Source organism: Escherichia sp. E1V33, from assembly GCF_004211955.1.
GTDB lineage: Bacteria > Pseudomonadota > Gammaproteobacteria > Enterobacterales > Enterobacteriaceae > Escherichia.
In genome coordinates, this window is sequence record NZ_RHJI01000022.1 from 1 (window position 1) to 57179 (window position 57179).

Annotated in this window: 54 protein-coding genes, 6 tRNA genes and 1 pseudogene (1 of these 61 running past the window's edge); 42 read left to right on the forward strand and 19 right to left on the reverse strand. The window is 52.0% G+C overall.

Going from position 1 to position 57179, the window contains the following annotated elements:
* Positions 1-68: 68 nt before the first annotated feature.
* Together D9742_RS19595 and D9742_RS19600 are read left to right on the forward strand one after the other, a co-directional pair.
* Positions 69-145 (forward strand) — tRNA-Asp (locus tag D9742_RS19595).
* An 8-nt stretch (positions 146-153) separates the two neighbouring features.
* Positions 154-229, forward strand: a tRNA-Trp gene (locus tag D9742_RS19600).
* Between the two features lie 93 nt (positions 230-322).
* On the opposite strand, the gene hdfR is transcribed toward D9742_RS19600, so the two are convergent.
* Positions 323-1162: an HTH-type transcriptional regulator HdfR gene (gene hdfR / locus D9742_RS19605; RefSeq protein WP_130237960.1), complete on the reverse strand. Its 840-nt coding sequence runs from the start codon at positions 1160-1162 to the stop codon at positions 323-325.
* Positions 1163-1280: 118 nt separating this feature from the next.
* Here hdfR and maoP point away from each other — a divergent pair, with 118 nt between their 5' ends.
* Entirely contained in the window at positions 1281-1619 is a 339-nt protein-coding gene (gene maoP, locus D9742_RS19610; protein ID WP_000841001.1) for a macrodomain Ori organization protein MaoP, read from the forward strand.
* Positions 1620-1643: 24 nt separating this feature from the next.
* On the opposite strand, the gene D9742_RS19615 is transcribed toward maoP, so the two are convergent.
* Positions 1644-3164 carry a YifB family Mg chelatase-like AAA ATPase gene (locus D9742_RS19615; RefSeq protein ID WP_130237961.1) on the reverse strand — a complete coding sequence of 507 codons (1521 nt, stop codon included), beginning with the start codon at positions 3162-3164 and terminating at the stop codon, positions 1644-1646.
* Positions 3165-3513: 349 nt separating this feature from the next.
* Between D9742_RS19615 and ilvL the strand changes: the two genes are divergently transcribed.
* The 7 genes from ilvL (at position 3514) to ilvA (ending at position 10069) form a co-directional block, all read left to right on the forward strand.
* On the forward strand, positions 3514-3612 hold the full coding sequence (gene ilvL, locus D9742_RS19620) for an ilv operon leader peptide (protein WP_001311244.1): 99 nt from the start codon (positions 3514-3516) through the stop codon (positions 3610-3612).
* 86 nt (positions 3613-3698) lie between these two features.
* Positions 3699-3749, forward strand: a complete 51-nt coding sequence (gene ilvX, locus D9742_RS19625; protein ID WP_001387183.1) for a peptide IlvX — start codon at positions 3699-3701, stop codon at positions 3747-3749.
* Between the two features lie 2 nt (positions 3750-3751).
* Positions 3752-5398, forward strand: coding sequence for an acetolactate synthase 2 catalytic subunit (gene ilvG, locus D9742_RS19630; protein ID WP_130237962.1), 1647 nt, complete (start codon positions 3752-3754; stop codon positions 5396-5398).
* A complete protein-coding gene (gene ilvM, locus D9742_RS19635) occupies positions 5395-5658 on the forward strand; it encodes an acetolactate synthase 2 small subunit (protein WP_000983255.1) in 264 nt (87 codons plus the stop codon). The genes ilvG and ilvM overlap by 4 nt, the downstream gene beginning before the upstream one ends.
* Positions 5659-5677: 19 nt before the next feature.
* Positions 5678-6607 (forward strand): branched-chain-amino-acid transaminase, encoded by a 930-nt coding sequence (gene ilvE / locus D9742_RS19640; protein WP_000208520.1) that lies wholly within the window; start codon positions 5678-5680, stop codon positions 6605-6607.
* 64 nt (positions 6608-6671) lie between these two features.
* Positions 6672-8522 (forward strand): dihydroxy-acid dehydratase, encoded by a 1851-nt coding sequence (ilvD, locus tag D9742_RS19645; RefSeq protein WP_130237963.1) that lies wholly within the window; start codon positions 6672-6674, stop codon positions 8520-8522.
* Positions 8523-8524: 2 nt separating this feature from the next.
* The gene (ilvA, locus tag D9742_RS19650; RefSeq protein ID WP_075331503.1) at positions 8525-10069 is read left to right on the forward strand and encodes a threonine ammonia-lyase, biosynthetic; all 1545 of its coding nucleotides are present in this window, start codon (positions 8525-8527) and stop codon (positions 10067-10069) included.
* A gap of 51 nt (positions 10070-10120) precedes the next feature.
* Here the strand turns inward: ilvA and ilvY are convergent, their stop codons facing one another.
* Complete coding sequence (gene ilvY, locus D9742_RS19655) at positions 10121-11014, reverse strand: HTH-type transcriptional activator IlvY (RefSeq protein ID WP_112046700.1); 894 nt, start codon at positions 11012-11014, stop codon at positions 10121-10123.
* A gap of 149 nt (positions 11015-11163) precedes the next feature.
* Here ilvY and ilvC point away from each other — a divergent pair, with 149 nt between their 5' ends.
* Positions 11164-12639 (forward strand): ketol-acid reductoisomerase, encoded by a 1476-nt coding sequence (gene ilvC / locus D9742_RS19660; RefSeq protein ID WP_130237964.1) that lies wholly within the window; start codon positions 11164-11166, stop codon positions 12637-12639.
* Between the two features lie 45 nt (positions 12640-12684).
* Here ilvC and ppiC read toward each other — a convergent pair whose 3' ends face one another.
* Positions 12685-12966 (reverse strand): peptidylprolyl isomerase PpiC, encoded by a 282-nt coding sequence (gene ppiC / locus D9742_RS19665; protein WP_001140251.1) that lies wholly within the window; start codon positions 12964-12966, stop codon positions 12685-12687.
* 86 nt (positions 12967-13052) lie between these two features.
* On the opposite strand from ppiC, the gene rep reads away from it, so the two are divergent.
* A complete protein-coding gene (rep, locus tag D9742_RS19670; RefSeq protein ID WP_001238867.1) occupies positions 13053-15074 on the forward strand; it encodes a DNA helicase Rep in 2022 nt (673 codons plus the stop codon).
* Between the two features lie 46 nt (positions 15075-15120).
* Here rep and gppA read toward each other — a convergent pair whose 3' ends face one another.
* Together gppA and rhlB are read right to left on the reverse strand one after the other, a co-directional pair.
* On the reverse strand, positions 15121-16605 hold the full coding sequence (gene gppA / locus D9742_RS19675) for a guanosine-5'-triphosphate,3'-diphosphate diphosphatase (RefSeq protein WP_130237965.1): 1485 nt from the start codon (positions 16603-16605) through the stop codon (positions 15121-15123).
* Positions 16606-16740: 135 nt separating this feature from the next.
* Positions 16741-18006, reverse strand: coding sequence for an ATP-dependent RNA helicase RhlB (gene rhlB, locus D9742_RS19680; RefSeq protein WP_000047508.1), 1266 nt, complete (start codon positions 18004-18006; stop codon positions 16741-16743).
* 130 nt (positions 18007-18136) lie between these two features.
* Here rhlB and trxA point away from each other — a divergent pair, with 130 nt between their 5' ends.
* The 19 genes from trxA (at position 18137) to D9742_RS19775 (ending at position 34664) form a co-directional block, all read left to right on the forward strand.
* Positions 18137-18466, forward strand: coding sequence for a thioredoxin TrxA (trxA, locus tag D9742_RS19685; RefSeq protein WP_064530526.1), 330 nt, complete (start codon positions 18137-18139; stop codon positions 18464-18466).
* 139 nt (positions 18467-18605) lie between these two features.
* Entirely contained in the window at positions 18606-18704 is a 99-nt protein-coding gene (gene rhoL, locus D9742_RS19690) for a rho operon leader peptide RhoL (protein ID WP_032145636.1), read from the forward strand.
* A gap of 87 nt (positions 18705-18791) precedes the next feature.
* Entirely contained in the window at positions 18792-20051 is a 1260-nt protein-coding gene (gene rho, locus D9742_RS19695) for a transcription termination factor Rho (protein ID WP_001054527.1), read from the forward strand.
* Positions 20052-20289: 238 nt separating this feature from the next.
* Complete coding sequence (wecA, locus tag D9742_RS19700; protein ID WP_064530527.1) at positions 20290-21393, forward strand: UDP-N-acetylglucosamine--undecaprenyl-phosphate N-acetylglucosaminephosphotransferase; 1104 nt, start codon at positions 20290-20292, stop codon at positions 21391-21393.
* A gap of 12 nt (positions 21394-21405) precedes the next feature.
* On the forward strand, positions 21406-22452 hold the full coding sequence (gene wzzE, locus D9742_RS19705; protein ID WP_130237966.1) for an ECA polysaccharide chain length modulation protein: 1047 nt from the start codon (positions 21406-21408) through the stop codon (positions 22450-22452).
* A 55-nt stretch (positions 22453-22507) separates the two neighbouring features.
* Complete coding sequence (wecB, locus tag D9742_RS19710; protein ID WP_064530529.1) at positions 22508-23638, forward strand: UDP-N-acetylglucosamine 2-epimerase (non-hydrolyzing); 1131 nt, start codon at positions 22508-22510, stop codon at positions 23636-23638.
* Positions 23635-24897 carry a UDP-N-acetyl-D-mannosamine dehydrogenase gene (wecC, locus tag D9742_RS19715; protein ID WP_130237967.1) on the forward strand — a complete coding sequence of 421 codons (1263 nt, stop codon included), beginning with the start codon at positions 23635-23637 and terminating at the stop codon, positions 24895-24897. Before wecB ends, wecC begins: the two co-directional genes overlap by 4 nt.
* 40 nt (positions 24898-24937) lie before the next feature.
* Positions 24938-25612: a dTDP-4-amino-4,6-dideoxy-D-galactose acyltransferase gene (gene rffC / locus D9742_RS19720; protein WP_130237968.1), complete on the forward strand. Its 675-nt coding sequence runs from the start codon at positions 24938-24940 to the stop codon at positions 25610-25612.
* Positions 25613-25616: 4 nt separating this feature from the next.
* Positions 25617-26747: a dTDP-4-amino-4,6-dideoxygalactose transaminase gene (gene rffA, locus D9742_RS19725; RefSeq protein WP_130237969.1), complete on the forward strand. Its 1131-nt coding sequence runs from the start codon at positions 25617-25619 to the stop codon at positions 26745-26747.
* 1 nt (position 26748) lies between these two features.
* The gene (wzxE, locus tag D9742_RS19730; RefSeq protein WP_130237970.1) at positions 26749-27999 is read left to right on the forward strand and encodes a lipid III flippase WzxE; all 1251 of its coding nucleotides are present in this window, start codon (positions 26749-26751) and stop codon (positions 27997-27999) included.
* Positions 27996-29075 (forward strand): TDP-N-acetylfucosamine:lipid II N-acetylfucosaminyltransferase, encoded by a 1080-nt coding sequence (gene rffT, locus D9742_RS19735; protein WP_130237971.1) that lies wholly within the window; start codon positions 27996-27998, stop codon positions 29073-29075. The genes wzxE and rffT overlap by 4 nt, the downstream gene beginning before the upstream one ends.
* Positions 29072-30424 (forward strand): ECA oligosaccharide polymerase, encoded by a 1353-nt coding sequence (gene wzyE, locus D9742_RS19740; RefSeq protein WP_130237972.1) that lies wholly within the window; start codon positions 29072-29074, stop codon positions 30422-30424. The genes rffT and wzyE overlap by 4 nt, the downstream gene beginning before the upstream one ends.
* 2 nt (positions 30425-30426) lie before the next feature.
* A complete protein-coding gene (wecG, locus tag D9742_RS19745; RefSeq protein ID WP_130237973.1) occupies positions 30427-31167 on the forward strand; it encodes a lipopolysaccharide N-acetylmannosaminouronosyltransferase in 741 nt (246 codons plus the stop codon).
* A 190-nt stretch (positions 31168-31357) separates the two neighbouring features.
* Positions 31358-32743, forward strand: coding sequence for an amino acid permease (locus tag D9742_RS19750; protein ID WP_076604711.1), 1386 nt, complete (start codon positions 31358-31360; stop codon positions 32741-32743).
* A gap of 102 nt (positions 32744-32845) precedes the next feature.
* Positions 32846-32922, forward strand: a tRNA-Arg gene (locus tag D9742_RS19755).
* A gap of 58 nt (positions 32923-32980) precedes the next feature.
* Positions 32981-33056, forward strand: a tRNA-His gene (locus tag D9742_RS19760).
* 20 nt (positions 33057-33076) lie between these two features.
* Positions 33077-33163 (forward strand) — tRNA-Leu (locus tag D9742_RS19765).
* Between the two features lie 42 nt (positions 33164-33205).
* Positions 33206-33282 (forward strand) — tRNA-Pro (locus tag D9742_RS19770).
* Positions 33283-33428: 146 nt separating this feature from the next.
* On the forward strand, positions 33429-34664 hold the full coding sequence (locus tag D9742_RS19775) for an anaerobic sulfatase maturase (protein WP_130237974.1): 1236 nt from the start codon (positions 33429-33431) through the stop codon (positions 34662-34664).
* Between the two features lie 167 nt (positions 34665-34831).
* On the opposite strand, the gene aslA is transcribed toward D9742_RS19775, so the two are convergent.
* The 6 genes from aslA to hemC all read right to left on the reverse strand — a co-directional run bounded on the left by aslA (position 34832) and on the right by hemC (position 41871).
* Positions 34832-36487: an arylsulfatase AslA gene (aslA, locus tag D9742_RS19780; protein WP_130237975.1), complete on the reverse strand. Its 1656-nt coding sequence runs from the start codon at positions 36485-36487 to the stop codon at positions 34832-34834.
* 633 nt (positions 36488-37120) lie between these two features.
* Positions 37121-37711 (reverse strand): hypothetical protein, encoded by a 591-nt coding sequence (locus tag D9742_RS19785; RefSeq protein ID WP_130237976.1) that lies wholly within the window; start codon positions 37709-37711, stop codon positions 37121-37123.
* A 49-nt stretch (positions 37712-37760) separates the two neighbouring features.
* The gene (gene hemY / locus D9742_RS19790) at positions 37761-38957 is read right to left on the reverse strand and encodes a protoheme IX biogenesis protein HemY (protein WP_130237977.1); all 1197 of its coding nucleotides are present in this window, start codon (positions 38955-38957) and stop codon (positions 37761-37763) included.
* Between the two features lie 2 nt (positions 38958-38959).
* Entirely contained in the window at positions 38960-40171 is a 1212-nt protein-coding gene (gene hemX, locus D9742_RS19795; protein ID WP_130237978.1) for a uroporphyrinogen-III C-methyltransferase, read from the reverse strand.
* A 21-nt stretch (positions 40172-40192) separates the two neighbouring features.
* Positions 40193-40933, reverse strand: coding sequence for a uroporphyrinogen-III synthase (gene hemD / locus D9742_RS19800; RefSeq protein ID WP_130237979.1), 741 nt, complete (start codon positions 40931-40933; stop codon positions 40193-40195).
* Positions 40930-41871, reverse strand: a complete 942-nt coding sequence (gene hemC / locus D9742_RS19805; RefSeq protein WP_130237980.1) for a hydroxymethylbilane synthase — start codon at positions 41869-41871, stop codon at positions 40930-40932. The genes hemD and hemC overlap by 4 nt, the downstream gene beginning before the upstream one ends.
* 373 nt (positions 41872-42244) lie before the next feature.
* Here hemC and cyaA point away from each other — a divergent pair, with 373 nt between their 5' ends.
* Positions 42245-44791, forward strand: coding sequence for a class I adenylate cyclase (cyaA, locus tag D9742_RS19810; RefSeq protein ID WP_112826877.1), 2547 nt, complete (start codon positions 42245-42247; stop codon positions 44789-44791).
* A gap of 39 nt (positions 44792-44830) precedes the next feature.
* Here the strand turns inward: cyaA and cyaY are convergent, their stop codons facing one another.
* Positions 44831-45151, reverse strand: a complete 321-nt coding sequence (gene cyaY, locus D9742_RS19815) for an iron donor protein CyaY (protein ID WP_130237981.1) — start codon at positions 45149-45151, stop codon at positions 44831-44833.
* 125 nt (positions 45152-45276) lie between these two features.
* Positions 45277-45456: pseudogene (locus tag D9742_RS19820) on the reverse strand (DKNYY family protein); the annotation flags it as partial.
* 158 nt (positions 45457-45614) lie between these two features.
* Between D9742_RS19820 and D9742_RS19825 the strand changes: the two are divergent.
* The 6 genes from D9742_RS19825 (at position 45615) to uvrD (ending at position 51238) form a co-directional block, all read left to right on the forward strand.
* Entirely contained in the window at positions 45615-45818 is a 204-nt protein-coding gene (locus D9742_RS19825) for a lipoprotein (RefSeq protein ID WP_112826878.1), read from the forward strand.
* A 36-nt stretch (positions 45819-45854) separates the two neighbouring features.
* Complete coding sequence (dapF, locus tag D9742_RS19830; protein WP_001160654.1) at positions 45855-46679, forward strand: diaminopimelate epimerase; 825 nt, start codon at positions 45855-45857, stop codon at positions 46677-46679.
* A complete protein-coding gene (locus D9742_RS19835) occupies positions 46676-47383 on the forward strand; it encodes a DUF484 domain-containing protein (protein WP_033870662.1) in 708 nt (235 codons plus the stop codon). The genes dapF and D9742_RS19835 overlap by 4 nt, the downstream gene beginning before the upstream one ends.
* On the forward strand, positions 47380-48276 hold the full coding sequence (xerC, locus tag D9742_RS19840) for a tyrosine recombinase XerC (protein WP_000130691.1): 897 nt from the start codon (positions 47380-47382) through the stop codon (positions 48274-48276). The genes D9742_RS19835 and xerC overlap by 4 nt, the downstream gene beginning before the upstream one ends.
* The gene (gene yigB / locus D9742_RS19845) at positions 48276-48992 is read left to right on the forward strand and encodes a 5-amino-6-(5-phospho-D-ribitylamino)uracil phosphatase YigB (RefSeq protein WP_130237983.1); all 717 of its coding nucleotides are present in this window, start codon (positions 48276-48278) and stop codon (positions 48990-48992) included. Before xerC ends, yigB begins: the two co-directional genes overlap by 1 nt.
* Positions 48993-49075: 83 nt before the next feature.
* A complete protein-coding gene (gene uvrD / locus D9742_RS19850; protein WP_021530148.1) occupies positions 49076-51238 on the forward strand; it encodes a DNA helicase II in 2163 nt (720 codons plus the stop codon).
* 135 nt (positions 51239-51373) lie between these two features.
* Here the strand turns inward: uvrD and D9742_RS19855 are convergent, their stop codons facing one another.
* Positions 51374-52138, reverse strand: coding sequence for a phosphodiester glycosidase family protein (locus tag D9742_RS19855; protein ID WP_130237984.1), 765 nt, complete (start codon positions 52136-52138; stop codon positions 51374-51376).
* Between the two features lie 161 nt (positions 52139-52299).
* On the opposite strand from D9742_RS19855, the gene ysgD reads away from it, so the two are divergent.
* Entirely contained in the window at positions 52300-52356 is a 57-nt protein-coding gene (ysgD, locus tag D9742_RS23540) for a protein YsgD (RefSeq protein ID WP_211180520.1), read from the forward strand.
* A gap of 151 nt (positions 52357-52507) precedes the next feature.
* Complete coding sequence (gene corA, locus D9742_RS19860) at positions 52508-53458, forward strand: magnesium/cobalt transporter CorA (protein ID WP_130237985.1); 951 nt, start codon at positions 52508-52510, stop codon at positions 53456-53458.
* A gap of 42 nt (positions 53459-53500) precedes the next feature.
* Here the strand turns inward: corA and D9742_RS19865 are convergent, their stop codons facing one another.
* The 4 genes from D9742_RS19865 to yigI all read right to left on the reverse strand — a co-directional run bounded on the left by D9742_RS19865 (position 53501) and on the right by yigI (position 55944).
* Positions 53501-53881 (reverse strand): DUF2628 domain-containing protein, encoded by a 381-nt coding sequence (locus D9742_RS19865; protein ID WP_130237986.1) that lies wholly within the window; start codon positions 53879-53881, stop codon positions 53501-53503.
* 13 nt (positions 53882-53894) lie between these two features.
* Positions 53895-54275, reverse strand: a complete 381-nt coding sequence (yigG, locus tag D9742_RS19870) for a protein YigG (protein WP_276319728.1) — start codon at positions 54273-54275, stop codon at positions 53895-53897.
* A 94-nt stretch (positions 54276-54369) separates the two neighbouring features.
* Positions 54370-55260 (reverse strand): EamA family transporter RarD, encoded by an 891-nt coding sequence (gene rarD / locus D9742_RS19875; RefSeq protein ID WP_130237988.1) that lies wholly within the window; start codon positions 55258-55260, stop codon positions 54370-54372.
* Positions 55261-55476: 216 nt separating this feature from the next.
* Entirely contained in the window at positions 55477-55944 is a 468-nt protein-coding gene (gene yigI / locus D9742_RS19880; protein ID WP_130237989.1) for an acyl-CoA thioesterase YigI, read from the reverse strand.
* Between the two features lie 164 nt (positions 55945-56108).
* On the opposite strand from yigI, the gene pldA reads away from it, so the two are divergent.
* On the forward strand, positions 56109-56978 hold the full coding sequence (gene pldA, locus D9742_RS19885; RefSeq protein WP_130237990.1) for a phospholipase A: 870 nt from the start codon (positions 56109-56111) through the stop codon (positions 56976-56978).
* A 131-nt stretch (positions 56979-57109) separates the two neighbouring features.
* Positions 57110-57179 carry the 5' end (the start) of an ATP-dependent DNA helicase RecQ gene (recQ, locus tag D9742_RS19890; protein ID WP_130237991.1) on the forward strand. It continues 1760 nt past the right edge of the window, so only the first 70 of its 1830 coding nucleotides appear in the window; its start codon is at positions 57110-57112; its stop codon lies off the right edge, out of view.

Below are 57179 nucleotides of genomic sequence, written 5' to 3' on the forward strand. Positions count from 1 at the left end.
GGGAACTGCCAGGCATCAAATTAAGCAGTAAGCCGGTCATAAAACCGGTGGTTGTAAAAGAATTCGGTGGAGCGGTAGTTCAGTCGGTTAGAATACCTGCCTGTCACGCAGGGGGTCGCGGGTTCGAGTCCCGTCCGTTCCGCCACCCTAATTAGGGGCGTAGTTCAATTGGTAGAGCACCGGTCTCCAAAACCGGGTGTTGGGAGTTCGAGTCTCTCCGCCCCTGCCAGAAATCATCCTTAGCGAAAGCTAAGGATTTTTTTTATCTGAAATAACCCATCCTAATAAATCCATCTACCGGCGTCCTTGCCAGCCATTCAGATTAATACACTTCATCCAGTACGTTAATTTTCAATAGATCGCGAATCACCGCATGTTTGTCGCTATTTTGCAGCCATATGGCATAAAGTGGTCGTGAAAGTGTTGTACTGTCGACAACAGTATGCAGACCGCCTTTTTTACGCGCCCAACTTACTGGCAGCCAGGTGCAGCCATTAAGCATTTCAATCTGTTGTTGTGCCAGTTCAGCAGAACTGGTAGTCAGGATTGGGACTTCATCAGCACCAATCAAACCTGTCTCATGCTGTTGAAAATCTGGACCCCATTCCAGACGTAGGTAGTTAAGATCACCCTTTAACTTAGAGGGGGCGCTGGTATAGAGCGCTAAGGTGAAATGTCCCAACAACTGACTACTAAACTCGTCCATTTTGGGCGCTTCAGTAGTAATAAGAAGATCAAGCTGACGTTCATGTAGCTGTTTTACCAGAGACTGTCGTTGGGCAATTCGCGCTTCAAATTGCAGGCCTGTGTGGGCATCCTGATTCTGATACAAGCGTCCCAGCCACTGATTAAGCATACATTCCCACAGCGAGGCGCTGGCACCGATAGAAAACTCATTATGTCGTGAGGTATGCGCCACCTCCTTACGGGCGGCCTGCCAGGTGCTCATGAGCGTTTCTGCATAAGGCAGAAGCTTTTCTCCGGCAGCGGTTAAACGGATATTGTTTCTGTGGCGGGTGAAAAGATTCACACCCAGTTGATTTTCCAGTTGTCTGATTCGAAAGCTCACGGCTGATTGGGTCAGATAGAGCGATTCAGCCGCTCGACCAAAGTGACGCGTTCGGCTAACTTCCAGGAAAGTTTTTAACAATTCCGTATCCACAGTGCTCTCCGCAAAATTATTTGTCGTTATGATTTAAATGTTTTGTTTTACACTCTGTCAAGCGTAACTAATACTCCGCGCCATAACTAGCTCGGTCAAAGAATTAGGAGCGTGCAGGATGGCGGAAAGCTTTACGACGACTAATCGATATTTCGACAATAAACATTATCCACGTGGATTCTCTCGTCATGGTGATTTCACCATCAAAGAGGCACAACTGCTTGAACGTCATGGTTATGCCTTCAATGAGCTGGATCTCGGCAAACGCGAACCGGTTACCGAGGAAGAGAAACTCTTCGTAGCAGTATGCCGTGGCGAACGTGAGCCAGTGACAGAAGCAGAACGCGTGTGGTCCAAATATATGACGCGTATCAAGCGTCCAAAACGTTTTCACACTCTTTCCGGCGGTAAACCGCAGGTCGAAGGTGCTGAAGACTACACCGATTCCGACGATTAATAAAAAGGGCGAAATGCCCTTTTTTTATGTCAGTAGTTTTTGTAAATGAATAAGCAAGCGATCGATAGCTCGATAGCTAACTGCCTCCTGTAAATGCTGGCGTGTGATGACGTCAGACTGTTCAATATCAGCAATAGTTCTCGACACCTTCAGTAATCGCTGCCAGGCACGAATCGATAATCCCAGATGAAGTAGCGTTTCTTCCAGCCACTGCGCGTCTTCGCTCTCAAGCTTGCAGAATTGGCGTATTTCCGGACTATCCAGCCAGGCATTCAGTTTATTCTGCCGCTTAAATTGGCGCTCTCTGGCGGCCATTACGCGTTGTTTAACGGTGGCGCTGTTTTCCCCCTGAACAACCGCTTTACTCAAAATACCGGGTGGCGGTAGAGGGATCTCCAGTGAGAGGTCAAATCGGTCAAGAAAGGGACCAGAGAGTCGGTTTAGGTAACGCAGTGTTTGTTCTGGCGTACAGCGGTTATGGTTCCCCTGATAATGTCCGGTAGGGCTAGGATTCATCGCCGCAACAAGCTGGAAACGGGCCGGGTAGGTTATTTTGGCCCGCGTGCGTGAAAGATGGATCTGCCCAGACTCAATTGGTTCCCGCAAGGCATCTAATGTACGTCGTTCAAATTCAGGTAGTTCATCAAGAAAAAGCACGCCGTTATGCGCCAGCGAAATTTCACCAGGCCCGGGAATTGCGCCACCGCCTACCATCGCAGTTAACGACGCACTGTGATGCGGTGAACGGAACGGGCGCTGCCGCCATTGTTTTTGTACTGATTCAGCATTCACCAGACTTAATATCGCGGCACTTTCCAGAGCTTCTTCATTACTTAAATCTGGCAATAAGCCATTAATACGGCTGGCGAGCATTGTTTTACCTGTTCCTGGCGGCCCAATCAGTAAAAGGTTGTGGCCCCCTGCGGCGGTTATTTCCAGCCCTCGCTTTCCTTGCTCCTGACCTACAACATCACTGAGATCATGTTGTAATACCCTGAACTCCGCATCAGTAGGTGCTGGACGTTCGAGAGAATGCTTACCTTCCAGAAACGCACAGACAGCTTGTAAATGATCGGCTATCAAGCACCCTTCACCATTAATTAACCCTACTTCAGCTTCGTTATCTTTCGCGACGATAATTTTTCTGCCCGACTTAATAGCTTCAGTTGCACTGGAGATTGCGCCGGGAACGCCACGCAGAGCGCCTGTAAGCGCCAGTTCTCCGACTAATTCATATTCATGCAACTTATTGGCTGTAAGCTGTTCAGAGGCTGCCAGCAAAGCAATAGCGATAGGCAAATCATATCGCCCTCCTTCTTTCGGCAGGTCGGCTGGTGCAAGGTTAATGGTGATTTTTTTCGCTGGATATTCATATCCGCTATTGATAATGGCGCTGCGCACGCGATCGCATGCTTCTTTTACCGTTGTTTCAGGTAAACCGACCATCGTTAATCCTGGTAGACCTTTACTGATATGAACCTCAACAGTGATCGGGGGTGCATTTACTCCCAGAGCTGCACGAGTATGAACAATTGACAGTGACATAAGCCCTCCTTGAGCCACTATTATGTGCATAAGAGATCGCTGCTGTAGTCTGCCAGATTGCGTTAATTAGCGTCTGATTCCCGTTTATTTATGCAACGTGATCTGAGTTGTATGAGTGATGGAATAACTCTCGCAAAAATGAGAACTAAAAAATTAGCCTCTGGACGAGGGTACGAAACATACGGAAATTGAATTTTTTTCACTCACCATTTTTTATATAGAAAACAATGGTCTTTATCGAAATAGTTGGGGGTGCAACAAAAAGTGATTAAAAAATATCTTGTGCAATTTGCAAAATCTATGGTAACTCTTTAGGCATTCCTTCGAACAAGATGCAAGAAAAGACAAAATGACAGCCCTTCTACGAGTGATTAGCCTGGTCGTGATTAGCGTGGTGGTGATTATTATCCCACCGTGCGGGGCTGCACTTGGACGAGGAAAGGCTTAGAGATCAAGCCTTAACGAACTAAGACCCCCGCACCGAAAGGTCCGGGGGTTTTTTTTGACCTTAAAAACATAACCGAGGAGCAGACAATGAATAACAGCACAAAATTCTGTTTCTCGAGATTCAGGACGGGGAACTAACTATGAATGGCGCACAGTGGGTGGTACATGCGTTGCGGGCACAGGGTGTGAATACCGTTTTCGGTTATCCGGGTGGCGCAATTATGCCGGTTTACGATGCATTGTATGACGGCGGCGTGGAGCACTTGCTGTGCAGACATGAACAGGGCGCGGCAATGGCGGCTATCGGCTATGCCCGCGCTACGGGAAAAACTGGCGTATGTATCGCCACGTCTGGTCCTGGCGCAACCAATCTGATAACCGGGCTTGCGGACGCGCTGTTAGATTCCATCCCTGTTGTTGCCATCACCGGTCAGGTGTCCGCACCGTTTATCGGCACCGACGCATTTCAGGAAGTGGATGTCCTGGGATTGTCGTTAGCCTGTACCAAACACAGCTTCCTGGTACAGTCGCTGGAAGAGTTGCCGCGCATCATGGCTGAAGCGTTTGAAGTTGCCAGCTCAGGTCGTCCTGGCCCGGTTCTGGTCGATATCCCAAAAGATATTCAGTTAGCCAGCGGTGACCTGGAACCGTGGTTCACCACCGTTGAAAACGAAGTGACTTTCCCACATGCCGAAGTCGAGCAAGCGCGCCAGATGCTGGCAAAAGCGCAAAAACCGATGCTGTACGTTGGCGGTGGCGTGGGTATGGCGCAGGCAGTTCCCGCTCTGCGTGAATTTATCGCTGCCACAAAAATGCCTGCCACCTGTACGCTGAAAGGGCTGGGCGCAGTTGAAGCGGATTATCCGTACTATTTGGGCATGCTGGGAATGCACGGCACCAAAGCGGCGAACTTCGCGGTGCAGGAGTGCGATCTGCTGATCGCTGTGGGTGCACGTTTTGATGACCGGGTGACCGGCAAACTGAACACTTTCGCGCCACTCGCCAGCGTTATCCATATGGATATCGATCCGGCAGAAATGAACAAGCTGCGTCAGGTACATGTGGCATTACAGGGTGATTTAAATGCTCTGTTACCAGCATTACAGCAGCCATTAAATATCAATGAATGGCAGCAACACTGCGCGCAGCTGCGTGATGAACATGCCTGGCGTTACGACCATCCCGGAGACGCTATCTACGCGCCGTTGTTGTTAAAACAACTGTCGGATCGTAAACCTGCGGATTGCGTCGTGACCACAGATGTGGGGCAGCACCAGATGTGGGCTGCCCAGCACATCGCCCATACTCGCCCGGAAAATTTCATCACCTCCAGCGGATTAGGCACCATGGGGTTCGGTTTACCGGCGGCGGTTGGCGCACAAGTCGCGCGACCGAACGATACCGTCGTCTGTATCTCCGGTGACGGCTCTTTCATGATGAATGTACAAGAGCTGGGCACCGTAAAACGCAAGCAGTTACCGTTGAAAATCGTCTTACTCGATAACCAACGGTTAGGGATGGTTCGACAATGGCAGCAACTGTTTTTCCAGGAACGATACAGCGAAACCACCCTTACCGATAACCCCGATTTCCTTATGTTAGCCAGCGCCTTCGGCATCCCTGGCCAACACATCACCCGTAAAGACCAGGTTGAAGCGGCACTCGACACCATGCTGAACAGTGATGGGCCATACCTGCTTCATGTCTCAATCGACGAACTTGAGAACGTCTGGCCGCTGGTGCCGCCTGGTGCCAGTAATTCAGAAATGTTGGAGAAATTATCATGATGCAACATCAGGTCAATGTATCGGCTCGCTTCAATCCAGAAACCTTAGAACGTGTTTTACGCGTGGTGCGCCATCGTGGTTTCCACGTCTGCTCAATGAATATGGCCGCCGCCAGCGATGCACAAAATATAAATATCGAATTGACCGTTGCCAGCCCACGGTCGGTCGACTTACTGTTTAGTCAGTTAAATAAACTGGTGGACGTCGCACACGTTGCCATCTGCCAGAGCACAACCACATCACAACAAATCCGCGCCTGAGCGCAAAAGGAATATAAAAATGACCACGAAGAAAGCTGATTACATTTGGTTCAATGGGGAGATGGTTCGCTGGGAAGACGCGAAGGTGCATGTGATGTCGCACGCGCTGCACTATGGCACCTCGGTTTTTGAAGGCATCCGTTGTTACGACTCGCACAAAGGACCGGTTGTATTCCGCCATCGTGAGCATATGCAGCGTCTGCATGACTCCGCCAAAATCTATCGTTTCCCGGTTTCGCAGAGCATTGATGAGCTGATGGAAGCTTGTCGTGACGTGATCCGCAAAAACAATCTCACCAGCGCCTATATCCGTCCGCTGATCTTCGTCGGTGATGTTGGCATGGGTGTAAACCCGCCAGCGGGATACTCAACCGATGTGATTATCGCCGCTTTCCCGTGGGGAGCGTATCTGGGCGCAGAAGCGCTGGAGCAGGGGATCGATGCGATGGTTTCCTCCTGGAATCGCGCAGCACCAAACACCATCCCAACCGCGGCGAAAGCCGGTGGTAACTACCTCTCTTCCCTGCTGGTGGGTAGCGAAGCGCGCCGCCACGGTTATCAGGAAGGTATCGCGCTGGATGTGAATGGTTACATCTCTGAAGGCGCAGGCGAAAACCTGTTTGAAGTGAAAGATGGTGTGCTGTTCACCCCACCATTCACCTCCTCCGCGCTGCCGGGTATTACCCGTGATGCCATCATCAAACTGGCGAAAGAGCTGGGAATTGAAGTGCGTGAGCAGGTGCTGTCGCGCGAATCGCTGTATCTGGCGGATGAAGTGTTTATGTCCGGTACGGCGGCAGAAATCACGCCAGTGCGCAGTGTAGACGGTATTCAGGTAGGTGAAGGCCGTTGTGGCCCGGTCACCAAACGCATTCAGCAAGCCTTCTTCGGCCTCTTTACCGGCGAAACCGAAGATAAATGGGGCTGGTTAGATCAAGTTAATCAATAAATACAAAAAATGGGACGGCACGCACCGTCCCATTTACGAGACAGACACTGGGAGTAAATAAAGTATGCCTAAGTACCGTTCCGCCACCACCACTCATGGTCGTAATATGGCGGGTGCTCGTGCGCTGTGGCGCGCCACCGGAATGACCGACGCCGATTTCGGTAAGCCGATTATCGCGGTTGTGAACTCGTTCACCCAATTTGTACCGGGTCACGTCCATCTGCGCGATCTCGGTAAACTGGTCGCCGAACAAATTGAAGCGGCTGGCGGCGTTGCCAAAGAGTTCAACACCATTGCGGTGGATGATGGAATCGCTATGGGCCACGGGGGGATGCTTTATTCACTACCGTCTCGCGAACTGATCGCTGATTCCGTTGAGTATATGGTCAATGCCCACTGCGCCGACGCAATGGTCTGCATCTCTAACTGTGACAAAATCACCCCGGGGATGCTGATGGCCTCTCTGCGCCTGAATATTCCGGTGATCTTTGTTTCCGGCGGCCCGATGGAGGCCGGGAAAACCAAACTGTCCGATCAGATCATCAAGCTCGATCTGGTTGATGCGATGATCCAGGGGGCAGACCCGAAAGTTTCTGACTCCCAGAGCGATCAGGTTGAACGTTCCGCATGCCCAACCTGCGGTTCCTGTTCCGGGATGTTCACCGCTAACTCGATGAACTGCCTGACCGAAGCGCTGGGCCTGTCGCAGCCGGGCAACGGCTCGCTGCTGGCAACCCACGCCGACCGCAAGCAGCTGTTCCTCAACGCTGGTAAACGCATTGTTGAGCTGACCAAACGTTACTATGAGCAGGATGATGCCTCTGCGCTGCCGCGTAACATTGCCAGCAAAGCGGCATTTGAAAACGCCATGACGCTGGATATCGCGATGGGCGGCTCTACCAACACCGTTCTCCACCTGCTGGCGGCGGCGCAGGAAGCGGAAATCGACTTCACCATGAGTGATATCGACAAACTTTCGCGTAAAGTCCCGCAGTTATGCAAAGTTGCGCCGAGCACCCAAAAATACCATATGGAAGATGTTCACCGTGCTGGTGGTGTTATCGGTATTCTCGGCGAACTGGATCGCGCTAACTTACTGAATCGCGATGTGAAAAACGTACTTGGCCTGACGTTGCCGCAAACGCTGGAACAATACGACGTTATGCTGACCCAGGATGACGCGGTAAAAAATATGTTCCGCGCCGGCCCTGCGGGTATCCGTACCACCCAGGCATTCTCGCAAGATTGCCGTTGGGATACGCTGGACGACGATCGCGCCAATGGCTGTATCCGCTCGCTGGAACACGCCTATAGCAAAGACGGCGGCCTGGCGGTGCTCTACGGTAATTTCGCAGAAAACGGCTGCATCGTTAAAACCGCGGGCGTCGATGACAGCATCCTCAAATTCACCGGCCCGGCGAAAGTATACGAAAGCCAGGACGACGCGGTAGAAGCGATTCTCGGCGGTAAAGTTGTCGCCGGAGATGTGGTAGTAATTCGCTATGAAGGCCCAAAAGGTGGTCCGGGGATGCAGGAAATGCTCTACCCAACCAGCTTCCTGAAATCAATGGGGCTCGGTAAAGCCTGTGCGCTGATCACCGACGGTCGTTTCTCTGGCGGCACCTCTGGCCTTTCTATCGGCCACGTCTCACCGGAAGCGGCAAGCGGCGGCAGCATTGGCCTGATTGAAGACGGCGACCTGATCGCCATCGACATTCCGAACCGTGGCATTCAGTTACAGGTAAGCGATGCCGAACTGGCGGCGCGTCGTGAAGCGCAGGAAGCCCGTGGCGACAAGGCCTGGACGCCGAAAAATCGTGAACGTCAGGTCTCCTTTGCGCTGCGCGCCTACGCCAGCCTGGCAACCAGCGCCGATAAAGGTGCGGTGCGCGATAAATCGAAACTGGGGGGTTAATGATGGCTGACTCACAACCTCTCTCCGGCACCCCGGAAGGTGCCGAATATTTAAGAGCGGTGCTACGCGCACCGGTCTACGAAGCGGCGCAGGTCACGCCGCTACAAAAAATGGAAAAGCTCTCGTCTCGTCTTGATAACGTGATTCTGGTGAAGCGCGAAGATCGCCAGCCAGTTCATAGCTTTAAGTTGCGCGGCGCATACGCCATGATGGCGGGCCTGACGGAAGAACAAAAAGCGCACGGCGTGATCACCGCTTCTGCGGGCAACCACGCGCAGGGTGTGGCGTTTTCTTCTGCGCGGTTAGGCGTGAAGGCGCTGATCGTCATGCCAACCGCTACCGCCGATATCAAAGTTGATGCGGTACGCGGCTTCGGCGGCGAAGTGCTGCTTCACGGCGCGAACTTTGATGAAGCAAAAGCCAAAGCGATCGAACTGTCACAGCAGCAGGGCTTCACCTGGGTGCCGCCGTTCGACCATCCGATGGTGATCGCCGGGCAAGGTACGCTGGCGCTGGAACTGCTCCAGCAGGACGCCCATCTCGACCGCGTATTTGTGCCGGTCGGCGGTGGTGGTCTGGCGGCGGGCGTGGCGGTGCTGATCAAACAACTGATGCCGCAAATCAAAGTGATCGCCGTAGAAGCGGAAGATTCCGCCTGTCTGAAAGCGGCGCTGGATGCGGGTCATCCCGTTGATCTGCCGCGCGTGGGGCTATTTGCTGAAGGCGTAGCGGTAAAACGCATCGGCGACGAAACCTTCCGTTTATGCCAGGAGTATCTCGACGACATCATCACCGTCGATAGTGATGCCATCTGTGCGGCGATGAAGGATTTATTCGAAGATGTGCGCGCGGTGGCGGAACCTTCCGGCGCGTTGGCGCTGGCGGGAATGAAAAAATACATCGCCCAGCACAACATTCGCGGCGAACGACTGGCGCATGTGCTTTCCGGTGCCAACGTGAACTTCCACGGCCTGCGCTACGTCTCGGAACGCTGCGAACTGGGCGAACAGCGTGAAGCGTTGCTGGCGGTCACCATCCCGGAAGAAAAAGGCAGCTTCCTCAAATTCTGCCAGCTGCTTGGCGGGCGTTCGGTCACTGAGTTCAACTACCGCTTTGCTGATGCCAAAAACGCCTGCATCTTTGTCGGTGTGCGCCTGAGCCGCGGCCTCGAAGAGCGCAAAGAAATTTTGCAGATGCTCAACGACGGCGGCTACAGCGTGGTTGATCTCTCCGACGACGAAATGGCGAAGTTGCATGTGCGCTATATGGTCGGCGGGCGTCCATCGCATCCGTTGCAGGAACGCCTCTACAGCTTCGAATTCCCGGAATCGCCGGGCGCGCTGTTGCGCTTCCTCAACACGTTGGGTACGCACTGGAATATTTCTTTATTCCATTATCGCAGCCACGGTACCGACTACGGGCGCGTACTGGCGGCGTTCGAGCTTGGCGATCATGAACCGGATTTCGAAACCCGGCTGAATGAGCTGGGCTACGATTGCCACGACGAAACCAATAATCCGGCGTTTAGATTCTTTTTGGCGGGTTAGGGAAAAATGCCTGATGGCGCTTCGTTTATCAGGCCTACCCACGCGACAACGTCATTTGTGGTTCGGTAAAATCTTCCAGAACGCCTCAATCAGCGGCTCATGCAGCCGCTTTTTTTGTGCACACACGCCCAGTTCAAACGGCGTTTTCTCATCGCTGCGATCTAAAATCATTACCCGGTTGCGTACAGGCTCCGGGCTGTTTTCCAGCACCACTTCCGGCAACAAGGCTACGCCGCAACCGAGCGCCACCATTGATACCATTGCTTCATGCCCGCCGACCGTGGCGTAAATCATCGGGTTGCTGATTTTATTGCGTCGGAACCACAACTCAATGCGGCGGCGCACCGGTCCCTGATCGGCCATAATAAACGGCACTGTAGACCAGTCTGGCTTCTCTACCGAAACCTGATTACGCACCGGGCAGGGCAGCGCGGGCGCAATCAGCACCACCGCCAGGTTCTCCAGCATCGAAAATGCCACCGCGCCGGGCAGAGTCTCCGGCTTCCCGGCAATCGCCAAATCCGCTTCCCCCGTCACCACCTTTTCCATCGCATCCGCCGCATCGCCGGTGGTGAGCTTGATCTCCACCGACGGATGTTCCGCGCGGAAGCGGTCGAGAATGGGCGGCAGATGGCTGTAAGCGGCAGTCACCGAGCAGAAGATATGTAATTCGCCAGAGAGCGACGGTCCTTGCTGATCGATGGTGTGACGCAATTGCTGATACTGCAACAACGTTTGCTGGGCGAAAACACGCAGTTCTTCGCCCGCTTCCGTCAGCGTCACCGTGCGGTTATCGCGCACAAACAGCGGTTGGCCGAGATCTTCTTCCAGGCGCTGAATCTGCCGTGAAAGCGTAGACGGGCTAACGTGCATCGCCCGCGCGCTGCGGCCAAAATGGCGGCTTTCCGCCAGATGCAGGAAGGTTTTCAGATCGCGTAAATCCAATGGGGCAGCCCTCGATGTTGACGTTGCAGAAATTGCAATGTGACGTTGTGAATATATCAATTTCCGCAATATATTTCCTGTCATATAGTGAATTCAATCTCGCAAACGCGAACCGAACAATAAGAAGCACAACATCACGAGGAATCACCATGGCTAACTACTTCAATACACTGAATCTGCGCCAGCAGCTGGCACAGCTGGGCAAATGTCGCTTTATGGGGCGCGATGAATTCGCCGATGGCGCGAGCTACCTTCAGGGTAAAAAAGTAGTCATCGTCGGCTGTGGCGCACAGGGTCTGAACCAGGGCCTGAACATGCGTGATTCTGGTCTCGATATCTCCTACGCTCTGCGTAAAGAAGCGATTGCCGAGAAGCGCGCGTCCTGGCGTAAAGCGACCGAAAATGGTTTTAAAGTGGGTACTTACGAAGAACTGATCCCACAGGCGGATCTGGTGGTTAACCTGACGCCGGACAAGCAGCACTCTGATGTAGTGCGCACCGTACAGCCACTGATGAAAGACGGCGCGGCGCTGGGTTACTCGCACGGTTTCAACATCGTCGAAGTGGGCGAGCAGATCCGTAAAGACATTACCGTAGTAATGGTTGCGCCGAAATGCCCTGGCACCGAAGTGCGTGAAGAGTACAAACGTGGATTCGGCGTACCGACGCTGATTGCCGTTCACCCGGAAAACGATCCGAAAGGCGAAGGTATGGCGATTGCCAAAGCCTGGGCGGCAGCAACCGGTGGTCACCGTGCAGGCGTGCTGGAATCTTCCTTCGTTGCGGAAGTGAAATCTGACCTGATGGGCGAGCAAACCATTCTGTGCGGTATGTTGCAGGCTGGCTCGCTGCTGTGCTTCGACAAGCTGGTGGAAGAAGGCTCCGACCCGGCATATGCGGAAAAACTGATTCAGTTCGGCTGGGAAACCGTCACCGAAGCGCTGAAACAGGGCGGCATCACCCTGATGATGGACCGTCTCTCTAACCCGGCGAAACTGCGCGCTTACGCGCTCTCTGAACAGCTGAAAGAGATTATGGCACCGCTGTTCCAGAAACATATGGACGACATCATCTCCGGCGAATTCTCCTCCGGCATGATGGCAGACTGGGCTAACGACGATAAGAAACTGCTGACCTGGCGTGAAGAAACCGGCAAAACCGCGTTCGAAACCGCGCCGCAGTATGAAGGTAAAATTGGCGAGCAGGAGTACTTCGATAAAGGCGTACTGATGATCGCGATGGTGAAAGCGGGTGTTGAACTGGCGTTCGAAACTATGGTCGATTCCGGCATCATTGAAGAATCTGCTTACTATGAGTCACTGCACGAGCTGCCGCTGATTGCCAACACCATCGCCCGTAAGCGTCTGTACGAAATGAACGTGGTTATCTCTGATACTGCCGAGTACGGTAACTATCTGTTCTCTTACGCTTGTGTGCCGTTGCTGAAACCGTTTATGGCAGAGCTGCAACCGGGCGATCTGGGGAAAGCTATTCCGGAAGGTGCGGTAGATAACGCGCAACTGCGTGATGTGAACGAAGCGATTCGCAGTCATGCGATTGAGCAGGTAGGTAAGAAACTGCGCGGCTATATGACAGATATGAAACGCATTGCTGTTGCGGGTTAATAGCGATTCAGAGTTCAAGGCCTTCTCCCGGAGAAGGCCTTGCTATTAGTTACGGTAAAGCACCTTAATGATGTGGTAACCGAACTGGGTATGCAGCGGGCCAGTCGGCTCCAGTACCGGACAAGAGAACACAACTTTATCGAACGCCGGAACCATCTGACCCTGGCGGAATTCACCTAAATCACCGCCGCGTTTGCCTGACGGGCAAATGGAGTGTTTCTTCGCCAGCTTGCCGAAATCGGCACCGTTCTTAATCTGCTCGAGAAGATCCAAAGCCAGTTTCTCTTCTTTTACAAGGATATGCAGTGCTGCTGCTGTTTTTGCCATGATCGTGCCTTGAGTGGTAAGGATGAGGCTGGCTATACTACCACGCTGTTATTTTCCCCTCCCGACTTTCATTGAGCGATTTTCCTATGCGTCTAAACCCCGGCCAACAACAAGCTGTCGAATTCGTTACCGGCCCCTGCCTGGTGCTGGCGGGCGCGGGTTCCGGTAAAACTCGTGTTATCACCAATAAAATCGCCCATCTGATCCGCGGTTGCGGTTATCAGGCGCGGCACATTGCGGCGGTGACCTTTACTAATAAAGCAGCGCGTGAGATGAAAGAGCGTGTCGGGCAGACGCTGGGGCGCAAAGAGGCGCGTGGGCTGATGATCTCCACTTTCCATACGTTGGGGCTGGATATCATCAAGCGTGAGTATGCGGCGCTTGGGATGAAAGCGAACTTCTCGTTGTTTGACGATACCGATCAGCTTGCTTTGCTCAAAGAGTTGACTGAGGGGCTGATTGAAGATGACAAAGTTCTCCTGCAACAACTAATTTCGACCATCTCCAACTGGAAGAACGATCTCAAAACTCCGGCGCAGGCGGCGGCAGAGGCAAAGGGCGAGCGGGATCGTATTTTTGCCCATTGTTATGGGCTGTATGATGCACACCTGAAAGCCTGTAACGTTCTCGACTTCGATGACCTGATTTTATTGCCGACGTTGCTGTTGCAACGCAATGAAGAAGTTCGTGAACGCTGGCAGAACAAAATTCGCTACCTGCTGGTGGACGAATATCAGGACACCAACACCAGCCAGTATGAGCTGGTGAAACTGCTGGTGGGCAGCCGCGCGCGCTTTACCGTGGTGGGTGATGATGACCAGTCGATCTACTCCTGGCGCGGCGCACGTCCGCAAAACCTGGTGCTGTTGAGTCAGGATTTCCCGGCGTTGAAGGTTATTAAGCTTGAGCAGAACTACCGCTCTTCCGGGCGTATTCTGAAAGCGGCGAACATTCTGATCGCCAATAACCCGCACGTCTTTGAAAAGCGTCTGTTCTCCGAACTGGGTTACGGCGCGGAGCTAAAAGTTTTAAGCGCGAATAACGAAGAACATGAAGCCGAGCGCGTCACCGGTGAACTGATTGCGCATCACTTTGTCAATAAAACGCAGTACAAAGATTACGCTATTCTCTATCGCGGTAACCATCAGTCGCGGGTGTTTGAAAAATTCCTGATGCAAAACCGCATCCCGTACAAAATTTCTGGTGGTACGTCGTTTTTCTCCCGTCCTGAAATCAAGGACTTGCTGGCTTATCTGCGCGTGCTGACTAACCCGGACGATGATAGTGCGTTCCTGCGTATCGTTAACACGCCGAAGCGAGAGATTGGCCCGGCGACGCTGAAAAAGCTGGGTGAGTGGGCGATGACGCGCAATAAAAGCATGTTTACCGCCAGCTTTGATATGGGATTGAGTCAGACGCTGAGCGGACGTGGTTATGAGGCGTTGACCCGCTTTACTCACTGGCTGGCGGAAATCCAGCGTCTGGCTGAGCGGGAGCCGATTGCCGCGGTGCGTGATCTGATCCACGGCATGGATTATGAATCCTGGCTGTACGAAACATCGCCCAGCCCGAAAGCCGCCGAAATGCGCATGAAGAACGTTAATCAGTTATTTAGCTGGATGACGGAGATGCTCGAAGGCAGCGAACTGGATGAGCCGATGACACTCACCCAGGTGGTGACGCGCTTTACTCTGCGCGACATGATGGAGCGTGGTGAGAGTGAAGAAGAGCTGGATCAGGTGCAACTGATGACTCTCCACGCGTCGAAAGGACTGGAGTTTCCTTATGTCTACATGGTCGGTATGGAAGAAGGGTTTTTGCCGCACCAGAGCAGCATTGATGAAGACAATATTGATGAGGAGCGGCGGCTGGCCTATGTCGGCATTACCCGCGCCCAGAAGGAATTGACCTTTACGCTGTGTAAAGAACGCCGTCAGTACGGCGAACTGGTGCGCCCGGAGCCGAGCCGCTTCCTGCTGGAGCTGCCGCAGGATGATCTGATTTGGGAACAGGAGCGCAAAGTGGTCAGTGCCGAAGAACGGATGCAGAAAGGGCAAAGCCATCTGGCGAATCTGAAAGCGATGATGGCGGCAAAACGAGGGAAATAATCAAGGCCGGAAAAGATGCGTCAGCATCGCATCCGGCACTTACTCATTAATGCACTTCCAACGGCCAGTGGACATAGCTCTGCCACTGGCTTTCCTGATCAATAATCTCTTTACCCAGCGGATGTTGGGTTAGCCAACCTTGCGGAAGCGTCAAGGTCAACAGCTCATGATCGGCCTGTAATTTAATATCTGGTACTAAATCATCACGACGACGGCTGGCAAAAATGATGGCCAGGCGCAGTAAACGGCAGAGTTGTTCTGCGACACGCGGCGGTACGGCATTTTGCTGATGCAGCGATGAGAGATCGACCGGATTCGTCTGGTTGAGCAGTAGCGTCGCCAGCAGCTTTTTCTGCGCGGGGGTAAAACCGGGAAGATCCAGATTACGCACCAGATAAGCGGCATGTTGAGGCGCTTGTTTGAAATCAACGCTAAGGCCAATTTCATGAAGCTGACAGGCACTGATCAGTAAATCGCGGCTAATCGCTTCAAGATGCCAGGTATTTTCGACCTGATCGAACAAGTTAGCGGCAAGTTTCGCGACACGCTGTGCTTGATCGGTATCAATCATAAAGCGACGTTGAATATTACGCAGTGTTCGGCTGCGAATATCCTGCTCGACCGCCAGATGCAGCATCCCATAAACCAGACCTTCACGCAGCGCACCGCCCGCCAGGGTCATACACTGAATGTTCAGTTCGGTAAAAATGGCGATCAGGATCGCCAGACCACTCGGGAACACTAACGCGCGTTCCAGCGTCAGCCCGTCAATCTCCAGTTCCTCCAGCCGACCGCAATGAATGGCGCGTTGTTTCAGTTGCTGCAACTTTTCCAGGGTAATGCGTTCATCCATCCCCTGTGCCATCATGATTTCCTGTAACGCCTGCACGGTGCCGGAAGCACCAACGCACACTTTCCAGCCGTGATAGCGCAATTCATCGGCAACCGGGCGTAGCACTTCGCGCGCGGCTTGTTCGGCAGCGACAAAGTTTTCTTGCCCCAGATTACGATCGGCAAAATAGCGTTCCAGCCAGGTGACGCAGCCCATCGACAGGCTGAACAACGAGGTGGTTTGTGCACCCGTGCCGGTTACCAGTTCAGTACTGGCACCGCCTATATCCACCACCAGACGCTGATCGGCACCGCCAGTGGTGTGAGCAACGCCCTGATAAATCAGACGTGCTTCCTCTTCACCGCTGATCACCTGTACCGGACAACCGAGGATTTCCTGCGCTTTGGCAATAAAATCACCAGCATTGACGGCAAGGCGTAACGTCGCCGTAGCGACAACGCGAATTTGCGAGGGAGGGATATCTTGCAGACGTTCAGCAAACAGGCGCAGACATTGCCAGCCGCGCTCCATTGCTTCATTAGACAGGGCATTTTCGCTGTTCAGGCCAGCAGCCAGACGCACTTTGCGTTTAATTCGCGTCAGCGTCTGGATGCTTCCAGCCACCTCGCGCACAACCAGCATATGAAAACTATTCGAACCGAGATCAATGGCTGCATACAGCGACGAGGTGGAACCCATACTCTTCATCCTTCAATCTGTCTCTGTGTTGGCTGCGTTCTTTCACCCAAATCACTTACTACAGTAAGCTCATCGGGATTCATTCTCTTGCCATCTTGATACAGTTTGAATGATTTTGAGTATGACATTTTTTATTTAACCTGAACGACGACGATTACGCGGAGCGCCAGTACGACGCGGACCATTGCCTGTACGCGGGCGCGTGAGGCGCAGCGGTTTTGGCAGATCGGTCATCAATGCGTCCGGATTGTATTTGCTTACCGGAATAGAGTGACCAATATAGGTCTCAATAGCAGGCAAATTCAATGCATACTCTTCACATGCCAGGCTGATGGAATGACCACTTGCGCCTGCACGACCTGTACGACCAATACGGTGAACGTAATCTTCACAGTCATCCGGTAAATCGTAGTTAAAGACGTGCGTCACTGCCGGGATATGCAGGCCACGCGCGGCAACGTCGGTGGCAACCAGAATATCCAAATCACCACGGGTAAATTCATCAAGAATACGCAGACGTTTTTTCTGCGCTACATCACCCGTTAACAGGCCAACACGGTGACCATCTGCCGCCAGGTGACCCCAGATCTCTTCACAACGATGTTTGGTGTTGGCGAAAATAATCGCTCTGTCTGGCCACTCTTCTTCGATCAGCGTTTGCAGCAAACGCATTTTTTCTTCGTTAGAAGGGTAGAAAAGCTCTTCTTTAATACGGTGGCCCGTTTTCTGTTCCGGTTCCACTTCAATATATTCGGCATTGTTCATCTGCTCGAACGCCAGTTCACGTACCCGGTACGAAAGCGTGGCGGAGAACAGCATGTTGAGGCGCTGGTTTGCAGGCGGCATACGGCGGAACAGCCAGCGGATATCTTTAATAAAGCCCAGATCGTACATGCGATCGGCTTCGTCCAGTACCACTACCTGAATGGCACCGAGGTTAATGTGGTTCTGCTTGGCGTAGTCAATTAAACGACCCGTGGTGCCAATCAGAATGTCAACGCCGCTTTCCAGCACTTTCAGCTGTTTGTCGTAGCCATCACCACCGTAAGCCAGACCTAGTTTCAGGCCGGTAGCTTGCGCAAGTGGCTCCGCGTCGGCGTGGATCTGCACTGCAAGTTCACGCGTCGGTGCCATAATTAAGGCACGCGGTTGATTCACCTTGCGATCGGCAATCGCGGGATGAGAGAGAAGATAATGAAACGTTGACGTAAGAAACGCCATCGTTTTTCCGGTACCGGTTTGCGCCTGCCCGGCTACGTCACGACCCGCCAGCGTCAGCGGAAGGGCCAGTGCCTGAATGGGCGTACAGTTATGAAACCCTTTTTTTTCAAGGGCTTCTACAACCTTCGGATGCAGGGCGAAGTCGGAAAACTTCTGTTCTGTTAAATGTGTTTTGCTCATAGTGTGGTAGAATATCAGCTTACTATTGCTTTACGAAAGCGTATCCGGTGAAATAAAGTCAACCTTTAGTTGGTTAATGTTACACCAACAACGAAACCAACACGCCAGGCTTATTCCTGTGGAGTTATATATGAGCGATAAAATTATTCACCTGACTGACGACAGTTTTGACACGGATGTACTCAAAGCGGACGGGGCGATCCTCGTCGATTTCTGGGCAGAGTGGTGCGGTCCGTGCAAAATGATCGCCCCGATTCTGGATGAAATCGCTGACGAATATCAGGGCAAACTGACCGTTGCAAAACTGAACATCGATCAAAACCCTGGCACTGCGCCGAAATACGGCATCCGTGGTATCCCGACTCTGCTGCTGTTCAAAAACGGCGAATTGGCGGCAACCAAAGTGGGCGCACTGTCTAAAGGTCAGTTGAAAGAGTTCCTCGACGCTAACCTGGCGTAAGGGAATTTCATGTTCGGGTGCCCCGTCGCTAAAAACTGGACGCCCGGCGTGAGTCATGCTAACTTAATGTTGACTTCGTATTAAACATACCTTATTAAGTTTGAATCTTGTAATATCCAACGCTTCCTGTTTTTCTTAAATGCGAAGTGAACAGATTTCTGGCTCGTCACTCAATCCGTCTTGTCGTTTCAGTTCTGCGTACTCTCCTGTGACCAGACAGCGAAAAGACATGAGTTGATGACCGTAAACAGGCATGGATGATCCTGCCATACCATTCACAACATTAAGTTCGAGATTTACCCCAAGTTTAAGAACTCACACCACTATGAATCTTACCGAATTAAAGAATACGCCGGTTTCTGAGCTGATCACTCTCGGCGAAAATATGGGGCTGGAAAACCTGGCTCGTATGCGTAAGCAGGACATTATTTTTGCCATCCTGAAGCAGCACGCAAAGAGTGGCGAAGATATCTTTGGTGATGGCGTACTGGAGATATTGCAGGATGGATTTGGTTTCCTCCGTTCCGCAGACAGCTCCTACCTCGCCGGCCCTGATGACATCTACGTTTCTCCTAGCCAAATCCGCCGTTTCAACCTCCGCACTGGTGATACCATCTCTGGTAAGATTCGCCCGCCGAAAGAAGGTGAACGCTATTTTGCGCTGCTGAAGGTTAACGAAGTTAACTTCGACAAACCTGAAAACGCCCGTAACAAAATCCTCTTTGAGAACTTAACGCCGCTGCACGCAAACTCTCGTCTGCGTATGGAACGTGGTAACGGTTCTACTGAAGATTTAACTGCTCGCGTACTGGATCTGGCATCACCTATCGGTCGTGGTCAGCGTGGTCTGATTGTGGCACCGCCAAAAGCGGGTAAAACCATGCTGCTGCAGAACATTGCTCAGAGCATTGCTTACAACCATCCAGATTGCGTACTGATGGTTCTTCTTATTGACGAACGTCCGGAAGAAGTAACCGAGATGCAGCGTCTGGTTAAAGGTGAAGTTGTTGCATCTACCTTTGACGAACCCGCATCTCGCCACGTTCAGGTTGCGGAAATGGTGATCGAGAAGGCGAAACGCCTGGTTGAGCACAAAAAAGACGTTATCATTCTGCTCGACTCCATCACTCGTCTGGCGCGCGCTTACAACACCGTTGTTCCGGCGTCAGGTAAAGTGCTGACCGGTGGTGTAGACGCCAACGCCCTGCATCGTCCGAAACGCTTCTTCGGTGCGGCACGTAACGTGGAAGAGGGGGGCAGCCTGACCATTATCGCGACAGCGCTTATCGATACCGGCTCCAAAATGGACGAAGTTATTTACGAAGAGTTTAAAGGTACAGGTAACATGGAACTGCACCTCTCTCGTAAGATCGCTGAAAAACGCGTCTTCCCGGCTATCGACTACAACCGTTCCGGTACCCGTAAAGAAGAGCTGCTCACCACTCAGGAAGAGCTGCAGAAAATGTGGATCCTGCGCAAAATCATTCACCCGATGGGCGAAATCGACGCGATGGAATTCCTCATTAATAAGCTTGCGATGACCAAGACCAATGATGATTTCTTCGAGATGATGAAACGCTCATAAGTTAGTGTTACAGCAAAACGCCACGTGTTTACGTGGCGTTTTGCTTTTATATCTGTAATCTTAGCGGTATACCTGCGGCGGTGTGAAAATTCCTGGTTTTTGCGGGTGTTTTATGCGATTTGCATACCGAATGGTTGATTTTTGCACAACTTTGATGGGTTCAGAAAGTAGTTTCCCTTCTGAATAAAGGTCTTCGTGGGTATACTTCTGCTAATAATTTTCTCTGAGAGCATGCATTGTGAATTTACTGACAGTGAGTACTGATCTCATCAGTATTTTTTTATTCACGACACTGTTTCTGTTTTTTGCCCGCAAGGTGGCAAAAAAAGTCGGTTTAGTGGATAAACCTAATTTCCGCAAACGTCACCAGGGATTGATACCGCTCGTTGGGGGTATTTCGGTTTACGCAGGGATTTGCTTCACGTTCGGAATTGTCGATTACTATATTCCACATGCAGCTCTCTACCTGGCTTGTGCCGGCGTCCTTGTGTTCATCGGCGCGCTGGATGACCGTTTTGATATCAGCGTAAAAATCCGTGCCACCATACAGGCAGCTGTTGGCATTGTTATGATGGTGTTCGGGAAGCTTTATCTTAGTAGCCTTGGATATATCTTTGGCTCCTGGGAGATGGTGCTCGGACCGTTTGGTTACTTCCTGACGCTGTTTGCTGTCTGGGCGGCGATTAATGCCTTCAACATGGTCGATGGTATTGATGGCTTGCTGGGCGGGTTGTCCTGCGTCTCGTTTGCGGCAATCGGTATGATTTTGTGGTTCGACGGGCAAACCAGCCTCGCGATCTGGTGCTTTGCGATGATCGCCGCCATCCTGCCTTATATCATGCTCAACCTCGGTATTCTGGGGCGTCGCTACAAAGTCTTTATGGGCGATGCGGGCAGTACGCTGATTGGTTTTACCGTTATCTGGATCCTGTTGGAAACTACCCAGGGAGCCACACATCCAATCAGCCCGGTTACCGCTTTATGGATCATTGCTATCCCGCTGATGGACATGGTGGCGATTATGTATCGTCGTTTGCGGAAAGGCATGAGTCCATTCTCACCTGACCGACAGCATATTCATCATTTGATTATGCGCGCCGGATTTACTTCTCGTCAGGCGTTTGTGTTGATTACCCTTGCTGCAGCGCTACTCGCTTCTATTGGCGTACTGGCAGAATATTCTCATTTTGTCCCGGAATGGGTCATGCTGGTGCTCTTTTTGCTAGCATTCTTCCTCTATGGCTATTGCATTAAGCGTGCCTGGAAGGTTGCTCGCTTCATTAAACGCGTGAAACGTCGACTGCGCAGAAACCGTGATGGCAGCCCTAATTTAACCAAATAAAACGAGGATGTAATGACGCAACCAATGCCTGGGAAACCAGCCGAAGACGCTGAAAATGAACTGGATATTCGTGGGTTGTTTCGTACCTTGTGGGCTGGGAAGCTGTGGATTATTGGCATGGGGCTGGCGTTTGCCTTAATCGCGTTGGCGTATACTTTTTTTGCGCGTCAGGAGTGGAGCGCGACGGCGATTACCGATCGTCCAACCGTGAATATGCTGGGCGGGTACTACTCGCAGCAGCAGTTTCTGCGTAACCTGGATGTTCGTTCAAATATGGCTCCTGCCGACCAACCATCGGTCATGGATGAAGCCTATAAAGAGTTTATTATGCAACTGGCATCGTGGGATACCCGCCGCGATTTCTGGTTGCAGACAGATTATTACAAACAGCGGATGGTCGGAAATAGTAAGGCGGATGCGGCTCTGCTGGATGAAATGATCAACAACATCCTGTTTATTCCTGGTGATTTCGCCCGCGCGGTCAATGACAGCGTTAAGCTGGTTGCCGAAACCGCCCCCGATGCGAATAATCTGCTTCGGCAATATGTTGCTTTTGCCAGCCAGCGTGCTGCCAGCCATTTGAATGATGAGCTGAAAGGCGCATGGGCGGCGCGCACTATTCAGATGAAAGCTCAGGTGAAGCGTCAGGAAGAGGTGGCTAAGTCCATCTACGACCGCCGGATGAACAGTATTGAACAGGCACTAAAAATCGCCGAGCAACACAATATTTCTCGCAGTGCGACAGACGTACCGGCCGAGGAATTACCTGATTCAGAAATGTTCCTGTTGGGGCGCCCGATGCTTCAGGCGCGACTGGAAAATTTACAGGCTGTCGGCCCGGCCTTTGATCTCGACTATGATCAGAATCGGGCCATGTTAAACACCCTTAATGTTGGTCCAACCCTGGATCCGCGTTTTCAGACCTATCGCTATTTGCGTACACCGGAAGAACCGGTAAAACGCGATAGCCCACGTCGTGCCTTCCTGATGATTATGTGGGGCATTGTCGGGGGGCTGATCGGGGCTGGTGTCGCATTAACCCGCCGTTGCTCGAAATAGCAACACTGCTGTGGTGAGCGCAAAGGCGCTCGCCGCTTATTCGAAGAGAATCGATGTGAAAGTACTGACTGTATTTGGTACGCGCCCGGAAGCCATCAAGATGGCGCCGTTGGTGCATGCGTTGGCAAAAGACCCTTTTTTTGAGGCTAAAGTTTGCGTCACTGCGCAGCATCGGGAGATGCTCGATCAGGTGCTGAAACTCTTTTCCATTGTACCTGACTACGATCTCAACATAATGCAGCCAGGACAGGGCCTGACAGAGATAACCTGTCGGATTCTGGAAGGACTAAAACCTATTCTTGCCGAGTTCAAACCAGACGTCGTGCTGGTTCACGGTGATACTACCACCACACTGGCAACCAGCCTGGCCGCGTTTTATCAGCGTATTCCTGTTGGTCATGTTGAGGCCGGACTGCGCACGGGCGATCTCTATTCGCCGTGGCCGGAAGAGGCTAACCGTACATTGACCGGGCATCTGGCGATGTACCATTTTTCACCAACTGAAACTTCCCGGCAAAATTTGCTGCGTGAAAACGTCGCTGACAGCCGAATCTTTATTACCGGTAATACAGTCATTGATGCGCTGCTGTGGGTGCGCGACCAGGTAATGAGCAGCGATACGCTGCGTTCAGAACTGGCGGCAAATTACCCGTTTATCGACCCCGATAAAAAGATGATTCTGGTGACCGGTCACAGGCGTGAGAGCTTTGGTCGTGGCTTTGAAGAAATCTGCCATGCGCTGGCTGAAATCGCTACTACTCATCAGGACATCCAGATTGTTTATCCGGTACATCTTAACCCTAATGTCAGAGAGCCGGTAAATCGCATTCTGGGGCATGTGAAAAATGTCATTCTGATTGATCCCCAGGAGTATTTACCGTTTGTCTGGTTGATGAACCACGCCTGGTTGATTTTGACTGACTCTGGCGGCATTCAGGAAGAAGCTCCTTCTCTGGGTAAACCTGTGCTGGTGATGCGCGATACCACCGAACGCCCAGAGGCGGTGACCGCTGGTACGGTACGTCTGGTGGGGACGGATAAACAACGGATCGTCGAGGAAGTGACGCGTCTTTTAGAAGACGAAGATGAATATCAAACTATGAGCCGAGCCCATAACCCGTATGGGGATGGTCAGGCATGCTCTCGCATTTTGGAAGCGTTAAAAAATAATCGGATATCACTATGAGTTTTGCGACCATTTCTGTTATCGGACTAGGTTATATCGGGCTGCCAACGGCGGCTGCGTTTGCCTCTCGGCAAAAACAGGTGATTGGTGTCGATATCAACCAACAAGCGGTTGATACCATCAATCGTGGCGAAATTCATATCGTCGAACCTGATTTGGCGAGCGTGGTAAAAACTGCCGTAGAAGGTGGTTTTTTACGAGCGAGCACGACGCCGGTTGAGGCTGATGCCTGGCTGATTGCAGTCCCAACGCCATTTAAAGGCGATCATGAGCCGGATATGGCCTACGTTGAATCGGCTGCCCGCTCCATTGCGCCAGTGCTGAAAAAAGGCGCATTGGTGATCCTTGAGTCCACCTCGCCGGTGGGCTCAACCGAGAAGATGGCAGAATGGTTAGCAGAGATGCGTCCGGATCTGACTTTCCCGCAGCAGGTGGGCGAGCAGGCGGACGTCAACATTGCTTATTGCCCGGAACGTGTGTTGCCGGGGCAGGTGATGGTCGAACTGATTAAAAACGATCGCGTCATTGGCGGCATGACGCCAGTTTGCTCGGCGCGCGCCAGCGAACTGTACAAAATTTTCCTCGAAGGCGAGTGTGTCGTCACCAACTCGCGGACGGCGGAAATGTGTAAGCTCACAGAAAACAGCTTCCGCGACGTGAATATCGCTTTTGCTAACGAACTGTCGCTGATTTGCGCCGATCAGGGAATTAACGTCTGGGAACTGATTCGTCTGGCGAATCGCCATCCGCGCGTCAATATTCTCCAGCCTGGTCCGGGGGTGGGCGGTCACTGCATTGCCGTCGACCCGTGGTTTATCGTGGCGCAGAATCCCCAGCAGGCGCAGCTTATCCGCACCGCGCGCGAAGTGAACGATCATAAGCCTTTCTGGGTTATCGATCAGGTGAAAGCGGCGGTCGCTGATTGTCTGGCTGCTACTGATAAACGCGCTAGCGAACTAAAAATTGCCTGCTTTGGTCTGGCGTTTAAACCGAATATTGATGACCTGCGCGAAAGCCCGGCGATGGAAATCGCTGAACTGATCGCCCAGTGGCACAGCGGCGAAACGCTGGTTGTTGAGCCTAACATTCACCAGTTGCCGAAAAAACTGACCGGGCTTTGCACGCTGGCGCAGCTTGACGAGGCGCTGGCGACGGCAGATGTGCTGGTGATGCTGGTAGATCACAGCCAGTTTAAAGCCATTAGCGGAGATGATGTTCAGCAGCAGTATGTGGTGGATACCAAAGGAGTCTGGCGCTGATACTGATTACAGTAATCGACTGTGTTGAGGGAGATAGAGAATGCCCGTCCGCGCCAGTATTGAACCACTAACCTGGGAAAACGCCTTCTTTGGCGTTAACAGCGCCATCGTGCGCATTAGTCCTGACGCGCCTCTCCTGACGCCAGACGTTTTGGCGCCGTGGTCCCGGGTACAGGCCAAAATTGCCGCATCCAATACCGATGAACTGGATGTCCTGCAACAGCTGGGATTCTCGCTGGTCGAAGGGGAAGTGGATTTTGCTCTCCCCGTGATCAACGTTAGTGAAAGCCGTGCAGAAGTGGCTCAAGAATCAGATATTCCAGTACTACGCCAGTTAGCCCGCGAAGCATTCGCACAAAGCCGTTTTCGTATGCCGTGGTATGCGCCCGACGCCAGTGGTCGCTTTTACGCGCAGTGGATTGAAAATGCCGTGCGCGGCACCTTTGATCATCAATGCCTGGTTTTACGCGCGGCGTCCGGCGAGATTCGCGGCTATGTTTCTCTACGAGAGTTGAATGCCACTGATGCGCGCATTGGTTTATTGGCAGGACGCGGTGCAGGTGCTGAACTGATGCAAACGGCGCTAAACTGGGCGTATGCTCGCGGTAAAACAACATTGCGGGTGGCGACCCAGATGGGCAACACCGCCGCGCTTAAACGATACATACAAAGTGGTGCGAATGTAGAAAGCACCGCGTACTGGTTATACAGGTGATCACATGATTCCATTTAACGCACCGCCGGTGGTGGGCACCGAACTCGACTATATGCAGTCGGCAATGGGTAGCGGCAAACTGTGCGGCGATGGCGGTTTTACCCGTCGCTGCCAGCAGTGGCTGGAGCAACGTTTTGGTAGCGCCAAAGTGCTGCTCACGCCGTCCTGCACCGCTTCTCTGGAGATGGCGGCGCTGTTGCTGGATATCCAGCCTGGCGATGAAGTGATCATGCCGAGCTACACCTTTGTCTCCACCGCCAATGCCTTTGTGCTGCGTGGCGCGAAAATCGTCTTTGTGGATGTTCGCCCGGACACCATGAATATCGACGAAACGCTGATTGAAGCGGCGATCACCGACAAAACGCGCGTTATCGTGCCGGTCCATTACGCGGGTGTGGCCTGCGAAATGGACACCATTATGGCGTTGGCGAAAAAGCATAATCTGTTTGTGGTGGAAGATGCCGCTCAGGGCGTGATGTCCACTTACAAAGGGCGTGCGCTGGGAACCATTGGTCATATTGGCTGCTTTAGCTTCCATGAAACCAAAAACTACACGGCGGGCGGTGAAGGCGGCGCGACGCTGATTAACGATAAAGCGTTGATCGAACGAGCCGAGATCATCCGTGAAAAAGGCACAAACCGCAGCCAGTTCTTCCGTGGTCAGGTCGATAAATATACCTGGCGCGATATTGGCTCCAGCTATTTGATGTCCGATCTGCAAGCTGCGTACTTGTGGGCGCAACTGGAAGCAGCGGATCGTATTAACCAGCAACGTCTGGCGCTGTGGCAAAACTACTACGATGCGTTAGCACCTCTGGCGAAAGCCGGGCGTATCGAGCTGCCGTCGATTCCCGATGGCTGCGGGCAGAACGCGCATATGTTCTACATTAAACTGCGGGATATTGATGACCGGAGCGCGTTGATTAACTTTCTGAAAGAAGCGGAAATTATGGCGGTGTTCCATTACATTCCGCTGCACGGTTGCCCTGCGGGGGAACGCTTTGGTGAGTTCCACGGCGAAGATCGCTACACCACCAAAGAGAGCGAGCGCCTGCTGCGCCTGCCGCTGTTCTACAACCTGTCGCCCGTCAATCAGCGTACGGTAATTGCGACCTTGTTGAACTACTTCTCCTGATATGTCGCTGGCAAAAGCGTCCCTGTGGACGGCGGCCAGTACGCTGGTCAAGATTGGTGCTGGGTTGCTGGTCGGTAAGTTGCTGGCGGTGTCATTTGGTCCTGCGGGGCTTGGGCTGGCAGCAAATTTCCGCCAGTTGATTACCGTGCTCGGCGTGCTTGCCGGTGCGGGCATCTTTAATGGCGTAACCAAATACGTTGCCCAGTACCATGATAATCCGCAGCAGCTGCGCCGCGTGGTCGGCACTTCATCTGCAATGGTGCTTGGCTTTTCCACGCTGATGGCGCTGGTCTTTGTGCTGGCAGCTGCGCCAATCAGCCAGGGATTGTTTGGTAATAACGACTATCAGGGGCTGGTGCGTTTAGTGGCGCTGGTGCAAATGGGGATCGCCTGGGGCAACCTGTTACTGGCGCTGATGAAAGGCTTTCGCGATGCCGCAGGTAATGCGTTATCGCTGATTGTCGGTAGCTTGATTGGCGTTCTCGCGTACTACGTCAGTTACCGTTTGGGCGGTTATGAAGGGGCGTTGCTTGGTCTGGCGCTGATTCCCGCGCTAGTGGTGATTCCTGCCGCTGTCATGTTAATTAAGCGTGGTGCTATCCCGTTAAGCTATCTGAAACCCAGTTGGGATAATGGTCTGGCAGGGCAGTTGAGCAAATTTACGCTCATGGCGTTGATTACGTCGGTGACCTTGCCTGTTGCTTACATCATGATGCGTAAACTGCTGGCGGCGCAGTATAGCTGGGATGAAGTGGGGATCTGGCAAGGGGTGAGTAGTATTTCCGATGCCTACCTGCAATTTATTACCGCATCGTTCAGCGTATATTTACTGCCCACGTTGTCGCGGCTAACGGAAAAGCGCGAGATCACCCGGGAAGTGGTTAAATCGCTGAAGTTCGTCTTACCGGCAGTGGCGGCGGCGAGTTTTACCGTCTGGTTGCTGCGTGATTTTGCCATCTGGCTACTGTTGTCGAATAAATTTACCGCCATGCGCGATCTCTTTGCCTGGCAGTTGGTCGGCGATGTGTTGAAAGTGGGTGCTTATGTCTTTGGTTATCTGGTGATCGCCAAAGCGTCGTTGCGTTTTTATATTCTGGCGGAAGTCAGCCAGTTCACTTTATTGATGGTATTTGCCCACTGGTTGATCCCCGCGCATGGAGCCCTGGGCGCGGCGCAGGCCTACATGGCAACTTATATCGTCTATTTCTCTCTTTGTTGTGGCGTGTTTTTACTCTGGCGTAGGCGGGCATGACTGTACTGATTCACGTACTGGGATCGGATATCCCTCACCATAACCAAACCGTTCTGCGGTTTTTCAATGACGCGCTGGCCGCGACGAGCGAGCACGCGCGCGAGTTTATGGTTGCGGGTAAAGATGAAGGCTTAAGTGAAAGTTGCCCGGCGCTTTCTGTGCAATTTTTCCCTGGGAAAAAATCGCTGGCAGAAGCCGTTATTGCTAAAGCGAAAGCTAACCGCCAGCAACGGTTTTTCTTCCACGGTCAATTCAATCCCAAGTTGTGGCTGGCGTTGCTTAACGGCGGAATCAAGCCCAGCCAGTTTTACTGGCATATCTGGGGGGCAGATCTCTATGAGGTTTCCAGTGGATTGAAATATAAACTCTTTTATCCTCTGCGCCGACTGGCACAAAAGCGAGTGGGATGTGTGTTTGCCACTCGAGGAGACTTGAGCTTTTTTGCCAAAACGCATCCTAAGGTGCGGGGCGAACTGATTTATTTTCCAACCCGTATGGATCCTTCTCTCAATACGATGGCGAACGATCGCCAACGTGAAGGGAAAATGACCATTCTGGTAGGGAACTCCGGCGACCGCAGCAATGAGCATATCGCCGCCTTGCGTGCTGTTCATCACCAATTTGGCGATACGGTAAAAGTAGTGGTGCCGATGGGATATCCGCCCAATAACGATGCATATATCAATGAAGTTCGCCAGGCGGGGCTGGAGTTATTCAGCGAAGAAAATCTGCAAGTTCTAAGCGAAAAACTGGAATTTGATGCCTATCTGGCGCTACTTCGCCAGTGCGATCTTGGTTACTTTATTTTTGCCCGCCAGCAGGGCATTGGTACGCTGTGCTTGCTGATCCAGGCGGGCATTCCCTGTGTGCTTAACCGGGAAAATCCGTTCTGGCAGGATATGACAGAGCAACATTTGCCGGTGCTGTTTACCACTGACGATCTTAACGAGGATATTGTGCGTGAAGCGCAGCGCCAGTTGGCGTCGGTGGATAAAAACAACATTGCCTTCTTTAGCCCGAACTATCTGCAAGGCTGGCAGCGGGCGTTGGCGATTGCCTCCGGGGAGGTCGCATGAGCCTGCTGCAATTCAGCGGCCTTTTTGTTGTCTGGCTGCTCTGCACGCTGTTTATCGCCACGCTGACATGGTTTGAGTTTCGCCGCGTGCGCTTTAACTTCAATGTCTTCTTTTCATTGCTGTTTTTGCTAACCTTTTTCTTCGGCTTCCCGCTGACCAGCTTGCTGGTGTTTCGCTTTGATGTTGCCGTGGTGCCGCCAGAGATCTTGTTGCAGGCGTTACTTTCTGCGGGGGGATTTTACGCAGTTTACTACGTCACTTACAAAACACGCTTACGCAAACGCGTTGCCGATGCACCGCGCCGTCCAGTGTTTACCATGAACCGCGTGGAAACCAATCTCACGTGGGTGATTCTGATGGGCATCGCGCTGGTGAGCGTTGGCATATTTTTCATGCATAACGGCTTTTTGCTGTTCCGGCTTAACTCCTACAGCCAGATCTTCTCCAGCGAAGTCTCTGGCGTGGCGTTAAAGCGTTTCTTTTACTTTTTCATCCCGGCAATGTTAGTGGTCTACTTTCTGCGCCAGGACAGCAAAGCGTGGCTATTTTTCCTCGTCAGCACGGTCGCCTTTGGCTTGCTGACTTATATGATTGTCGGCGGCACTCGCGCCAATATCATCATCGCATTCGCTATTTTCCTGTTTATCGGCATTATTCGCGGCTGGATTTCACTGTGGATGCTGGCGGCGGCGGGCGTGCTGGGAATTGTTGGCATGTTCTGGCTGGCGCTAAAACGCTACGGAATGAACGTGAGCGGCGATGAGGCGTTCTATACGTTTCTCTATCTCACCCGCGATACCTTCTCGCCGTGGGAGAATCTGGCGCTGCTGTTGCAGAACTACGACAACATCGACTTCCAGGGGCTGGCACCGATTGTTCGCGATTTCTATGTTTTTATCCCTTCCTGGCTGTGGCCGGGTCGCCCGAGTATGGTGCTGAACTCCGCCAACTACTTTACCTGGGAAGTGCTGAATAACCACTCCGGACTGGCGATCTCGCCTACGCTTATAGGCTCATTGGTTGTTATGGGCGGCGCGTTATTCATTCCGCTCGGGGCGATTGTGGTTGGTCTGATCATCAAATGGTTCGACTGGCTGTATGAGCTGGGCAACCGCGAAACTAATCGCTATAAGGCTGCGATTCTCCACAGTTTCTGCTTCGGGGCGATTTTCAATATGATTGTGCTGGCGCGCGAAGGGTTGGATTCGTTTGTCTCGCGTGTCGTCTTTTTTATCGTGGTCTTCGGCGCAAGCCTGATGATTGCAAAACTGCTGTACTGGCTTTTTGATAGCGCCGGACTCATTCATAAACGAATAAAATCATCGCTCCGGACGCAGATTGAAGGATAACAATGAATAACAACACCACGGCACCGACCTATACGCTGCGTGGCTTACAGTTGATTGGTTGGCGTGATATGCAGCATGCCCTCGATTATCTGTTCGCTGATGGGCAGCTTAAGCAGGGAACGCTGGTTGCCATTAATGCCGAAAAAATGCTGACCATTGAAGATAACGCCGAGGTCAGGGAGTTAATTAACGCTGCCGAATTTAAATATGCCGATGGCATTAGTGTTGTGCGGTCAGTGCGTAAAAAGTACCCACAGGCACAGGTTTCCCGCGTTGCAGGTGCCGATCTCTGGGAAGAAGTAATGGCGCGCGCTGGCAAGGAAGGGACGCCGGTGTTTCTTGTGGGCGGTAAACCTGAAGTGCTGGCGCAGACCGAAGCTAAACTGCGCGACCAGTGGAATGTGAATATCGTTGGTAGCCAGGACGGTTATTTCAAGCCTGAGCAGCGTCAGGCGCTGTTTGAGCGTATTCACGCCAGTGGTGCGCAAATCGTCACTGTCGCAATGGGATCTCCAAAGCAAGAGATCTTCATGCGTGACTGCCGCCTGGTGCACCCTAATGCGCTGTATATGGGCGTTGGTGGAACGTACGATGTCTTTACCGGTCATGTAAAACGCGCGCCGAAAATCTGGCAAAAACTGGGACTGGAGTGGCTTTATAGACTGCTTTCGCAGCCGAGTCGCATTAAGCGCCAGCTTCGTTTGCTGCGTTATTTACGCTGGCATTACACCGGCGATCTCTGATTTTCCTCTCTCTGTATAGCGACGGAGTGGTCACTTCGTCGCCTGCCTGTCTTTTTATTACACAAAGCATTCAAATTTTTAATGCTTTATTTGCCATTTCTTCTGAATTACGAAAACATTCGCAACACTCGATGTACCCATAACGATAACCGGTAACACCGGAAAGCATGCAAACACAACACGAGGATTTATGGCAGATAACAAACCAGAGCTACAGCGTGGGCTGGAAGCTCGACATATCGAACTCATCGCCCTGGGGGGCACCATTGGCGTCGGCCTGTTTATGGGGGCCGCTAGTACCCTGAAATGGGCCGGGCCATCCGTATTGTTGGCCTATATCATCGCCGGGCTGTTCGTCTTTTTCATCATGCGCTCAATGGGCGAAATGTTGTTCCTCGAGCCGGTGACCGGTTCGTTCGCTGTCTACGCGCATCGTTACATGAGCCCGTTCTTTGGCTATCTCACCGCCTGGTCTTACTGGTTTATGTGGATGGCGGTGGGGATTTCGGAAATTACCGCCATCGGTGTTTATGTCCAGTTCTGGTTCCCGGAGATGGCGCAGTGGATACCCGCATTGATCGCGGTGGCGCTGGTGGCGTTGGCAAATCTGGCGGCGGTGCGGTTGTACGGCGAAATCGAGTTCTGGTTTGCGATGATCAAAGTCACCACGATTATCGTGATGATTGTCATTGGCCTGGGCGTGATTTTCTTTGGCTTTGGCAATGGCGGGCAGTCGATTGGTTTTAGCAATCTCACAGAGCATGGCGGTTTCTTTGCTGGTGGCTGGAAAGGGTTCCTGACGGCATTGTGTATTGTGGTGGCGTCATACCAGGGCGTGGAACTGATCGGCATCACCGCCGGTGAAGCAAAAAATCCACAAGTCACACTGCGCAGTGCGGTAGGTAAAGTGCTGTGGCGAATCCTGATTTTCTACGTTGGCGCGATTTTCGTTATCGTCACCATCTTCCCATGGAATGAAATTGGCAGCAACGGCAGCCCGTTCGTACTGACTTTCGCTAAAATCGGCATTACCGCGGCGGCGGGAATTATCAACTTTGTGGTGCTGACGGCCGCGCTTTCTGGCTGTAACAGCGGCATGTACAGTTGCGGACGTATGCTCTATGCGCTGGCGAAAAACCGTCAGTTACCGGCGGCGATGGCGAAAGTTTCCCGTCACGGCGTGCCGGTTGCGGGTGTGGCAGTATCTATTGCTATTCTGCTAATTGGCTCATGCCTGAACTACATCATTCCCAATCCGCAGCGTGTGTTTGTCTACGTCTACAGTGCCAGCGTGCTTCCGGGGATGGTGCCATGGTTTGTGATATTGATAAGCCAGTTGCGTTTTCGTCGTGCGCATAAAGCGGCGATTGCTAGCCATCCGTTCCGCTCAATCCTGTTCCCGTGGGCCAATTACGTAACAATGGCATTCCTGATTTGCGTTTTGATCGGCATGTACTTTAATGAAGATACGCGTATGTCGCTGTTTGTCGGCATCATCTTCATGCTGGCGGTGACGGCGATTTATAAAGTTTTTGGCCTTAACCGCCACGGTAAAGCGCATAAACTGGAGAAATAATCAGCAAAGCGCACAAACCGTAACCAAACGCGCATTTTATTTAAAAAGGGACTAGACAGAGTGGTGGGAAGTCCGTATTATCCACCCCCGCAACGGCGCTAAGCGCCCGTAGCTCAGCTGGATAGAGCGCTGCCCTCCGGAGGCAGAGGTCTCAGGTTCGAATCCTGTCGGGCGCGCCATTTAGTCCCGGCGCTTGAGCTGCGGTGGTAGTAATACCGCGTAACAAGATTTGTAGTGGTGGCTATAGCTCAGTTGGTAGAGCCCTGGATTGTGATTCCAGTTGTCGTGGGTTCGAATCCCATTAGCCACCCCATTATTAGAAGTTGTGACAATGCGAAGGTGGCGGAATTGGTAGACGCGCTAGCTTCAGGTGTTAGTGTCCTTACGGACGTGGGGGTTCAAGTCCCCCCCCTCGCACCACGACTTTAAAGAATTGAACTAAAAATTCAAAAAGCAGTATTTCGGCGAGTAGCGCAGCTTGGTAGCGCAACTGGTTTGGGACCAGTGGGTCGGAGGTTCGAATCCTCTCTCGCCGACCAATTTTGAACCCCGCTTCGGCGGGGTTTTTTGTTTTCTGTGCATTCCATCACTCTCCCTTCGCAATAAACGCCCGTAGTAACTCATTGCCACACGGTATGATTTCGCCATTAACTCATTGAAGGACGACTTCAGGCAAGGAGCGACTATGCTGCAACAGGTTCCAACGCGTGCTTTTCACGTGATGGCGAAACCGAGCGGTTCCGATTGTAATCTGAACTGTGACTACTGTTTTTATCTCGAAAAACAATCCCTTTACCGTGAAAATCCAGTCACGCATATGGACGATGACACGCTGGAAGCGTATGTCCGCCACTATATCGCCGCCAGCGAACCACAAAACGAAGTCGCTTTTACCTGGCAGGGCGGTGAGCCAACGCTGTTGGGGCTGGAGTTTTACCGCCGTGCCGTAAAGTTACAGGCGAAATACGGTGCTGGCAGGCAGGTAAGTAACAGCTTCCAGACTAACGGAGTACTGCTGGATGACGAATGGTGTGCATTTCTGGCAGAAAATCATTTTCTTGTTGGGTTATCGCTGGATGGCCCGCCTGAGATCCACAATCAATATCGCGTGACTAAAGGCGGCAGACCCACGCATAAGCTGGTGATGCGTGCCTTGAAGCTGCTGCAAAAGCATCATGTCGACTATAACGTGCTGGTCTGCGTCAACCGCACCAGCGCGCAGCAACCGTTGCAGGTTTATGATTTTTTGTGCGATGCGGGAGTCGAATTCATCCAGTTTATTCCGGTGGTCGAGCGCCTGGCTGATGAAACGGCTACTCATGCTGGACTTAAGTTACATGCGCCTGGCGATATTCAGGGCGAACTGACGGAATGGTCGGTGCGTCCCGATGAATTTGGTGAATTTCTGGTGGCGATTTTTGACCACTGGATCAAACGCGATGTCGGCAAGATTTTCGTGATGAATATCGAATGGGCATTTGCCAATTTTGTCGGTGCGCCGGGTGCGGTTTGCCATCATCAGCCAACCTGTGGGCGCTCGGTGATTGTTGAGCACAACGGCGACGTTTATGCCTGCGATCACTTTGTTTATCCGCAATATCGACTGGGAAACATGCATCAGCAGACCATCGCAGAAATGGTAGATTCTCCGCAGCAGCAGGCTTTTGGTGAAGATAAATTTAAGCACTTACCGGCGCAGTGTCGCAGTTGCAACGTGTTAAAAGCGTGCTGGGGAGGCTGCCCGAAACACCGCTTTATGCTCGATGCCAGCAGCAAACCAGGGCTGAATTATTTGTGTGCCGGGTATCAGCGTTATTTCCGCCATCTACCACCGTATCTTAAAGCAATGTCTGATTTGCTGGCACACGGTCGCCCGGCCAGTGACATTATGCAGGCGCATTTGATGGTGGTGAATAAGTAAAAAAGCGGCCGTTTTGCGGCCGCCTGCGGTTGATTGCCGGATGCGGCGTAAACGCCTTATCCGGCCTGGATGATCGTGCAAATTCAATAAATTGCAGTGTTCTGTCGGCTGGATAAGATGCGTCAACATCGCATCCGGCAAAGGCAGATCACAGCGATAGCGCCGGCTTAGTCAGATTTAATCTGCGCGCGTGGAGGATATTTCTTCAGGATCTCCATATACGCGTGCATTTCAGTTTGCAGTGGCACTCCCATCGGAATATGACGCACGCCGATAGAGTCGCTCTCCTGCGGATCGGTATACAGGTTAAACACCGACGATCCGGCTGTTTGCATTACCGTGCCGGTGAACCCACCCTGATACCCGCTCTGGGTATAAGCGTATGGCTGCTGAATCAGCACATGGTATTTGAACTCATCCATACGTACAGCAGAGAGTTTGCCGTTGAGGAAGTAGTGCTCGGCCTTACGGTTAGACTGACCGTTTGTTCCCAGGAAGAAAGATGTCTGGTCCACACCATCGATAAAGGTGGTTTTCGGCACTAAATTCGCGACTTTCGCGCCAGGATGCCCCGCCAGATCCAGTGCTGTTGGGAAGAGATCTGCCAGATCAACAATGCCGTCAGATTTACGCGGTTGGATCATGCCTTTCCAGTACACGAAAGTTGGAACGCGAACGCCGCCTTCCCAGGTAGACCCTTTCGCACCACGGAACGGTGTGCGACCGTGCGGAGGCACTTCGGCTTCCGGACCGTTATCGGAGGTGAAGACAATAAGCGTGTTATCCAGCTGACCGTTTTTCTCCAACGTTTTGTAGAGATTAGCGAACACATCGTTCATCTCTACCATGCAGTCACCATAAGAGGTACGGGCCGGAGAACTTCCCGCATATTTGGCGTTCGGGTAGTTATCGAAGTGACAGCCGCGCGTACCGTAATATAAGAAGAAAGGTTTATCGCTCTTCGCCATCTTGTCGAGGAACTTAACGCCATATTCCATCCAGCGTTGATCCAGGTCTTCCATATATTTCGGCGTAATGTCAGCAATGGCCTCCTGTTCGCCGCCGCGTACAGCATGAACATCATCTTTGCTAAATGGTAATTGCTTGATGTATTCAGAACGGTCCGGACTCAGGGCGACTTCCGGGTTGACGTGAACATCGCGCCATTCGGTATACATATCGGACACTGAGTTGAAGCCACGGAAATCATCAAAGCCGACGTTCTGCGGCTGCGACTCTTTGTTTTCCCCCATATGCCATTTCCCGATAGCCTGAGTGACGTAACCTTGGTCGTGCAGCAATTGCGGCAGAGTGGTTAACCCTTGCAGCCCGCCCGGTTGCCCGTACATCGGCGGCATCAGAATGCCGTGGTGGATGGAGTACTGCCCGGTGAGAATAGTGGCGCGGGTAGGGGAAGAACTCGGTTGAGAATAGGCAGAGGTTAAAATCAATCCCTGGCTGGCAACGGCGTCAATATCTGGCGTTGGGTTACCTACCGCTACGCCACCGCCATTAAAGCCGACATCCATCCAACCCACGTCATCCAGTAAGAAAACAACCACGTTCGGTTTCTTACCGGTCTTTTTCTCTAATTCCGCCAGCTTCTGCTGGGTTTCTTTATCCTGTGCCGGATGCTGCATCACAGGCATCATATTATCGGCAATGGTGGTTGCAGGTTTAACCAGGTACTGATTGGGGTGATCATACCCGGCATAGCCTTCGCGAGCGGTAGCGGTTGAGGGGGTATCTGCAGCACTGGCGAGCAAAGGAATAGCGGCGGCGACAGCGACCACCAGTAGTTTGGGTGAAAACGAAATTTCCATGCAAAATGCTCCGGTTTCATGTCATTAAATGGATGACGTAATTAAGCATTGGTAATTGAGATCCCTCTCCCTGATAAAATGGGTATATAAATAATTATGATGGAAATATATTATTTATTTGCCATGAGAATAAATCGAAAGATCAGGAGAGCGTTTTCAATCCTACCCCTGGTATGGGGGATATGTAAGGCAGGTTTATTGTATAGTGTTGATTATTGATGCTGTTTTTGATTAGGAGTGTAATTAATATATATATTATTTATTGAATATTTTTAACAATTCGCAGTATTTATAATTAAAGAGAGTAAAGTTCTGGATAATATTTGCACAGGTAATTATTGCGAACGAAAGAAACCTGGATTGCAGAATTGTCTCATAACAAGTATTAAAGGATGTTATTTCCCGGACCTGTATGGCATAATAATTGGGTAGATGCTCATTCCATCTCTTATGTTCGCCTTGGTGCCTCATAAACTTAGGAATGACGCAGAGCCGTTTACGGTGCTTATCGTCCACTGACAGATGTCGCTTATGCCTCATCAGACACCATGGACACAACGTTGAGTGAAGCACCCACTTGTTGTCATACAGACCTGTTTTAACGCCTGCTCCGTAATAAGAGCAGGCGTTTTTTTATGGCTGAATAAACAACAGGCTACGTCGCTCTTGCGTCATTGGTTGTGCATTTAACCCCCTTACAAGAGAGCCTACCGTGACGATGGGAAGAAACTGATTATTCTCTATTCCTGTTAAATCGCGTCCGCAGCGAGTGGCGATATCTTCGACCAGCTCTTCTAACTCAACGGCATCGTTTACCAAATCCAGATCTTCGTCCAGTTTATCGTCGGCTTTAAGTGGCAGTGGGTAACCGATATAGCCGTTTTCTTGCAAGGTATTCCACACAGCCCGAATGATCCATGTATCCACGGTACGGGGGGCAAACTGGCGTGCGAACTGACAAATGGAAAGTCCCTGACGTTTATCGGCCATGATTCGCCGCTTCTCGAGGAGCTTGATTTTTTCCTGCTTCGCGGCGGCTATCAGATACACAATAAAAAGTGTTAACCAGAAGATGAAGGTGTTGCCCGTACGCACGAAGGAAATAATCAACCAGCTTAGGCTAGCCAGAGCAGCGCATATCAAAAAGATCACAAAGAGCGTTGCCCGAAAAGGAGTAATTTCATGCGATGGCAAGCGGAAAAGATAGCGGGACGGCGTGCGCATTTTTGACATCCTTGTAAAAAAATATCGCCTCTGAACGAGGCGATATAGCTTACTGTGGCGGGTTGTTCTGCAACGTCAACATCAAGCCGTCGCGGCGCATCGATGCGGCTTCTTCCGGCTTGTGCAGTCTGTCCAGCGCGTCGGCAAGCCATGCGTAATCGTAGGCGTCCGGGCGTTGTTTCAGCGCAGCGCGGAAGGCGAGGGATGCTTCCTGCCATTCGCCGTGCTTCATTAGTGACTGACCCAATGTGCTCCACAACAGCGGGCGATCACCCACGTTTTTGATCTGTTGGCGCAGCACTTTTTCCAGCTGTTCCGGGTCATTGGTTTTCAGACGCGGGATCGGCACCAGCAGGCGATCGTCATACTGGCGTTTCAGGCCGTCGATGATAATTTGCTGGGCAGTATCATGATCGTCACACTCAATAAGATGTTCCGCCATTGCTACCTGCAACGCAACCTGATGACGCGTTTTCCGGCTTTGGTTTTTCCACCAGTTACGTAAACCTTCGCTGCCGTCATCGGCCCTCGCCTGATTCATCAGGCCAATCCATGCCTGTTGTTCCAGCATTGCGCGATGTTCTTCATCACCAACGTGGGCTTTCGCCATCGATGGGATGATGTCCAGCAGTGAACTCCATGCGCCGGTACGGATATACGCTTGTTCCGCCAGACGCAGCACTTCCGGATGGCGTGGCGTAACTTCCAGCAGCTTATCTACGCCGTGGCGTGCAGCATGGTTTTCATTACGTGCCAGTTGTAGACGTACGCGGGTGATTTCCACAGGGATGGTGTCGTTACCTGCCAATTCTGCGGCGCGTTCCAGATGCTGATTCGCGCGCGCTTCATCACCACGTTGCTGTGCGGCTTCGGCGGCCAGAAGATAGTTCACCACCGGTTGTTCAGCGTGATCGGCATTTTTTGACATCAGCTTTTCAACTTGCTGATAATCGCCTTCCGCCAGTTTTAGCAGTGCTTGTTCTGTCTGCTTACGTGCACGGCGACGCTTACGTCCGACAAACCACCCCCGGGTGTGCGCACCGGTGCGGAAGATCCGCCGCAGTAGCCACTCAATGGCAAACAGTACGACCATCGCCAGAATTAAAATGATCGCCAGGCCAGTAACGCTGGTTTCGATATTGTAGGTATCGGTCTGGATTAGCACGTAACCCTGATGACCGGCGATCATCGGGCCAACTACGATCCCCGCAATCAGCAACACAAAGAGCAATAACACTTTTAGCATGGTTATTCTCCTTGCGGCGCGGCTGCCGGAGTATCAGCTTGCGGTGCAGGTGCAGGTGCAGGTGCAGGTGCAGGTGCAGGTGCAGGTTTGGCTTCCGTTGCCCCCGCTGCCGGTTGTGCCAGCAGGTTACGCACGCGAGTCTGCATCAGTTTTTCCAGCATCGCCTGGCTTTGCAGTGTTTCCGGGAGATCCATCGAGATATTTTGCTGACTTAACTGGTCCACCTCGTCGAGGAATGCTTTGGTCGTTGCATCTTCAGTATCGTAATAAGCACGAACCCAGGTGGAGACATTCTCCAGTGCCTGGCGGTAAGTCTCTTCCTGATGACGCGGCACAGCTTGTGCGGCGACCAGCAGACGGGAACGAATATTTTCGCGCAGATAGATATCCTGATTCGGCGCTAACAGCGGTACGGCAGTATCATCACGACGGCGAATCGTAATGAAGTTGTCCATAAAACTCTGCCAGCTTTTTTGCAGATTGACGCGCCATTCGCTGATGGAGCTGGAAAGCTCTTCACCGTCGGAATCCATCGGTGAACCGTCGCTGTCATTATCGGCCAGACGCAGGTTATCTACCTGATTAGAAAGCTGGTTTAGCTTAAGGATGATGCCGTCATAATCTACCTGCGATACCGCAGAAAGGCTTGCGATATCATCGGTAATTGCCCGACGAACGGTAATCAGACTCGGGTCATTCATATCCGCCAGGCTGGCGTCTGCACTTTTCAGCAACGCTGCAGCGGTCGTGACGTCCTGATCGCTCCAGAGTTTACGACCGGCGAGTTTTACCAGAAAGTCCGCCTGTGCCAGAAGCCAGGTTTTGGCATCGCTACCAGAGATGGTGGCGACCTTTTGTTGGACTTCATCCAGCTGTTTTGCCAGCGTTTTTTGCTGACGATTCGCCTGTTCAAGCTGTGCAGCTTGTTGCTTGATAATGCCTTCCAGCTCGGCTTTTTGGCTCTCCTGGGCTTTTTGCAGCGCCGTGAGTTGGCTTGCCAGGGCATCGCTGGTGGCAGTCTGACTGACGGCCTGTTGTTTACCCCAGCCATACAAACCGACGCCTGCTGCCAGAGCAATGGCGATAGCCACCGCACTGAGAATCAGAGCGGTACTGTTCTTACTCTTCTTTTCTGCAACGACAGGTTGTGGCGTGGTGTCCACGGCCTCCCTGGTATCTTCAACCACGGCGGAGGTTTTTTCTTGTTCCGTCATTATGGCTTCCTGTTATGAGAGTTATTGTAATGCCCGTAATAGCGCATCGTTGTCAGCGTTATCGGTGACCTTAATGTCATTCCAGCCCAGTTCCCGGGCGAGTTTCGCCAAACGCTCACTGACGACCAAAAGCCGACAGCGTAGTAACCAGTGCTCACGATACCATTGTGGGATCAATGACCAGAGTTGATGCAACATTTCACCGCTGGTAACAACGACGGTCGTCACCTCGCGAGATTGCCAACGCATCGCCTCTTCTGCACCGTCATAATGAATGGCGCACCGTTGATAACATTCACAAAAAGCGACTTCAGCACCGCGTGCTGTCAGAGTTTCTCCAATCAGCTCACGACCGCCGTTGCCACGTAATATCAGCGCACGTTTGCCAGCAATATTTTGTAATTCAGGTAATTGTAGCAAGACTTCACTAATTTCCCGATCCTGCGGATAACGAACCTGGTTTCCACTCACGGTATGCAGCGCCAGCGCAGTGGTGCGGCCGATGGCGAAATAACCAGCAAGTAATGGCCACTTAAGAGCTTGCTGATGCAGTTGCGATTGGGCATAAGCAACGGCGTGTTGCGAAAGGGCAAACAACAGATCGCCTTCACCAAGTGCCGATAGCTGGTCGGCAAGTTGTGGTAATTGCCGACCTGGGGAAAACTCTATCAGTGGAAAATGCCAGGCCACCTGCCCCAGTGTGCGCAGACGGCTCACTAACTCTTCTCCAGCTGGAGATGGGCGGGTGACCAGGATACTCATGCTGGAGCGTCTCCGTTGTAGACTTCAGCGAGAATCTCCCGTGCGCCGTTATTCAGTAGCTCTTCCGCCAGTGAAATCCCCATTTGCTCGGCATCCTGCGGCGCACCGCGGCGTTCACCACGAATAATCTGCGAACCGTCCGGCGCACCAACCAGAGCACGCAACCAGATTTTGCCGTCGACAAGTTCGGCATAGCTGCCAATCGGCACCTGACAACCCCCTTCCAGACGGGTATTCATCGCACGTTCAGCGGTGACGCGTAGCGCGGTTTCATGGTGATTAAGCGCGGCAAGAAGCTCGCGGGTACGTGTATCATCAAGGCGGCATTCAATACCTACTGCACCTTGTCCGACTGCCGGAAGAGAAATCTCAGGGGGCAGCGCAGCGCGAATGCGGGACTCCAGCCCTAAACGTTTTAATCCGGCCACGGCAAGAATAATGGCATCGTATTCGCCGTTATCCAGCTTGCTAAGGCGTGTCCCAACGTTACCACGCAGAGAGCGGATAATCAGGTCCGGGCGGCGTTCAGCCAGTTGGCACTGGCGGCGTAAACTGGACGTCCCGACGATACTGCCAGCCGGTAACGCATCCAGACTGTCATAATTATTGGACACAAAGGCATCACGCGGATCTTCGCGTTCGCAAATGGTGACCAGCCCCAGACCTTGCGGGAATTCAACCGGCACATCTTTCATCGAATGTACGGCGATATCGGCGCGGTTTTCCAGGAGTGCGACTTCCAGCTCTTTAACAAATAAGCCTTTTCCGCCTACTTTTGCCAGCGGCGTATCAAGAATTACATCGCCGCGCGTCACCATCGGTACTAGTTCAACGACTAATCCCGGATGGCTCGCCATCAACTTGTCTTTGACATAGTGTGCCTGCCAGAGTGCAAGTGGGCTTTGGCGTGTGGCAATTCTTAAAACATTGTCTAACATGCTTGTTACCGTCATTATCATCCGTGGTCCATCCTAACATCCTTGTTGGAGCGATGTCAGTGTTGTGGTGAAACGTTGACGTTAATGCAAAACGTAAAGTGAATCCTGACAGGCGCTTCAAGCCGTCGTAATAAGGAATTTACAGAGAATAAACGGTGCTACACTTGTATGTAGCGCATCTTTCTTTACGGTCAATCAGCAAGGTGTTAAATTGATCACGTTTTAGACCATTTTTTCGTCGTGAAACTAAAAAAACCAGGCGCGGAAAGTGGTAACAGTTACCTTTGACATACGAAATATCCCGAATGCCGCGTGTTTCCGTTGATGTTGCCGGAATCACAGACATGACGGGTAGCAAATCAGGCGATACGTCTTGTACCTCTATATTGAGACTCTGAAACAGAGACTGGATGCCATAAATCAATTGCGCGTGGATCGCGCGCTTGCTGCCATGGGGCCTGCATTCCAACAGGTTTACAGTCTGCTGCCGACATTGTTGCACTATCACCATCCGCTAATGCCGGGTTACCTTGATGGTAACGTTCCCAAAGGCATTTGCCTTTACACGCCTGATGAAACCCAACGCCACTACCTGAACGAACTTGAACTGTATCGTGGAATGTCAGTACAGGACCCGCCAAAAGGCGAGCTTCCTATTACTGGCGTATACACCATGGGCAGTACTTCATCCGTAGGGCAAAGTTGTTCCTCTGACCTGGATATATGGGTCTGTCATCAATCCTGGCTCGATAGCGAAGAGCGCCAATTACTACAACGTAAATGCAGCCTGCTGGAAAGCTGGGCCGCCTCGCTGGGTGTGGAAGTTAGCTTCTTCCTGATTGATGAAAACCGTTTTCGCCACAACGAGAGTGGCAGTCTGGGGGGCGAAGATTGTGGCTCCACCCAGCATATACTGCTGCTTGATGAATTTTATCGTACCGCCGTGCGTCTCGCCGGTAAGCGTATTCTGTGGAATATGGTGCCGTGCGACGAAGAAGAGCATTACGACGACTATGTGATGACGCTTTACGCGCAGGGCGTGCTCACCCCTAATGAATGGCTGGATCTCGGTGGCTTAAGCTCGCTTTCCGCTGAAGAGTACTTTGGTGCCAGCCTTTGGCAGCTCTACAAGAGTATCGATTCTCCATACAAAGCGGTGCTGAAGACACTGCTGCTGGAAGCCTATTCCTGGGAATACCCGAACCCACGCCTGCTGGCGAAAGATATCAAACAGCGTTTGCACGACGGCGAGATTGTGTCGTTTGGCCTCGATCCTTACTGCATGATGCTGGAGCGTGTTACTGAATACCTGACGGCGATTGAAGATTTCACCCGTCTGGATTTAGTACGCCGCTGCTTCTATTTAAAAGTGTGCGAAAAACTCAGCCGTGAACGCGCCTGCGTTGGCTGGCGCCGTGAAGTGTTAAGCCAGTTAGTGAAAGAGTGGGAATGGGATGATGCTCGTCTGGCAATGCTCGATAACCGCGCCAACTGGAAGATTGATCAGGTACGTGAGGCGCATAACGAGCTGCTCGACGCGATGATGCAGAGCTACCGTAATCTGATCCGCTTTGCGCGCCGCAATAACCTTAGCGTCTCCGCCAGCCCGCAGGATATCGGTGTGCTGACGCGTAAACTGTACGCCGCGTTTGAAGCATTACCGGGTAAAGTGACGCTGGTGAACCCGCAGATTTCACCTGATCTCTCGGAACCGAATTTGACCTTTATTTATGTACCGCCGGGCCGTGCTAACCGTTCAGGTTGGTATCTGTATAACCGCGCGCCAAATATTGAGTCAATCATTAGCCATCAGCCGCTGGAATATAACCGTTACCTGAATAAACTGGTGGCGTGGGCATGGTTTAACGGCCTGCTGACCTCACGCACCCGTTTGTACATTAAAGGCAACGGCGTTGTCGACTTGCCGAAGTTGCAGGAAATGGTCGCTGATGTCTCGCACCATTTCCCATTGCGCCTGCCCGCACCGACGCCTAAGGCGCTCTACAGCCCTTGTGAGATCCGCCATTTGGCGATTATCGTTAACCTGGAATATGACCCGACGGCAGCCTTCCGCAATCAGGTGGTGCATTTTGATTTCCGTAAGCTGGACGTTTTCAGCTTTGGCGAGAATCAAAATTGTCTGGTAGGTAGCGTTGACCTGCTGTACCGCAACTCGTGGAACGAAGTGCGTACGCTGCACTTCAACGGCGAGCAATCGATGATCGAAGCCCTGAAAACTATTCTCGGCAAAATGCACCAGGACGCCGCACCGCCAGATAGCGTAGAAGTGTTCTGCTACAGCCAGCATCTGCGCGGCTTAATTCGTACTCGCGTGCAGCAACTGGTTTCTGAGTGCATTGAACTACGTCTCTCCAGCACCCGTCAGGAAACCGGGCGCTTCAAGGCACTGCGCGTTTCTGGTCAAACCTGGGGCTTGTTCTTCGAACGCCTGAATGTATCGGTACAGAAACTGGAGAACGCCATCGAGTTTTATGGCGCTATTTCGCATAACAAACTGCACGGCCTGTCAGTGCAGGTTGAAACCAATCACGTCAAATTACCGGCGGTGGTGGACGGCTTTGCCAGCGAAGGGATCATCCAGTTCTTCTTCGAAGAAACGCAAGACGAGAATGGCTTTAATATCTACATTCTCGACGAGAGTAACCGCGTTGAGGTGTATCACCACTGCGAAGGCAGCAAAGAGGAGTTGGTGCGTGACGTCAGCCGCTTCTACTCGTCATCGCACGATCGTTTCACCTACGGCTCAAGCTTCATCAACTTCAACCTGCCGCAGTTCTATCAAATTGTGAAGGTCGATGGTCGCGAACAGGTCATTCCGTTCCGCACCAAATCTATCGGTAACATGCCGCCTGCCAATCAGGACAACGATACGCCGCTGTTACAGCAGTATTTTTCGTGATGCGTGTGCCGGAAAGCGAGGCTTATCCGGCATGCAATTTTAACGGAAGCTCACCGCTTCTCCCGCCTGCTGCGTTGCCGCCTGCTCCAGCAAATCCCAGAAGGTTTCACCACTGCGATCGCAAACCCACTCATCGCCTTTCAGGTCAAAATGGTAGCCGCCCTGTTTGGTTGCCAGCCATACCTGGTGCAGCGGTTCCTGGCGGTTGATAATGATTTTGCTGCCGTTTTCAAAGGTAATGGTCAATACGCCGCCGTTAATTTCGCAGTCGATATCGCTATCGCCATCCCAGTCGTCCAGACGCTCTTCAATGGTTAGCCACAGTTGGTCTGCCAGGCGATGAAATTCACTGTCGTTCATTGTTGTATCCTGTTTTTAAGTGATGGCGGCAGTATAGCGGCATGGGGTCAGGGCTTCAAAGTTTGCCCATCTGCGGCTGCGTTCCGGCATGATTCAGCCGTCACCGGAATAATAATGTCTCTGTGTAGCGAAAGATTTGTCTCTTCAGTTGGGCGCAGGTACACCACGCCTTTCCCCTGTTTCTGGTAAACATTATGATCAGGTTCACCGAGCGAGCATCCCCACGCTGACGGAACTAAAAAAGACAACACACAAACCACATTGCGATAGTGCATAAAGCCATCCTGGCGCGAGGTGCCGATCACGAAACTACCAGCAAAACATAAATCCCCGCGTGTAAGCGTTATACTCGCAGCAATTCCTCACTTTTCAGACTTCATAAAGAGTCGCTAAATGCTTGCTTTTACGCCTTCTCCTGCGATGATAGAAAGCAGAAAGCGATGAACTTTACAGGCAATCCATAATGAAAAACGTGTTTAAGGCACTTACTGTATTACTTACTCTCTTCAGCCTGACGGGCTGCGGTCTGAAAGGTCCGCTCTATTTTCCGCCCGCAGATAAAAATGCGCCGCCGCCGACCAAACCGGTAGAGAATCAAACACAATCCACGTTGCCGGATAAAAACGACCGCGCCAAAGGCGATGGCCCATCCCAGGTGAATTACTAAAAGTCAGTTTCTGTACCCGCGTGATTGGAGTAAATGATGCAGTTCTCGAAAATGCATGGCCTTGGCAACGATTTTATGGTCGTCGACGCGGTAACGCAGAATGTCTTTTTTTCACCGGAGCTGATTCGTCGCCTGGCGGATCGGCATCTGGGAGTGGGGTTTGACCAGTTGCTGGTGGTAGAGCCACCTTACGATCCCGAACTGGACTTCCACTACCGCATTTTTAATGCCGATGGTAGTGAAGTGGCGCAGTGCGGTAACGGCGCACGCTGCTTTGCCCGTTTTGTGCGCCTTAAAGGGCTGACCAATAAGCGTGATATCCGCGTCAGCACCGCCAATGGCCGGATGGTGTTGACCGTCACCGATGACGATCTGGTGCGGGTCAATATGGGTGAACCTAACTTTGAACCTTCCGCCGTGCCGTTTCGCGCTAACAAAGCAGAAAAGACCTATATTATGCGCGCCGCCGAGCAGACAATCTTATGCGGCGTGGTGTCGATGGGAAATCCGCACTGCGTGATTCAGGTTGATGATGTCGATACCGCAGCGGTAGAAACGCTTGGCCCTGTTCTGGAAAGCCACGAACGTTTCCCGGAGCGCGCCAATATCGGTTTCATGCAGGTGGTTAAGCGCGAGCATATTCGTTTACGCGTTTATGAGCGTGGGGCAGGAGAAACTCAGGCCTGCGGCAGCGGCGCGTGTGCGGCGGTAGCGGTAGGTATTCAGCAAGGTTTGCTGGCCGAAGAAGTCCGCGTGGAACTTCCCGGCGGTCGCCTTGATATCGCCTGGAAAGGTCCGGGTCACCCGTTATATATGACGGGGCCGGCAGTGCATGTTTACGACGGGTTTATTCATCTATGAAGCAACCAGGGGAAGAACTACAGGAAACACTCACGGAGCTTGATGACCGGGCGGTTGTCGATTATCTGATTAAAAATCCTGAGTTTTTTATCCGCAATGCGCACGCAGTAGAAGCGATACGTGTGCCGCATCCGGTACGTGGTACTGTTTCGCTGGTCGAGTGGCATCTTGCCCGCGCGCGTAACCATATTCATGTTCTGGAAGAGAACATGTCGCTGCTGATGGAACAGGCTATCGCCAACGAAGGCCTGTTTTATCGCTTACTCTACTTGCAGCGTAGTCTCACCGCCGCCAGCAGTCTCGACGATATGCTGATGCGTTTTCACCGCTGGGCGCGTGATTTAGGGCTGGCGGGCGCGAGTGTGCGCCTGTTTCCGGATCGTTGGCGCTTAGGTGCGCCGTCGAACCACACTCATCTGGCATTAAACCGTCAGGCTTTCGAACCACTGCGTATTCAGCGTCTGGGCCAGGAGCAGCATTATCTGGGGCCGCTTAACGGGCCGGAGTTGCTGGTGGTGCTACCGGAAGCGAAAGCGGTGGGATCGGTGGCGATGTCGATGCTGGGAAGCGATGCTGATTTAGGCGTGGTGCTGTTCACCAGCCGCGATGCCAATCACTATCAACAAGGACAGGGAACGCAGTTACTTGATGAAATTGCGCTGATGTTGCCGGAGCTTCTGGAGCGTTGGATTGAACGCGTATGACCGATTTACACACCGATGTAGAACGCTACCTACGTTATCTGAGCGTGGAGCGGCAGCTTAGTCCGATAACCCTGCTTAACTACCAGCGCCAGCTTGAGGCGATCATCAATTTTGCCAGCGAAAATGGCCTGCAAAGCTGGCAGCAATGTGATGTGACGATGGTGCGCAATTTCGCTGTACGCAGTCGCCGTAAAGGGCTGGGCGCGGCAAGCCTCGCATTACGCCTCTCTGCGCTACGTAGCTTTTTTGACTGGCTGGTCAGCCAGAACGAGCTCAAAGCTAACCCGGCAAAAGGTGTTTCGGCACCGAAAGCGCCGCGTCATCTGCCGAAAAATATCGACGTCGATGATATGAATCGCCTGTTGGATATTGATATCAACGATCCCCTCGCCGTGCGCGACCGTGCGATGCTGGAAGTAATGTACGGCGCGGGCCTGCGTCTTTCCGAGCTGGTGGGGCTGGACATCAAACACCTCGACCTGGAGTCTGGCGAAGTGTGGGTGATGGGGAAAGGCAGCAAAGAGCGCCGCCTGCCGATTGGTCGTAACGCCGTGGCGTGGATTGAGCACTGGCTTGATTTGCGCGATCTGTTTGGCAGCGAAGACGATGCACTTTTCCTGTCGAAACTGGGCAAGCGTATCTCCGCGCGTAATGTACAGAAACGCTTTGCCGAATGGGGCATAAAACAAGGGCTGAATAATCACGTTCACCCGCATAAATTACGTCACTCGTTCGCTACGCATATGCTGGAGTCGAGCGGCGATCTTCGTGGTGTGCAGGAGCTGCTGGGTCATGCCAACCTCTCCACCACGCAAATCTATACTCATCTTGATTTTCAACACCTTGCCTCGGTGTACGATGCGGCGCATCCACGCGCCAAACGGGGGAAATAATGCGTTTTTACCGGCCTTTGGGGCGCATCTCGGCGCTCACCTTTGACCTGGATGATACCCTTTACGATAACCGTCCGGTGATTTTGCGCACCGAGCGGGAGGCGCTGACTTTTGTGCAAAATTATCATCCGGCGCTGCGCAGCTTCCAGAATGAAGATCTGCAACGTCTGCGCCAGGCGGTACGGGAAGCGGAACCCGAGATTTATCACGACGTGACGCGCTGGCGTTTTCGCTCAATAGAACAAGCGATGCTCGACGCCGGGCTGAGCGCGGAAGAAGCCAGTGCAGGCGCACACGCAGCAATGATCAACTTTGCTAAATGGCGCAGCCGGATCGACGTACCGCAGCAAACCCACGACACCTTAAAGCAACTGGCGAAGAAATGGCCGCTGGTGGCGATCACCAACGGTAACGCCCAGCCGGAACTGTTCGGCCTGGGGGATTATTTTGAGTTTGTGCTACGCGCTGGCCCGCACGGGCGCTCGAAACCGTTCAGCGATATGTACTTCCTGGCGGCGGAAAAACTCAACGTGCCGATCGGTGAGATCCTGCATGTAGGTGACGATCTCACCACCGACGTGTGCGGGGCAATTCGCAGCGGAATGCAGGCCTGTTGGATCAGACCGGAAAATGGCGATCTGATGCAAACCTGGGACAGCCGTTTACTCCCGCATCTGGAAATTTCCCGGTTGGCATCTCTGACCTCGCTGATATAATCAGCAAATCTGTATATATACCCAGCTTTTTGGCGGAGGGCGTTGCGCTTCTCCGCCCAACCTATTTTTACGCGGCGGTGCCAATGGACGTTTCTTACCTGCTCGATAGCCTTAATGACAAACAGCGCGAAGCGGTGGCCGCGCCACGCAGCAACCTTCTGGTGCTGGCGGGCGCGGGCAGTGGTAAGACGCGCGTACTGGTGCATCGTATCGCCTGGCTGATGAGCGTGGAAAACTGCTCGCCATACTCGATTATGGCGGTGACGTTTACCAACAAAGCGGCGGCGGAGATGCGTCATCGTATCGGGCAACTGATGGGCACCAGCCAGGGCGGCATGTGGGTCGGCACCTTCCACGGGCTGGCGCACCGTTTGCTGCGTGCGCACCATATGGACGCCAACCTGCCGCAGGATTTCCAGATCCTCGACAGCGAAGACCAGCTACGCCTGCTTAAGCGTCTGATCAAAGCCATGAACCTCGACGAGAAGCAGTGGCCGCCGCGCCAGGCGATGTGGTACATCAACAGCCAGAAAGATGAAGGGCTGCGTCCGCATCATATTCAAAGCTACGGTAACCCGGTGGAGCAGACCTGGCAGAAGGTTTATCAGGCGTATCAGGAAGCGTGCGATCGTGCGGGTCTGGTGGACTTCGCGGAGCTACTGCTACGCGCCCACGAACTGTGGCTTAACAAGCCGCATATCCTGCAACACTACCGCGAACGTTTTACCAATATCCTGGTGGACGAATTCCAGGATACCAACAACATTCAGTACGCGTGGATCCGTCTGCTGGCGGGCGACACCGGCAAAGTGATGATTGTCGGTGATGACGACCAGTCAATCTACGGCTGGCGCGGGGCGCAGGTCGAGAATATTCAGCGTTTCCTCAATGATTTCCCCGGCGCTGAAACTATCCGTCTGGAGCAGAACTACCGCTCTACCAGTAACATCCTGAGCGCCGCGAACGCCCTGATTGAAAACAATAACGGGCGTCTGGGTAAAAAACTGTGGACCGATGGCGCGGACGGTGAGCCTATTTCCCTCTATTGCGCTTTTAACGAACTCGACGAAGCGCGTTTTGTGGTTAACCGTATCAAAACCTGGCAGGACAACGGCGGGGCGCTTGCCGAGTGCGCCATTCTCTACCGCAGCAACGCCCAGTCGCGTGTACTGGAAGAGGCCTTATTACAGGCAAGTATGCCGTACCGTATTTACGGCGGGATGCGCTTCTTCGAACGCCAGGAAATCAAAGATGCGCTGTCGTATCTGCGCCTGATTGCCAACCGTAACGACGACGCGGCCTTTGAGCGTGTGGTGAATACACCAACGCGGGGTATTGGTGACCGGACGCTGGACGTGGTACGTCAGACATCGCGCGATCGCCAGTTAACGCTGTGGCAGGCATGTCGTGAACTGTTGCAGGAAAAAGCGCTCGCCGGACGTGCAGCCAGCGCCTTGCAGCGGTTTATGGAACTGATCGATGCCTTAGCGCAAGAAACTGCCGATATGCCGCTGCATGTACAGACCGACCGGGTAATTAAAGACTCCGGCCTGCGCACCATGTACGAGCAGGAGAAGGGCGAAAAAGGCCAGACGCGTATCGAAAACTTAGAGGAACTGGTGACGGCAACGCGCCAGTTCAGCTACAACGAAGAAGACGAAGATTTGATGCCGCTGCAGGCGTTCCTCTCCCACGCGGCGCTGGAAGCGGGCGAAGGGCAGGCGGATACCTGGCAGGACGCGGTGCAGTTGATGACGCTACACTCGGCGAAAGGTCTGGAGTTTCCGCAGGTGTTTATTGTCGGTATGGAAGAGGGCATGTTCCCAAGCCAGATGTCGCTGGATGAAGGCGGGCGTCTGGAAGAAGAACGCCGTCTGGCCTACGTTGGCGTAACCCGCGCGATGCAGAAACTGACGTTGACCTACGCGGAAACTCGCCGTCTGTATGGCAAAGAGGTTTACCATCGCCCGTCGCGCTTTATCGGCGAGTTGCCGGAAGAGTGTGTGGAAGAGGTGCGCCTGCGCGCTACGGTAAGCCGCCCGGTCAGCCATCAGCGTATGGGTACACCGATGGCTGAGAACGACAGTGGTTACAAACTCGGCCAGCGCGTGCGCCACGCCAAGTTTGGCGAAGGCACTATCGTCAATATGGAAGGCAGCGGCGAACATAGCCGTTTGCAGGTGGCGTTCCAGGGCCAGGGTATTAAATGGCTGGTGGCGGCTTACGCCCGGCTGGAGACAGTATAACGTTGCCGGATGTGGTGCTGCGCACCTTATTCGGCCTACAAAATCATGCAGATTCAACAAATTGCAACGTCATGTAGGCCGGATAAGGCGTTTACGCCGCATCCGGCATCAGCACCCTATTCAGTATCTGACACTCTAACTTTTCTGTTCGACGGTAATCATGGTGACGAAGGAATAACGTTGCCAGGGAATCGCTCCGCCTTTCACATACATATGTGAAATCGTGCCATCAAGGTAAAGGAGCTGCTCGACGTCCAGTTTCGCTTTGGCATAGCAGGCAAAATCATAAAAGTTGGTCGCTTGCTGGCTAAGTAAAAACACGGCGTTCCCTTGCTTATTAATCCCAACACCGTTACGAATTTTGCGCGAGGCGACGTTGGGATGAATACGCGGATTAATGACGCCGTTTTCCATCAACATTGGCCCTGACTGCACCGCAAACTGAATCTCTTTACTGGTTTTAAAGGCATCCAGACGAACGATGCCGACTTTATCTCCCGCGACATAAAACACGCCGCCAGGACGGATAAAGAAATTCCCTTCACCTGAAGCGAGATTTAACGCCACCTTCTGCTGACCGTTTTCGATGTACAAACCGAGCGGCGCATAGCTTTCATCATAGATTCCGCCGTTCATCGCCATCTGCACCTGACCCTGACTATTCATATCCGCCAGCAGCGCATGTAACGTTTCCCACGCTTCGCCATTGGCCTTTTGCCAGTACATTTTCACCCGTTCGGTTTGAGGATTAACGGTATACGACTGCACGGTCAGCGTCGGATCAGAGAGTGTGCAGTCATCAGCAGCAACAGCAAATAAGGGGAGTAAGACGAGGGCGGGTAAAATCCGTTTGAGATTCAAGGTGATCATTCCTTTACCAATGAGTAGCCGATGCGCCATTATAGGTCCTGGATGTGTGATTTTTTTATCCTGTTAACGACCTTGACGAGTACCAAAAAGCGCGAAGTTCAACTATTGTTCTGTGGTGTTCCGTTGCGTGTTGACGGCAAAATTTTGCTGGCGTAACATGCGCGCACGATCACTCTAAGAGGACATTCGCCTTGGACACACCCAGTAGATACTGGCTCACTATCCTGTCATCCAGGATCAACTCCTAAGGCTATCCCTTTTTGCTGATAGCCTTAGCGGTTGTCAGCGACCTCAATTTTTCCCGTCGCGCTGAGTCAGGCTGTTTAATGGTCTGAAACCCAATTTGTTTCTGTGTGCCCACCGAACTGTCCGATATTTTAAGCATTGGGAGTCCCGGTCATGCTGAGCGCATTTCAACTGGAAAATAACCGACTGACCCGGCTGGAAGTCGAAGAGTCACAACCCCTCGTAGATGCAGTATGGATTGATCTTGTCGAACCGGATGACGACGAGCGACTGCGCGTACAATCTGAACTTGGCCAGAGCCTGGCAACCCGCCCGGAACTGGAAGACATCGAAGCATCGGCGCGTTTCTTTGAAGACGATGATGGCCTGCATATTCACTCCTTCTTCTTCTTTGAAGATGCGGAAGATCACGCCGGTAACTCCACTGTGGCATTTACCATCCGTGATGGTCGCTTGTTTACCCTGCGTGAGCGCGAGCTGCCTGCATTCCGTTTGTATCGTATGCGCGCCCGTAGCCAGTCGATGGTAGACGGTAACGCCTACGAGTTACTGCTGGATCTGTTCGAAACCAAAATCGAACAGTTGGCGGATGAAATTGAAAATATCTACAGCGACCTGGAGGAGTTAAGCCGGGTAATTATGGAAGGGCATCAGGGCGATGAGTACGACGAAGCGCTCTCTACGCTGGCGGAACTGGAAGATATCGGCTGGAAAGTTCGCCTGTGTCTGATGGATACCCAGCGCGCGCTCAATTTCCTGGTACGCAAAGCGCGTTTACCGGGCGGGCAACTGGAGCAGGCGCGTGAAATCCTGCGAGATATCGAATCCCTGCTGCCGCATAACGAATCCCTGTTCCAGAAGGTGAACTTCCTGATGCAGGCGGCGATGGGTTTTATCAACATCGAGCAGAACCGCATCATCAAAATCTTCTCGGTAGTATCCGTGGTGTTCCTGCCGCCGACTCTGGTCGCTTCCAGCTACGGGATGAACTTTGAGTTTATGCCAGAACTGAAGTGGAGCTTCGGCTACCCTGGAGCGATTATCTTTATGATCCTCGCGGGCCTGGCACCGTATTTGTACTTTAAGCGGAAGAACTGGCTGTAAAAAACAAGAGCGGTGGTTTAGCCTGGCTAAGCCACCTGTTATTCAAAGGCTCCAGGTATTTAACCCTTTTACCTCTTTCTCATAAAACCATTTGTTCGTGTTAACAGCAACATAGGCTACTACGGCAATTCCCAGAATGTTAACGCCAATTAATGCACCAACAAATAGAGATAGAATGCCAAGTAAAAGAACTATAATTGCTTTTTTCCATAAACCCAGAACAAATAAATAGATCCAGGAGCAGAAGAAAGCAATGAAATTCATTTGAATAGTTAATCGTTGTCTTACTTTTAATGCTTTAAATGCTGCTTTATATTCTGGTGTGGCCCCCCAGAATCCAGGAAAGCCATGTTGATCATAAAAATTAAATCGGTATTTCCATTTTTCACTTAATGAACCATCGTTCATATATTCCTTACTCATAAATACTCCATAACTATTGTTTTGATGAATCAGTAGGTGCAAGCATTAGCATACTGAAAGTGGAGAAATAACAAATCAAAAAAATCATCGAACCATTGCCTGAACAGGCAAAATCTTCGGCTATCATTGTGATGATAGAGATGATATATACTGCTAATGTACCAAAAACATAAGTTTTTATATACATGAAACCACTATCACGGAGTCGTTGGCAATTCATGTTAATGACGAGATAATGGAGTACGATGGTAGAGACTATAACAAGAAAACCTGCTTCCCCATCGTTAAAAAAGATAATAAGAAAGGCAAAAATGAAATTTATTAAAATAAATGAAAATATATAACGACGTCTGGAAAACTTACCGTTAGATGTTGGGATAAATATGTGTAACATGAATTTTACATCCTTGTATGAGTCTCCTGTCAGCATGGCAATATGCCCACTCTCATGCAAGAGTCGGCATATTTTTTCAGAATATATTTATTTTTTATTTGGACGTTCTACGCTGCGTATAAATCGCATCCATCACAAAAATTGCCAGCGCCACCCAAATAAAGGCGAAAGTCACCATCTTATCGGCACCCGGTTTTTCACCATAAAACGTCACAGCCAGCAGGAACATCAGCGTCGGGCCAATGTACTGGAAAAAGCCTAACGTGGAGAGACGCAAGCGCGTGGCAGCAGCGGTAAAACACAACAGCGGTACGGTAGTGACAATACCGGCGGCGATCAGCAGCAAATTCAGCGACATTGGATTTTGCCCCATATGGCTGGTTGGACTGTCGGCAATAGCAAACAGATAAATCGCCGCCACAGGCAGCAGCCACATAGTTTCAATTAACATGCCGGTTTGTGCTTCTACCGCAATCTTCTTGCGCACCAGGCCGTAGAAGGCAAAACTAAATGCCAGCCCCAGCGCGATAATAGGGAGCGAACCAAAAGTCCAGAGCTGGACCAGTACGCCACAAATTGCCAGAATCACCGCCAGCCATTGCATCCGGCGGAATCGCTCGCCGAGGAAAATCATCCCCAGCACTATATTAACTAGTGGATTAATAAAGTACCCAAGACTGGCTTCCAGCATATGATGATTGTTCACTGCCCAGATAAACAGTAGCCAGTTGCCGCCAATCAGCACGGCAGAGACTGCCAGCATAAAGATTTTCTGCGGTGTCTGAATCAGCGTTTTTAAATAGGACCACTGGCGGCAGATGCTCATTAGCACCACCATAAAGAAAAACGACCAGATCACGCGATGCGTCAGGATTTCATCGGCGGGTACGTAATAAATCAGCTTGAAGTACGCTGGCGCAATACCCCAAATAAAATAAGCGGCAAGGGCGAGTAATACACCCTGCCGCGTTTGTTTTGCATCCATTGGAAAACTCATTTTTTGTTGTGAATAGCAGTTTACCTGCTCAGTTTGCTGACAAAGTGTGCTTTGTTCATGCCTGATGCGGCGTTAACACCTTATCCAGCCAACAAAAGCATGCAAATTCAATATATTGCATTTCTCTGGTAGGCCTGATAAGCGTAGCGCATCAGGAAATTTGCGTTTGTCATTAGTCTCAGCAGTTTACCTGCTTTTATGTGTTCAACCTACCATATAGGTGGCGGTAGCACTGGCAATATAAAGCTGTTCTTCATTGTGTAATTCAACGCGAGCGACGGCGACTTTATTTCCTGCACGTAACAGGCTGCTTGTAGCAGTAAAACGTTCGCCTCTACCTGGTCGCAGGTAATCGACGCGCAGATCAATTGTTCCCATTCGCGATAGTCGCTGGCGTAGTTCATCTTCATTGATTGTTTCGTGGCGAGTTAAGGTACTACCTACGCATACCAGACCAGCGGCGACGTCCAGCGCCGAAGCAATGACCCCACCGTGCAAAATGCTTTGCGCCCAGTTGCCCACCATCATCGGTTGATTTCTAAAGGCCAGTTGCGCGAACTCTTTTTCGTAACGCTCCAGCTCCATCCCTAACGCGCGGTTAAATGGCATGTGATAAACAAACATCTCACCCACTAATTTCAGGGCTTGTTCGGCGGTCAGTACGGCAGACATATCATCCTTACACTTCATTGGTTAATGAAATGTTGATTTTATGCTTCTCGATTGTTGAATGCTACTTTAGGAAGGGATAACTAACGACATTAGAGTTAAGTATGTAGAATAGCTCGCAGAAAAATATTCACTCAATCAATAATTCGTTACGGAGAACATGACCGATGCGGACTCTTCTGGGCTGGTCGTTGCCTGTGTGTATGCTGCCGCTGGCGGTACATGCGCAAGAGGTAACGGTGAAAGATGTGCACGATGCGCCCGCTGTGCGCGGTAGTATTATCGCTAATATGCTGCAGGAGCATGACAATCCTTTCACGCTTTATCCTTATGACACCAACTACATCATCTACACCCAAACAAGCGATCTCAATAAAGAAGCGATTGCAAGTTACGACTGGGCAGAAAACGCGCGTAAGGATGAAGTAAAGTTCCAGTTGAGCCTGGCGTTTCCGCTGTGGCGTGGGATTTTGGGGCCAAACTCTGTACTGGGCGCTTCCTACACCCAGAAATCCTGGTGGCAGCTTTCTAATAGTGAGGAGTCATCGCCGTTTCGTGAAACTAACTACGAACCGCAATTGTTCCTCGGTTTTGCCACGGATTATCGTTTTGCAGGTTGGACGCTTCGCGATGTGGAAATGGGCTACAACCACGACTCAAACGGGCGTTCTGACCCGACTTCCCGTAGCTGGAACCGTATCTACACCCGCCTGATGGCAGAAAACGGCAACTGGCTGGTGGAAGTTAAACCGTGGTATGTGGTGGGTAATACGGACGATAACCCGGATATCACCAAATATATGGGTTATTACCAGCTTAAAATCGGCTATCACCTTGGCGATGCGGTACTGAGCGCGAAAGGACAGTACAACTGGAATACGGGCTACGGCGGCGCGGAGTTAGGCTTAAGTTACCCGATCACTAAACATGTGCGTCTTTATACTCAGGTCTACAGCGGCTATGGCGAATCGCTCATCGACTATAACTTTAACCAGACTCGCGTCGGTGTGGGGGTTATGCTAAACGACCTGTTCTGATGCGAGTTGATTGAAAGGCAAAACTGGAATCCAGCATCCAGGATTTCCCTGCCAGACGCTAAAAGCATTGCAGTTTATCGCGCAGGCGCTGAAAATAGCGCCTGTTTTTATTTCAGGCAATCGGGGTTAATGTGGCGCAGGCGGAAGTGTTGAATCTGGAGTTAGGAGCTAAACAGGTTTTACAAGAAACCTTTGGCTACC

What these genes read in the sequence shown, in the direction of transcription:
- maoP (WP_000841001.1), top strand. Translation starts at nt 1,281, where the DNA reads ATGGCGGAAAGCTTTACGACGACTAATCGATATTTCGACAATAAACAT.
- D9742_RS19615 (WP_130237961.1), bottom strand. Translation starts at nt 3,164, where the DNA reads ATGTCACTGTCAATTGTTCATACTCGTGCAGCTCTGGGAGTAAATGCA.
- ilvL (WP_001311244.1), top strand. Translation starts at nt 3,514, where the DNA reads ATGACAGCCCTTCTACGAGTGATTAGCCTGGTCGTGATTAGCGTGGTG.
- ilvG (WP_130237962.1), top strand. Translation starts at nt 3,752, where the DNA reads ATGAATGGCGCACAGTGGGTGGTACATGCGTTGCGGGCACAGGGTGTG.
- ilvM (WP_000983255.1), top strand. Translation starts at nt 5,395, where the DNA reads ATGATGCAACATCAGGTCAATGTATCGGCTCGCTTCAATCCAGAAACC.
- ilvE (WP_000208520.1), top strand. Translation starts at nt 5,678, where the DNA reads ATGACCACGAAGAAAGCTGATTACATTTGGTTCAATGGGGAGATGGTT.
- ilvD (WP_130237963.1), top strand. Translation starts at nt 6,672, where the DNA reads ATGCCTAAGTACCGTTCCGCCACCACCACTCATGGTCGTAATATGGCG.
- ilvA (WP_075331503.1), top strand. Translation starts at nt 8,525, where the DNA reads ATGGCTGACTCACAACCTCTCTCCGGCACCCCGGAAGGTGCCGAATAT.
- ilvC (WP_130237964.1), top strand. Translation starts at nt 11,164, where the DNA reads ATGGCTAACTACTTCAATACACTGAATCTGCGCCAGCAGCTGGCACAG.
- ppiC (WP_001140251.1), bottom strand. Translation starts at nt 12,966, where the DNA reads ATGGCAAAAACAGCAGCAGCACTGCATATCCTTGTAAAAGAAGAGAAA.
- rep (WP_001238867.1), top strand. Translation starts at nt 13,053, where the DNA reads ATGCGTCTAAACCCCGGCCAACAACAAGCTGTCGAATTCGTTACCGGC.
- gppA (WP_130237965.1), bottom strand. Translation starts at nt 16,605, where the DNA reads ATGGGTTCCACCTCGTCGCTGTATGCAGCCATTGATCTCGGTTCGAAT.
- rhlB (WP_000047508.1), bottom strand. Translation starts at nt 18,006, where the DNA reads ATGAGCAAAACACATTTAACAGAACAGAAGTTTTCCGACTTCGCCCTG.
- trxA (WP_064530526.1), top strand. Translation starts at nt 18,137, where the DNA reads ATGAGCGATAAAATTATTCACCTGACTGACGACAGTTTTGACACGGAT.
- rhoL (WP_032145636.1), top strand. Translation starts at nt 18,606, where the DNA reads ATGCGAAGTGAACAGATTTCTGGCTCGTCACTCAATCCGTCTTGTCGT.
- rho (WP_001054527.1), top strand. Translation starts at nt 18,792, where the DNA reads ATGAATCTTACCGAATTAAAGAATACGCCGGTTTCTGAGCTGATCACT.
- wzzE (WP_130237966.1), top strand. Translation starts at nt 21,406, where the DNA reads ATGACGCAACCAATGCCTGGGAAACCAGCCGAAGACGCTGAAAATGAA.
- wecC (WP_130237967.1), top strand. Translation starts at nt 23,635, where the DNA reads ATGAGTTTTGCGACCATTTCTGTTATCGGACTAGGTTATATCGGGCTG.
- rffC (WP_130237968.1), top strand. Translation starts at nt 24,938, where the DNA reads ATGCCCGTCCGCGCCAGTATTGAACCACTAACCTGGGAAAACGCCTTC.
- rffA (WP_130237969.1), top strand. Translation starts at nt 25,617, where the DNA reads ATGATTCCATTTAACGCACCGCCGGTGGTGGGCACCGAACTCGACTAT.
- wzxE (WP_130237970.1), top strand. Translation starts at nt 26,749, where the DNA reads ATGTCGCTGGCAAAAGCGTCCCTGTGGACGGCGGCCAGTACGCTGGTC.
- rffT (WP_130237971.1), top strand. Translation starts at nt 27,996, where the DNA reads ATGACTGTACTGATTCACGTACTGGGATCGGATATCCCTCACCATAAC.
- wzyE (WP_130237972.1), top strand. Translation starts at nt 29,072, where the DNA reads ATGAGCCTGCTGCAATTCAGCGGCCTTTTTGTTGTCTGGCTGCTCTGC.
- wecG (WP_130237973.1), top strand. Translation starts at nt 30,427, where the DNA reads ATGAATAACAACACCACGGCACCGACCTATACGCTGCGTGGCTTACAG.
- D9742_RS19750 (WP_076604711.1), top strand. Translation starts at nt 31,358, where the DNA reads ATGGCAGATAACAAACCAGAGCTACAGCGTGGGCTGGAAGCTCGACAT.
- D9742_RS19775 (WP_130237974.1), top strand. Translation starts at nt 33,429, where the DNA reads ATGCTGCAACAGGTTCCAACGCGTGCTTTTCACGTGATGGCGAAACCG.
- aslA (WP_130237975.1), bottom strand. Translation starts at nt 36,487, where the DNA reads ATGGAAATTTCGTTTTCACCCAAACTACTGGTGGTCGCTGTCGCCGCC.
- D9742_RS19785 (WP_130237976.1), bottom strand. Translation starts at nt 37,711, where the DNA reads ATGCGCACGCCGTCCCGCTATCTTTTCCGCTTGCCATCGCATGAAATT.
- hemY (WP_130237977.1), bottom strand. Translation starts at nt 38,957, where the DNA reads ATGCTAAAAGTGTTATTGCTCTTTGTGTTGCTGATTGCGGGGATCGTA.
- hemX (WP_130237978.1), bottom strand. Translation starts at nt 40,171, where the DNA reads ATGACGGAACAAGAAAAAACCTCCGCCGTGGTTGAAGATACCAGGGAG.
- hemD (WP_130237979.1), bottom strand. Translation starts at nt 40,933, where the DNA reads ATGAGTATCCTGGTCACCCGCCCATCTCCAGCTGGAGAAGAGTTAGTG.
- hemC (WP_130237980.1), bottom strand. Translation starts at nt 41,871, where the DNA reads ATGTTAGACAATGTTTTAAGAATTGCCACACGCCAAAGCCCACTTGCA.
- cyaY (WP_130237981.1), bottom strand. Translation starts at nt 45,151, where the DNA reads ATGAACGACAGTGAATTTCATCGCCTGGCAGACCAACTGTGGCTAACC.
- D9742_RS19825 (WP_112826878.1), top strand. Translation starts at nt 45,615, where the DNA reads ATGAAAAACGTGTTTAAGGCACTTACTGTATTACTTACTCTCTTCAGC.
- dapF (WP_001160654.1), top strand. Translation starts at nt 45,855, where the DNA reads ATGCAGTTCTCGAAAATGCATGGCCTTGGCAACGATTTTATGGTCGTC.
- D9742_RS19835 (WP_033870662.1), top strand. Translation starts at nt 46,676, where the DNA reads ATGAAGCAACCAGGGGAAGAACTACAGGAAACACTCACGGAGCTTGAT.
- xerC (WP_000130691.1), top strand. Translation starts at nt 47,380, where the DNA reads ATGACCGATTTACACACCGATGTAGAACGCTACCTACGTTATCTGAGC.
- yigB (WP_130237983.1), top strand. Translation starts at nt 48,276, where the DNA reads ATGCGTTTTTACCGGCCTTTGGGGCGCATCTCGGCGCTCACCTTTGAC.
- uvrD (WP_021530148.1), top strand. Translation starts at nt 49,076, where the DNA reads ATGGACGTTTCTTACCTGCTCGATAGCCTTAATGACAAACAGCGCGAA.
- D9742_RS19855 (WP_130237984.1), bottom strand. Translation starts at nt 52,138, where the DNA reads ATGGCGCATCGGCTACTCATTGGTAAAGGAATGATCACCTTGAATCTC.
- corA (WP_130237985.1), top strand. Translation starts at nt 52,508, where the DNA reads ATGCTGAGCGCATTTCAACTGGAAAATAACCGACTGACCCGGCTGGAA.
- D9742_RS19865 (WP_130237986.1), bottom strand. Translation starts at nt 53,881, where the DNA reads ATGAGTAAGGAATATATGAACGATGGTTCATTAAGTGAAAAATGGAAA.
- yigG (WP_276319728.1), bottom strand. Translation starts at nt 54,275, where the DNA reads ATGTTACACATATTTATCCCAACATCTAACGGTAAGTTTTCCAGACGT.
- rarD (WP_130237988.1), bottom strand. Translation starts at nt 55,260, where the DNA reads ATGGATGCAAAACAAACGCGGCAGGGTGTATTACTCGCCCTTGCCGCT.
- yigI (WP_130237989.1), bottom strand. Translation starts at nt 55,944, where the DNA reads ATGTCTGCCGTACTGACCGCCGAACAAGCCCTGAAATTAGTGGGTGAG.
- pldA (WP_130237990.1), top strand. Translation starts at nt 56,109, where the DNA reads ATGCGGACTCTTCTGGGCTGGTCGTTGCCTGTGTGTATGCTGCCGCTG.